Source organism: Pseudoalteromonas sp. S3260 (assembly GCF_005886925.1).
Taxonomy (GTDB): domain Bacteria; phylum Pseudomonadota; class Gammaproteobacteria; order Enterobacterales; family Alteromonadaceae; genus Pseudoalteromonas; species Pseudoalteromonas tetraodonis.
In genome coordinates this window covers 1-57,671 of sequence record NZ_PNCV01000083.1, presented here as the reverse complement: position 1 = coordinate 57,671, position 57,671 = coordinate 1, and the positions used below count along the sequence as shown (strand labels likewise).

General features: G+C 40.1%; 55 protein-coding genes, 2 tRNA genes and 1 pseudogene (1 of these 58 running past the window's edge). 24 read left to right on the top strand and 34 right to left on the bottom strand.

What is annotated here, in order from left to right; translation table 11 throughout:
• From CWC14_RS14230 to CWC14_RS14220, 3 genes are all read right to left on the bottom strand, one after another.
• Positions 1-376: the 5' portion of a hypothetical protein gene (locus CWC14_RS14230; RefSeq protein ID WP_171036857.1), read on the bottom strand. 143 nt of this gene lie to the left of the window's left edge; the window shows 376 of its 519 coding nt (coding positions 1-376); the start codon lies at positions 374-376; the stop codon falls past the left edge of the window.
• Positions 377-483: 107 nt separating this feature from the next.
• Positions 484-1,863 (bottom strand): class II fumarate hydratase, encoded by a 1,380-nt coding sequence (locus CWC14_RS14225; RefSeq protein ID WP_138563502.1) that lies wholly within the window; start codon positions 1,861-1,863, stop codon positions 484-486.
• A 215-nt stretch (positions 1,864-2,078) separates the two neighbouring features.
• Positions 2,079-2,264, bottom strand: a complete 186-nt coding sequence (locus CWC14_RS14220) for a hypothetical protein (protein ID WP_013463685.1) — start codon at positions 2,262-2,264, stop codon at positions 2,079-2,081.
• Positions 2,265-2,457: 193 nt separating this feature from the next.
• Between CWC14_RS14220 and CWC14_RS14215 the strand changes: the two genes are divergently transcribed.
• On the top strand, positions 2,458-3,048 hold the full coding sequence (locus tag CWC14_RS14215) for a DUF938 domain-containing protein (protein ID WP_069438746.1): 591 nt from the start codon (positions 2,458-2,460) through the stop codon (positions 3,046-3,048).
• On the opposite strand, the gene CWC14_RS14210 is transcribed toward CWC14_RS14215, so the two are convergent.
• From CWC14_RS14210 to CWC14_RS14200, 3 genes are all read right to left on the bottom strand, one after another.
• On the bottom strand, positions 3,025-4,164 hold the full coding sequence (locus CWC14_RS14210; RefSeq protein ID WP_138563500.1) for a GNAT family N-acetyltransferase: 1,140 nt from the start codon (positions 4,162-4,164) through the stop codon (positions 3,025-3,027). The genes CWC14_RS14215 and CWC14_RS14210 overlap by 24 nt on opposite strands.
• A gap of 91 nt (positions 4,165-4,255) precedes the next feature.
• The gene (locus CWC14_RS14205; RefSeq protein ID WP_138563498.1) at positions 4,256-6,982 is read right to left on the bottom strand and encodes an ATP-binding protein; all 2,727 of its coding nucleotides are present in this window, start codon (positions 6,980-6,982) and stop codon (positions 4,256-4,258) included.
• A 73-nt stretch (positions 6,983-7,055) separates the two neighbouring features.
• Positions 7,056-7,511, bottom strand: coding sequence for an Lrp/AsnC family transcriptional regulator (locus CWC14_RS14200; protein ID WP_138563496.1), 456 nt, complete (start codon positions 7,509-7,511; stop codon positions 7,056-7,058).
• Between the two features lie 136 nt (positions 7,512-7,647).
• Here CWC14_RS14200 and CWC14_RS14195 point away from each other — a divergent pair, with 136 nt between their 5' ends.
• Together CWC14_RS14195 and CWC14_RS14190 are read left to right on the top strand one after the other, a co-directional pair.
• A complete protein-coding gene (locus tag CWC14_RS14195; RefSeq protein WP_138563494.1) occupies positions 7,648-8,817 on the top strand; it encodes a PrnB family protein in 1,170 nt (389 codons plus the stop codon).
• A gap of 1 nt (position 8,818) precedes the next feature.
• Positions 8,819-9,943, top strand: coding sequence for an aminotransferase class V-fold PLP-dependent enzyme (locus CWC14_RS14190; protein WP_138563492.1), 1,125 nt, complete (start codon positions 8,819-8,821; stop codon positions 9,941-9,943).
• On the opposite strand, the gene CWC14_RS14185 is transcribed toward CWC14_RS14190, so the two are convergent.
• The 5 genes from CWC14_RS14185 to CWC14_RS14170 form a co-directional block, all read right to left on the bottom strand.
• Positions 9,927-10,415 carry a DUF4124 domain-containing protein gene (locus CWC14_RS14185; RefSeq protein WP_013463692.1) on the bottom strand — a complete coding sequence of 163 codons (489 nt, stop codon included), beginning with the start codon at positions 10,413-10,415 and terminating at the stop codon, positions 9,927-9,929. The genes CWC14_RS14190 and CWC14_RS14185 overlap by 17 nt on opposite strands.
• A gap of 360 nt (positions 10,416-10,775) precedes the next feature.
• Positions 10,776-10,868: transfer RNA gene (locus CWC14_RS14180), tRNA-Ser, on the bottom strand.
• A 53-nt stretch (positions 10,869-10,921) separates the two neighbouring features.
• Positions 10,922-11,012, bottom strand: a tRNA-Ser gene (locus CWC14_RS14175).
• Between the two features lie 226 nt (positions 11,013-11,238).
• Positions 11,239-11,379, bottom strand: a complete 141-nt coding sequence (locus tag CWC14_RS19195) for a hypothetical protein (RefSeq protein WP_008113257.1) — start codon at positions 11,377-11,379, stop codon at positions 11,239-11,241.
• Between the two features lie 759 nt (positions 11,380-12,138).
• The gene (locus tag CWC14_RS14170) at positions 12,139-12,933 is read right to left on the bottom strand and encodes a YggN family protein (protein WP_138563490.1); all 795 of its coding nucleotides are present in this window, start codon (positions 12,931-12,933) and stop codon (positions 12,139-12,141) included.
• A gap of 387 nt (positions 12,934-13,320) precedes the next feature.
• Here CWC14_RS14170 and CWC14_RS14165 point away from each other — a divergent pair, with 387 nt between their 5' ends.
• Positions 13,321-13,506, top strand: coding sequence for a PA3496 family putative envelope integrity protein (locus CWC14_RS14165; protein ID WP_008108975.1), 186 nt, complete (start codon positions 13,321-13,323; stop codon positions 13,504-13,506).
• 118 nt (positions 13,507-13,624) lie between these two features.
• Here the strand turns inward: CWC14_RS14165 and CWC14_RS14160 are convergent, their stop codons facing one another.
• The 3 genes from CWC14_RS14160 to CWC14_RS14150 all read right to left on the bottom strand — a co-directional run bounded on the left by CWC14_RS14160 (position 13,625) and on the right by CWC14_RS14150 (position 15,210).
• Positions 13,625-14,116 (bottom strand): glutathione peroxidase, encoded by a 492-nt coding sequence (locus CWC14_RS14160; RefSeq protein WP_013463695.1) that lies wholly within the window; start codon positions 14,114-14,116, stop codon positions 13,625-13,627.
• 93 nt (positions 14,117-14,209) lie between these two features.
• Positions 14,210-14,509, bottom strand: coding sequence for an AzlD domain-containing protein (locus CWC14_RS14155; protein ID WP_016900234.1), 300 nt, complete (start codon positions 14,507-14,509; stop codon positions 14,210-14,212).
• Positions 14,506-15,210 (bottom strand): AzlC family ABC transporter permease, encoded by a 705-nt coding sequence (locus tag CWC14_RS14150; protein ID WP_013463697.1) that lies wholly within the window; start codon positions 15,208-15,210, stop codon positions 14,506-14,508. The genes CWC14_RS14155 and CWC14_RS14150 overlap by 4 nt, the downstream gene beginning before the upstream one ends.
• A gap of 105 nt (positions 15,211-15,315) precedes the next feature.
• Between CWC14_RS14150 and CWC14_RS14145 the strand changes: the two genes are divergently transcribed.
• Positions 15,316-15,972, top strand: a complete 657-nt coding sequence (locus CWC14_RS14145) for a cytochrome b/b6 domain-containing protein (protein WP_138563488.1) — start codon at positions 15,316-15,318, stop codon at positions 15,970-15,972.
• Positions 15,973-16,023: 51 nt separating this feature from the next.
• On the opposite strand, the gene CWC14_RS14140 is transcribed toward CWC14_RS14145, so the two are convergent.
• Positions 16,024-16,476 carry a c-type cytochrome gene (locus tag CWC14_RS14140; RefSeq protein ID WP_138563486.1) on the bottom strand — a complete coding sequence of 151 codons (453 nt, stop codon included), beginning with the start codon at positions 16,474-16,476 and terminating at the stop codon, positions 16,024-16,026.
• 77 nt (positions 16,477-16,553) lie between these two features.
• Positions 16,554-17,024 carry a DUF2721 domain-containing protein gene (locus tag CWC14_RS14135; RefSeq protein WP_008108981.1) on the bottom strand — a complete coding sequence of 157 codons (471 nt, stop codon included), beginning with the start codon at positions 17,022-17,024 and terminating at the stop codon, positions 16,554-16,556.
• 234 nt (positions 17,025-17,258) lie between these two features.
• On the opposite strand from CWC14_RS14135, the gene CWC14_RS14130 reads away from it, so the two are divergent.
• The 4 genes from CWC14_RS14130 to CWC14_RS14115 all read left to right on the top strand — a co-directional run bounded on the left by CWC14_RS14130 (position 17,259) and on the right by CWC14_RS14115 (position 24,079).
• Positions 17,259-20,723: a S8 family serine peptidase gene (locus CWC14_RS14130; RefSeq protein WP_138563484.1), complete on the top strand. Its 3,465-nt coding sequence runs from the start codon at positions 17,259-17,261 to the stop codon at positions 20,721-20,723.
• Positions 20,724-20,851: 128 nt separating this feature from the next.
• Complete coding sequence (locus CWC14_RS14125) at positions 20,852-23,023, top strand: S9 family peptidase (protein ID WP_138563482.1); 2,172 nt, start codon at positions 20,852-20,854, stop codon at positions 23,021-23,023.
• A gap of 159 nt (positions 23,024-23,182) precedes the next feature.
• Positions 23,183-23,548, top strand: coding sequence for a DUF4870 domain-containing protein (locus CWC14_RS14120; protein WP_010392586.1), 366 nt, complete (start codon positions 23,183-23,185; stop codon positions 23,546-23,548).
• A gap of 90 nt (positions 23,549-23,638) precedes the next feature.
• A complete protein-coding gene (locus tag CWC14_RS14115) occupies positions 23,639-24,079 on the top strand; it encodes a YqaA family protein (protein WP_036980806.1) in 441 nt (146 codons plus the stop codon).
• On the opposite strand, the gene folX is transcribed toward CWC14_RS14115, so the two are convergent.
• The 7 genes and pseudogenes from folX to ycaO all read right to left on the bottom strand — a co-directional run bounded on the left by folX (position 24,056) and on the right by ycaO (position 32,496).
• Positions 24,056-24,412, bottom strand: a complete 357-nt coding sequence (folX, locus tag CWC14_RS14110; RefSeq protein WP_013463705.1) for a dihydroneopterin triphosphate 2'-epimerase — start codon at positions 24,410-24,412, stop codon at positions 24,056-24,058. The genes CWC14_RS14115 and folX overlap by 24 nt on opposite strands.
• Positions 24,413-24,415: 3 nt before the next feature.
• Entirely contained in the window at positions 24,416-24,970 is a 555-nt protein-coding gene (folE, locus tag CWC14_RS14105; protein ID WP_008108996.1) for a GTP cyclohydrolase I FolE, read from the bottom strand.
• A gap of 25 nt (positions 24,971-24,995) precedes the next feature.
• Complete coding sequence (gene folM, locus CWC14_RS14100; protein ID WP_013463706.1) at positions 24,996-25,715, bottom strand: dihydromonapterin reductase; 720 nt, start codon at positions 25,713-25,715, stop codon at positions 24,996-24,998.
• A 127-nt stretch (positions 25,716-25,842) separates the two neighbouring features.
• Positions 25,843-26,679, bottom strand: a complete 837-nt coding sequence (nadE, locus tag CWC14_RS14095) for an NAD(+) synthase (RefSeq protein WP_036980816.1) — start codon at positions 26,677-26,679, stop codon at positions 25,843-25,845.
• A 72-nt stretch (positions 26,680-26,751) separates the two neighbouring features.
• A complete protein-coding gene (locus CWC14_RS14090) occupies positions 26,752-27,384 on the bottom strand; it encodes a YceH family protein (protein WP_171036856.1) in 633 nt (210 codons plus the stop codon).
• Positions 27,385-27,431: 47 nt separating this feature from the next.
• A pseudogene (locus CWC14_RS14085) lies at positions 27,432-30,617 on the bottom strand (ATP-binding protein).
• Positions 30,618-30,735: 118 nt separating this feature from the next.
• A complete protein-coding gene (gene ycaO / locus CWC14_RS14080) occupies positions 30,736-32,496 on the bottom strand; it encodes a 30S ribosomal protein S12 methylthiotransferase accessory factor YcaO (protein ID WP_138563478.1) in 1,761 nt (586 codons plus the stop codon).
• Positions 32,497-32,652: 156 nt separating this feature from the next.
• Here ycaO and CWC14_RS14075 point away from each other — a divergent pair, with 156 nt between their 5' ends.
• The 4 genes from CWC14_RS14075 (at position 32,653) to CWC14_RS14060 (ending at position 37,801) form a co-directional block, all read left to right on the top strand.
• Entirely contained in the window at positions 32,653-34,941 is a 2,289-nt protein-coding gene (locus CWC14_RS14075; protein WP_138563476.1) for a penicillin acylase family protein, read from the top strand.
• Between the two features lie 76 nt (positions 34,942-35,017).
• Positions 35,018-35,863, top strand: coding sequence for an MBL fold metallo-hydrolase (locus CWC14_RS14070; RefSeq protein WP_138563474.1), 846 nt, complete (start codon positions 35,018-35,020; stop codon positions 35,861-35,863).
• A gap of 88 nt (positions 35,864-35,951) precedes the next feature.
• Entirely contained in the window at positions 35,952-37,484 is a 1,533-nt protein-coding gene (locus CWC14_RS14065; RefSeq protein ID WP_138563472.1) for a bifunctional GNAT family N-acetyltransferase/carbon-nitrogen hydrolase family protein, read from the top strand.
• Positions 37,484-37,801, top strand: a complete 318-nt coding sequence (locus CWC14_RS14060) for a DMT family transporter (RefSeq protein WP_016900225.1) — start codon at positions 37,484-37,486, stop codon at positions 37,799-37,801. The genes CWC14_RS14065 and CWC14_RS14060 overlap by 1 nt, the downstream gene beginning before the upstream one ends.
• Before the next feature lie 41 nt (positions 37,802-37,842).
• On the opposite strand, the gene CWC14_RS14055 is transcribed toward CWC14_RS14060, so the two are convergent.
• Complete coding sequence (locus CWC14_RS14055; protein ID WP_138563470.1) at positions 37,843-38,724, bottom strand: DMT family transporter; 882 nt, start codon at positions 38,722-38,724, stop codon at positions 37,843-37,845.
• 243 nt (positions 38,725-38,967) lie between these two features.
• Here CWC14_RS14055 and CWC14_RS14050 point away from each other — a divergent pair, with 243 nt between their 5' ends.
• A complete protein-coding gene (locus tag CWC14_RS14050; protein WP_138563468.1) occupies positions 38,968-39,351 on the top strand; it encodes an MAPEG family protein in 384 nt (127 codons plus the stop codon).
• 74 nt (positions 39,352-39,425) lie between these two features.
• Here CWC14_RS14050 and CWC14_RS14045 read toward each other — a convergent pair whose 3' ends face one another.
• From CWC14_RS14045 to CWC14_RS14035, 3 genes are all read right to left on the bottom strand, one after another.
• Positions 39,426-40,634 (bottom strand): M56 family metallopeptidase, encoded by a 1,209-nt coding sequence (locus tag CWC14_RS14045; RefSeq protein ID WP_138563466.1) that lies wholly within the window; start codon positions 40,632-40,634, stop codon positions 39,426-39,428.
• Between the two features lie 9 nt (positions 40,635-40,643).
• Entirely contained in the window at positions 40,644-41,018 is a 375-nt protein-coding gene (locus tag CWC14_RS14040; RefSeq protein WP_138563464.1) for a BlaI/MecI/CopY family transcriptional regulator, read from the bottom strand.
• 109 nt (positions 41,019-41,127) lie between these two features.
• Positions 41,128-41,820 carry a pseudouridine synthase gene (locus CWC14_RS14035; protein ID WP_138563462.1) on the bottom strand — a complete coding sequence of 231 codons (693 nt, stop codon included), beginning with the start codon at positions 41,818-41,820 and terminating at the stop codon, positions 41,128-41,130.
• A gap of 91 nt (positions 41,821-41,911) precedes the next feature.
• Here CWC14_RS14035 and CWC14_RS14030 point away from each other — a divergent pair, with 91 nt between their 5' ends.
• Both CWC14_RS14030 and CWC14_RS14025 read left to right on the top strand, forming a co-directional pair.
• Positions 41,912-42,217 (top strand): DUF6482 family protein, encoded by a 306-nt coding sequence (locus tag CWC14_RS14030; RefSeq protein ID WP_013463720.1) that lies wholly within the window; start codon positions 41,912-41,914, stop codon positions 42,215-42,217.
• A gap of 41 nt (positions 42,218-42,258) precedes the next feature.
• Positions 42,259-42,678 (top strand): GNAT family N-acetyltransferase, encoded by a 420-nt coding sequence (locus CWC14_RS14025; protein ID WP_064663180.1) that lies wholly within the window; start codon positions 42,259-42,261, stop codon positions 42,676-42,678.
• 14 nt (positions 42,679-42,692) lie between these two features.
• Here the strand turns inward: CWC14_RS14025 and CWC14_RS14020 are convergent, their stop codons facing one another.
• The 7 genes from CWC14_RS14020 to lptM form a co-directional block, all read right to left on the bottom strand.
• Entirely contained in the window at positions 42,693-43,052 is a 360-nt protein-coding gene (locus tag CWC14_RS14020) for a HopJ type III effector protein (RefSeq protein WP_013463722.1), read from the bottom strand.
• A 97-nt stretch (positions 43,053-43,149) separates the two neighbouring features.
• The gene (locus tag CWC14_RS14015; RefSeq protein WP_138563460.1) at positions 43,150-43,860 is read right to left on the bottom strand and encodes an HAD-IA family hydrolase; all 711 of its coding nucleotides are present in this window, start codon (positions 43,858-43,860) and stop codon (positions 43,150-43,152) included.
• 10 nt (positions 43,861-43,870) lie between these two features.
• Positions 43,871-44,815, bottom strand: a complete 945-nt coding sequence (locus CWC14_RS14010) for a tyrosine recombinase XerC (RefSeq protein ID WP_013463724.1) — start codon at positions 44,813-44,815, stop codon at positions 43,871-43,873.
• Complete coding sequence (locus CWC14_RS14005; RefSeq protein WP_064663178.1) at positions 44,812-45,423, bottom strand: DUF484 family protein; 612 nt, start codon at positions 45,421-45,423, stop codon at positions 44,812-44,814. Before CWC14_RS14005 ends, CWC14_RS14010 begins: the two co-directional genes overlap by 4 nt.
• On the bottom strand, positions 45,420-46,250 hold the full coding sequence (gene dapF, locus CWC14_RS14000; RefSeq protein WP_138563458.1) for a diaminopimelate epimerase: 831 nt from the start codon (positions 46,248-46,250) through the stop codon (positions 45,420-45,422). The genes CWC14_RS14005 and dapF overlap by 4 nt, the downstream gene beginning before the upstream one ends.
• Positions 46,251-46,314: 64 nt before the next feature.
• Positions 46,315-47,568 (bottom strand): diaminopimelate decarboxylase, encoded by a 1,254-nt coding sequence (gene lysA / locus CWC14_RS13995; RefSeq protein WP_024601982.1) that lies wholly within the window; start codon positions 47,566-47,568, stop codon positions 46,315-46,317.
• Complete coding sequence (lptM, locus tag CWC14_RS13990; protein WP_013463728.1) at positions 47,569-47,748, bottom strand: LPS translocon maturation chaperone LptM; 180 nt, start codon at positions 47,746-47,748, stop codon at positions 47,569-47,571.
• Between the two features lie 148 nt (positions 47,749-47,896).
• Here lptM and cyaY point away from each other — a divergent pair, with 148 nt between their 5' ends.
• From cyaY to add, 8 genes are all read left to right on the top strand, one after another.
• Positions 47,897-48,220, top strand: a complete 324-nt coding sequence (cyaY, locus tag CWC14_RS13985) for an iron donor protein CyaY (protein WP_013463729.1) — start codon at positions 47,897-47,899, stop codon at positions 48,218-48,220.
• Complete coding sequence (locus CWC14_RS13980) at positions 48,217-48,873, top strand: alpha/beta hydrolase (protein WP_138563510.1); 657 nt, start codon at positions 48,217-48,219, stop codon at positions 48,871-48,873. The genes cyaY and CWC14_RS13980 overlap by 4 nt, the downstream gene beginning before the upstream one ends.
• Positions 48,874-48,896: 23 nt before the next feature.
• Entirely contained in the window at positions 48,897-49,802 is a 906-nt protein-coding gene (locus tag CWC14_RS13975) for a DUF2914 domain-containing protein (protein ID WP_138563456.1), read from the top strand.
• Positions 49,803-49,861: 59 nt separating this feature from the next.
• Positions 49,862-50,800, top strand: a complete 939-nt coding sequence (gene hemC, locus CWC14_RS13970; RefSeq protein WP_138563454.1) for a hydroxymethylbilane synthase — start codon at positions 49,862-49,864, stop codon at positions 50,798-50,800.
• Positions 50,800-52,641: a uroporphyrinogen-III synthase gene (locus CWC14_RS13965; RefSeq protein WP_138563452.1), complete on the top strand. Its 1,842-nt coding sequence runs from the start codon at positions 50,800-50,802 to the stop codon at positions 52,639-52,641. Before hemC ends, CWC14_RS13965 begins: the two co-directional genes overlap by 1 nt.
• Entirely contained in the window at positions 52,638-53,747 is a 1,110-nt protein-coding gene (locus tag CWC14_RS13960; RefSeq protein ID WP_138563450.1) for a heme biosynthesis HemY N-terminal domain-containing protein, read from the top strand. Before CWC14_RS13965 ends, CWC14_RS13960 begins: the two co-directional genes overlap by 4 nt.
• A 48-nt stretch (positions 53,748-53,795) precedes the next feature.
• Positions 53,796-56,486, top strand: coding sequence for an ATP-binding protein (locus CWC14_RS13955; RefSeq protein ID WP_138563448.1), 2,691 nt, complete (start codon positions 53,796-53,798; stop codon positions 56,484-56,486).
• A gap of 122 nt (positions 56,487-56,608) precedes the next feature.
• Positions 56,609-57,610: an adenosine deaminase gene (add, locus tag CWC14_RS13950; RefSeq protein WP_138563446.1), complete on the top strand. Its 1,002-nt coding sequence runs from the start codon at positions 56,609-56,611 to the stop codon at positions 57,608-57,610.
• Positions 57,611-57,671: the final 61 nt, after the last annotated feature.

The window sequence follows — 57,671 nt, the reverse complement described above, 5'->3', positions numbered from 1 at the left end:
TTAGGGCTGAAACCTGCTCTTGGGGTGCGCTTTGTGTAGAGTACACAATGTAATCACTTGGTCCACCACAGGCACGGCTACCAACAGCACTGACTTTACACTGTGAACTAGTTGAACATTGTTTATCTGCTATGAGGTTATTTAATTTATTTTTTGCTGTTTTAATATCATCAAGCGACACTTCCTTTGCAGCATCAACCGGTAGTTGCTGTGCTATTTTATTTTCTCTATTCGCTTGTGGTAGTTTTTGTTGTGGTATCGGCGTAGACGTGTTTTCTACCGTATTGGTTTTAGTTTGCTCAGTTTCATTTGAGGTGGTTTCTAAGCAAGCTGTTAAGCAAAGCGGTAGCAGTAGAGCGAGTAATGGAGTACGCATAATCGTTCCTGATAGTGATGAATTATTCATCACTATCATACACGGTGCATTTATTACGGCAATAAAAACTCTACTATCAATATATTAAAGCGCCATTAATGGCGTTTTTACATTAACCCACCTTGGGTTAATTTAGCTGGATTGAGTAATGCCTCTAATTCTGAGCGAGATAGGTCTGTCTCTTGCTCAGCGATATCAATAATTGGCTTTGCTTGCTGGTAAGCTTGTTTGGCAATTTTTGCTGCTTTTTCATAGCCAATAACTGGGTTGAGTGCAGTAACTAAAATAGGATTTTTAGTCAGCGCTTTATCAATCTGTGCTTGATTAACTTTAAAGCTAGTTATGGCTTTATCCGCTAGTGCTTGCGCACTGTTAGCAAGTATCTCTGTACTTTGCAGGATATTATAAGCAATCACGGGTAGCATTACGTTAAGCTCAAAGTTGCCAGCTTGGCCTGCTACGGTAATTGTGGCGTCGTTACCGATTACTTGCGCACTAGCCATTGCAGCGGCTTCTGGGATCACCGGGTTCACTTTGCCAGGCATAATGGATGAACCAGGCTGCAATGCTTCAAGCTCTATTTCACCAAGTCCCGCAAGCGGCCCTGAATTCATCCAACGTAGATCGTTGGCTATTTTCATTTGCGCAACGGCATAGACTTTCAGCTGCCCTGATAAAGCCACAATGGCATCTTGCGATCCAATATTATAAAAAAAGTTATCACTGGGGATAAAGTTAATCCCTACTTTTTCACTTAGCTGTTTGGCAAATAGAGCGGCAAATTGTGGGTCGGCATTAATACCTGTGCCGACCGCTGTTCCCCCCTGAGCCAGTTCACAAACACGTATTAGTGCATGCTCAATACCGCTGGCTGCGTGCTTTACCTGCGATTGCCATGCGCTGAGTGTTTGCTCAAAGGTCACTGGCATTGCATCCATTAAATGAGTGCGCCCAGTTTTAACTATATGACCGATGCCTGCTTTTTTCTGCTCTAAGGCGTCGGCTAAGTTTGCTAGTGCTGGCAGTAATTTTTTATCAACACTGATAGCACTGCTTAAGGCGATTGCAGTGGGAATAACATCATTCGAGCTTTGTCCCATATTCACATCGTCGTTAGGGTGAATAGGTTGATTAGCATGTTTTGAAGCCAAACTTGCAATAACTTCGTTGGCATTCATATTTGAGCTGGTACCTGATCCCGTTTGAAAAATATCAACGGGGAAATGCTCATAATGCTGACCATCAATAATTTCTTGGCAGGCATGCTCGATTGCATTTGCTTTTGTTTTATCTAAATGGCCCAGCTTTAAATTGGTTAATGCTGCGGCTTGTTTTATATACGCTAAAGCAATAATAAATTGCTGTGGCATGGTGAGGTTGCTAATCGTAAAGTTATTAATGGCGCGTTGGGTTTGTGCTTTATAAAGTGCGTTAACGGGTACGTCGAGTGTGCCCATGCTATCTGATTCTGTTCTAAAGTTACTCATTAGTACTCCTAAAAAAGAGAATATATGACATTAAACTACGCTATAAAAAAGATATGGTGCTGTTATTGCTATTTACAACGGTATAGCTAAAAAGTAGGGGGCGTCAAGGCAAGTTAACAAGTGGGATTAAAACTAAAAAGTCGGCTTAAACGGATTTTAAGTCGACTTAAATAATGTATTTATATAAACAGCCAGTCATAAGGCTAAACAGAACTTTAATTGTAGCCAAGAATAAATATTTGGTCTGTTTCATGTTTGTTTTGTGCCTTTTGAGTGTGTTTTACATGAGAAAGTAAGTCGATAACCGTTGCTCTACAATCTGTTTCATGACTCGTTTTATCTAGGCTTTTATCGGTAATTGCCATTACAGCGTCTACGGCGGTATAGGGTGAAATATACATAATGTTATCCTTTTGTCGTTTAGTACTCATTAAGTGAGTAATTTAATAAAAGCATATAGCGTACCAGCTCGGTAAATATAATTTAACGTATTGAAATTAAAGTTATTTTATTATTTTGGTCAATTTACTCACGACAGAATAGTTGAAATTTGTTTTACTATTGTGCATTCATTTGCAATTTAGGTGCATCAGTATGACCAAACCATTTTCACAAGCCTGCGAAAATAATAAAAATCATATACTTAAGGCTTTGCAGCCTGCATTGCAAAATGCAGCATCAGTACTTGAGATAGGCTCGGGGACGGGTCAGCATAGCGTTTTCTTTGCCAAAAAATTGCCACATTTACAATGGTATACCAGTGATCGAGAGGTTAATCATCAAGGAATAAAGTTATGGCATGATGAGGTGCAACTGGCAAACTTGCATCCGCCTTTATTGCTTGATCTAAACGATCCTTGGCCAGTAAATAAAGTGGATGCGATATATACTGCTAACACTTTTCACATAGTGAGCTGGGAGTTAATTACGCGTTTTTTTGCTGGAGTAAATCAGCACTTAAACCAGCAAGGGGTGGTGTGTGTATATGGCCCTTTCAAATATAAAGGGGAGTTTACCAGCCCCAGTAATGATGAATTTAATAGTTTATTGCAAAGTCGCGATCCGCTTAGTGGTATTCGTGATTTCGAAGCGGTTGAGCAACTTGCAGTGCAATCTGGGCTTAAGTTACTTAGCGATACTGCGATGCCTGCAAATAATCAGTTACTCATTTTTAAACGGCAATAAAGTGCTGCATTGTTGTTTATAAATATCGATATGTTGGCGTTCGCGTTTTAAGTAATCTGCAATAGCATGATTAAAATCGGGGTGAATAATATGATGAGCAGAATAAGTAGTAATGGGTTGAAAGCCGCGTGCTATTTTATGCTCACCCTGAGCACCGGCATTAAAACAGTGAATATTATGCTTAATCGCATATTCAATTCCTTGGTAGTAACACAGCTCAAAGTGAAGAGAATCAACCTCTTCGCTTGCTCCCCAATAACGCCCATAAAGGGTATTGTCACCAATTAAACTTAATGTGGCGGCAATCACTTTATGGTCTCTTTTGGCTAGCATAATGAGCAATTTGTCAGCCATTAAAGCGTGTAACAAGCTAAAAAAATCACTGTTTAAGTAGCCTAAATGACCCGATCGTTTTAAATAAGTGCGTTGATAAAACTCACAAAAAAGCTGCATTGTAGCGGTAGTGATTTTCTCGCCTTTGAGCCATTCAATACTGATATTTTGCTCTGTGATTTTAGCGCGCTCTTTTTTAACGGCTTTACGCTTTCGGGCATTAAAGGTTTTTAAAAAATCGTCAAAATCTTTAAAGTTATTATTAAACCATTGAAACTGCACGCCGATTCTTCGCATAGCACCGGTATCATAAAGATGGGTGGCTTGTGCTTTGTCGCAAAAGTTTACATGCCAGCCTGACCATGCCTGTTCTACGCAGTGGCTTTTAAGTTGCTCTGTTATGTACTTATACACTAGCTTTGGATTGCTATGCATAATACGTATTCTTTGTCCCTCAATCGGGCTAAAGGGAATACCACATAGCCATTTAGGGTAATAATCTAAGCCATTTTTTTCATAAGCTTCAGCCCATGCCCAGTCAAATACATATTCACCGTAGGAGTGCGCTTTTAAGTAGCCAGGGGCAAGGGCAACTAGTTTATCGTCTTCATAAACGGCTAAGTGGTGAGGCTGCCAACCTGTTTTTGCGCTTACACATTGGCTTTGCTCAAGTGCATATAAAAAAGCGTGTTGAGTAAAAGGGTCATTACCAAAAAAATAATGCCATTGTGTTGCGTCAATTTGGTTGATGCTATTAAACCATTGATGTGAAAAGTGGCTCATAATGCTTTGCCTACTATTTTTTAAGTGGGTTGCTGATTAATTTTGGTAATAGTGCGACAGCCATATTTGGTTTTCTATTTTCGATAAATCTTTATGGTTTATCTGGCGCAATATATTGAGATAGGCACTGTATGAGCTTATCGAGTTCGAGAGGTTTTGCAAGATGTTCGTTAAAACCAATTGCTAAGGCATTGGCTTTATCTTCAGGCATTACATCAGCAGTTAAGGCAATAATTGGTAATTGCTCAGTACTTTTCATTTGACGTATCAAGGCGGTGGCTTGGTAACCGTCCATAATCGGCATCTGGCAATCCATTAATACTAAATCGAAGTCATTTACTTTAACTTGTTCTACTGCTAATTCGCCATTTTCCACTAGTGTTGGTGTAATCCCTAAAGAGCTAAGCATTGCTTTTATGACTAATTGATTGACGCTGTTATCTTCTGCAACCAGTATTTTTAGTTTACTTAAATTAACATGCTGGTGTGTGTGCTTTGACGTTACTTGTTGTGCTGCACATGTATTTAACTCGACAGACAGAGTAAAAGTAGAGCCCTTACCTGGCTCGCTTTGTACGCTGATATCTCCAGACATTAATAAGCTAAGTTCTTTTGCGATTGCTAAACCAAGCCCTGTCCCACCAAATTTACGTGATGTTGAGCTATCAGCTTGGGTGAACGCATCAAATAACTTACTTTGCTCTGATAGCGCAATACCGATACCCGAGTCCCTAATAGCCAAGGTAATTTGATGACGTTTATCGGCGATCTCCTTGCTGTATGCGCTAATACTTACTTCACCTTCGTAAGTAAACTTAATAGCGTTACTACACAGGTTTAATAAAATTTGCTCAATTCGCATAACATCACCTTCAAACCAAATGTCGGTTGGTAATTGGTTATCAACTTTCCAGTTAATACCTTTTTGTTCAGCGCTTTGCTCGAACATACTACTGATCCGAGCAAGAAGAGCATTCAAATCAAAAGGAGCAACTTCTAAGGTTAGTTTTTGTGATTCAATTTTAGAGATATCGAGTACATCATTGATTAAACTTAATAATGAGTTAGATGCTAAATTAATTTTATTTAAATAATCAGAAAGAGTTTCAGGACTATCTTCATTTTTAGCTAAGGTTGAAAAGCCGATCACAGCGTTAAGCGGGGTGCGAATTTCATGGCTCATATTTGCTAAAAACCGGCTTTTAGCTTGATTTGCCAAATCAGAATGCTGTTTAGCCTTAACGAGAGAGCGAGTACGCTCTGCTACCAAACGTGAAAGTGCAAGGTGTTGATGATTAAACAACAGTAATATAAGTAAAATGAGTGAGCTTACAATGACCTGTAAAATAAGTAAAAAGAGTGTCATATTATTAGTTTGATGCGGTAAGAATTCATCTTTAATCGCTAAATCTACTAGCCATGTTTGTCCTGCAAAATTAATTTCGATAGTTGTAAGTTTATTGCTTTTGGTTGGTTTGTTTTCGACGTTTGAATAAAACGGATTAATAGCATTGGCTTCATAAATAGCGATATTAAACATTTTATTTTGTGCTTTGGTAAGCGATTGAGCAAGTATGTTTTTCACTAAAAATACGCCTGTTGCGTAGCCTTTAATTGATGCAATCTCATTATTTTGTTGATACACAGGAGAAAATAATAAATACGCGGGTTCAGGTCGTTGTGTTTGAACTAATTGAATTATTTTAGTACCGACAGGGCGATTTTTGATACGTGGATCGAGTAAAGTCTCACGACGATCTTTACGAGAGTTGAGATTAAAACCTATGGCGGATTGGTTTTCTGACAAAGGAGCAATATAAGTGATAATCACCAATGGATCGTTGTTTGATAATGGGGCGCCTTTAATGCTCGGAACAAAGTTGTGTGTATTATAAATTTCATCAAGCTGTTTGTTAAAGTCACTGACCTGAGCCTGGTTAATTTTGCGGTTCCATGAAAATGCTTTAATAAATGAATGCTCAGCCAATAGTTGAGCACTGTAACTATCAAACTCTTGCTTGCTTAAAGTCGGTGTTGATTGTATTTGGCTTGCAAGGCTTTGTACGGTTATTTGACTGAGGTTTAAATTGCTCAGTAAACTGTTTTCAATGATAGATGTTTCGCGTTTGGCAATTTGTATCGCATTTGAATAACTCTCTTGATTATATAGCTTTGTGGTAAAAGCTACAGAGATGAATAATACCGAGCAAACTGCGATGGTAGGTAGTGGGGTGAAGTAATGTCGTTTAAATTTAGGTTGTAATAACGCCAATATAAAAGGAGTTGCGATCAGCACACCAAGAGAATCACCAAGCCACCAAAAAGTAACATTTCTCCAATGATTATCAATACTGTAAGCAGGGTTAAACTGACTTAAAGCATAGACGCCAATATTGGCCGATATTAGGCTAACGACAATACCAACGATAAAAATAAAATAAATTATTGATTGGCGCTTCTTTAAAAACAGCGGATGACCTAGCCAGTATTTTAAAAAAGCTGCGCCAATCATCCCTTGTAGTACAGCACCAAAGCCGATTAGTAACACCTGCTCTAATGTATTGCCAATTAAAACTTGATCAGTAATAACGTTATCACCGGTACTTAAATTAAAGGCGACAGAGGCAATAAATAATGCCGGAATAAAACGCCACCACCAGATAAAACAGCCAACTAGGGCAATACCTGCAGGGAGCCAGATAGGGATTACTTGTGATTGGAAGGCAAAATTAGTTAATAACTTACCAGTTGCAAAATAAGCCACCGCAAACAATATGTAAAAAGCAGAAGAACTGGATGTTGAACGAAAAATCTTCACATGCATCCTTGTTTAATATTATTTTTATAGTTGAATCTCAGTATAGCGAATCAGTACTAAATAGTATTATTTTTTAAAGTGGTAACTGTTTTTTGCTAAATGACTGCTTTAATACAACGGTTGATTCTATGTTGGCGATACAGCTTAAGCTTCCCAGTTGGTGCTTTACAAACTGCTCATAGCTTTCTAAATCCTGAGAAATAATTTTCAGTAAATAATCGTGGCTACCTGAGATCACAGAGCACTCAAGTACATGGGCTAGCTTTTCTACATGCTGCTCAAATTGCTGTGCCGCACTCACCGAGTTTTGACTTAGTCGCACGAAAGCATAAACCAGTACATTAAGATTGAGTGACTTAGGGTTAATAGCTGCGTGATAACCAATAATAACCTGTTCTTGCTCAAGTTTTTTAATGCGCCTTAGAGTAGGAGTATCCGAGAGATTAATGGTATTGGCTAATTCTGATACCGACATTCGGGCTTGCGACTGCAAGGCAACGAGTAGCTGCTGATCTTTATTATCTAACATGGCTATAGAATCTTATTAATTATTTGTCTAGTAATAGTGATTATTGCTAACAATAACTGCTTTTACTATTTTTTTTAGCGTTTTAACCTCTGGGATCTTTGCTAGCATTAAAAAATAATAATAACAGGATGTAGTCATGAGTTCTTACACTGCTAAATTTGATAATTGGATTAGGTCTGAGTTTGTTGCCCTAAACTCTCAATTAGAAGAGTTGTATTGGCAACAAGATGATAAAGCAAATGTTGAAGGGGTCGGGGATAACTTAAAGCAGACCTTGAAAGAGCAAGGTAATGCGTTGATCAGCGATTTATTAGCCGAAGGTAATACCGACGAAGGATTTGATAGCGCATTTGATTTACTTGGTAATGTCGGTTTGTTTATGGCGGCTTGTCGTAGACATGAAATTACAGAGCCAAGCAGAGAGAATAGTTCACCGCTGATAGAAGCATCGGCGCTTGCTATGCATATTGGTGCTTCTATTGGAGTAACTCCTCGTTTTGCCACCGCACATTTAACCACTCATAATAAGGCCATTAATGGCACCTATAAACGGTTTACAAATCTTGATGATGAAGCTCTGTTTTTAGATTACAACACCCAAGGTATTTTAGCGTATAAGCGCGCGAGTGATGCTTTACTAAAAATACTGCCATTAGGTATTTCACACCCAGTCACGGCTGAACTACTTGAGGTGGTTAAAACGGCATTAATGGATGTAATAGCGTCGAATAACGCCTTATACACTCAGCTAGACACCGAACGTTTTTTTAATTGTGTACGCCCATACTACAAGCCTTACAGGGTAGGTAAAGAGGTTTACCGTGGTGCAAATGCGGGAGACTTTGCCGGTATTAATGTTATTGATATGCTGCTAGGGCTTTGCAGTGCCAATGAGCCGAGTTACTCGCAAATGCTGGTGGATAAATTTTTATATATGATGCCAGAGGATCAACAAATACTTCGTGAAGCCATGCGTATGCAAAGCCTAATGGATGATTTTTTAGAGGCCGAACAATATAAAAATACAGACTGGTTTCAAAAGCACGGCAAACTATTTATTCAAGTGTGTAAATTACATGGCGACACCGCTATCGGTCATCATAATCAGCTGGTGGAAAAGTTTATTGCTCAGCCATCACAGCACATGCAACAACAGCATATGAGTAAAGTAACCGCCAGTGGACCTCCTCTACCGATACTGCTCGATTCATTAGCTAAGTTAAGAGATAGGCGTGCCGCGGCAAAGCGTGACGATATTAATACGCGCTTTGATGATTTAAACACGCTAAAACAGTGGATTAATTAATATGGCTAAAAATGATTTTTGTATGCCACAGGGTTGTTATTTATTAAGCCACTCTGTTGGCCGCCCATTAAAAACGAGCTTAGAAAATGCTACTGAACATTTTTTTACTCCTTGGCAAGAAAGTGTAAAAGAGCCATGGCAACAGTGGTTACCCGCCATTGAAAGATTTACTGAGGCATTAGGGCAGTTGTTTAATGCGCCTAGTGAGCAATTTTGTCCTCAGGTTAATTTATCCAGTGGTTTAACCAAATTGGTTATGTCACACCCCGTATTTAATAAACCACAGTGTACAGTATTAATGGCGCAGGCCGACTTTCCAAGTATGGGGTTTGTAATGCAAAAAGCACTGCCTGAATGTGCAAAAATACGCTACATCCCTGAGCATGAAGACTTGAGTGATAGACAGGTATGGCAGCGATATTTAACCTCAGAGATTGATGGGGTCTTTGTTAGCCATGTTTATTCTAATACGGGTGTACAAGCTCCCATAAACGATATTGTGGCGCTGAGTAAAGTCACGAATACACTCTCAATAATTGATGTGGCGCAATCGGCAGGGGTTATCCCTGTCGATCTAACGGCGTTAAATGCTGACTTTATGATTGGTTCAAGTGTGAAGTGGCTATGCGGAGGGCCAGGTGCGGCCTATTTATGGGTAAATCCAAAGCAAATAACACAATGTGAACCAAAAGATGTTGGCTGGTTTTCACATCAAAACCCATTCGAGTTTGATATTGCGCATTTTCAATATAACGCTAAAACACTAAGGTTTTGGGGCGGTACGCCCTCGGTACTTCCTTATATTATTGCCGCTGATAGTATTGAATATATTGTTGAATTTGGCGTTGAACAAGTGAGATCGCACAACTTGATGTTACTTGAGTTAATTCAGCAGCAATTGGGCGCTTTTTTAATGTCACCTAGCGCTAAAGAGCAATGTAGTGGCACCGCTATTTTGCAGTTTTCTGAGCATCAGCAAAGTGTATTAACGGCATTCGAGGCTGCAAAAATAAGTGTTGATGTGCGTACACTCGGCATCCGTGTTTCACCTCACATATATAATACAGCGCCAGAGATACAAACATTTATTGATGTTGTGAAACAAATACTTAGGGCTGCTGACTAAGCTGCTGTTTTTTTTGAGTGAGTGCTTCTATTTGTTGTTGTGCTTGCTTGATTTGTGGGTCAAATCGCTGCTTAAGTGCCGCCGTTTCAGTGGTAATGGCATTCGCAATTGAGCTGGCTCCTAAGCGATTTGCTTTATCTTGGGTCATGTAATCGATTTGCTGTTTTTTTTGTGCGTATTCTTGTTGGTATTGTTTAATCTTAAGCTCAAGCTGCACAATATCACGCTCTATTTGTTGCACCGCTAGATAATCGTCAACAGAAGTATCGGCAACTGGTGTGTTCTCAGATTGTGGCGTATTTGTTTGCATGATGTTGACGTTTCTAAGCGTGATCACTTGAGCGTCTTCAGCGCAAGGAGTTTGACTAAAAGTAGGCACTCCTTTAATGGTACATTTATAAACCGTCACTTCATTTGCCATGCTAGCAGCACAGGCACCCAAACAACATAGTAGTAATATTAGCTTTGCCATGGTTAAACCTAAGCTGGTTTAAAGTACCATTTATAATGCACTAAGTTGTGACACCATACAATTTGTTTAATTTATTAGCATGCGCTCGCGACTGCGTTATAAAAAGTGCAAATTAATAGAGGCTATTAAAATTTAGGCACAAAAAAACCACAATTAAGTGGCTTGTAACCAGTAATGGTGGAGAGGGAGGGATAGACTTACTTACATCCCTGTAATTAATCGCTGCGCGACGCTTGCAGCGGCCTAAAATGTTCCAGACATTTTATCGAACCCTGTCGAGGGTGCTCACCCTCCCTATTTCTTAACGGAGTTAAAATTTAGGCATAAAAAAACCACAATTAAGTGGCTTGTAATCAGTAATGGTGGAGAGGGAGGGATTCGAACCCTCGATAGAGCTACAAACTCTATACTCCCTTAGCAGGGGAGCTCCTTCGGCCACTCGGACACCTCTCCGACGCATTATTCAGCGTGTTATCAATCGGAAAAAACCAATTAATACAAATAAGTGGTGGAGAGATAGGGATTTGAACCCTAGAGGGGCTATAAACCCCTGCCGGTTTTCAAGACCGGTGCATTCGACCACTCTGCCATCTCTCCACGTCGTGATGCAGGATAATACTTAGGTGAGTTGCCTGTGTAAATAGCAAAAAGATCGTTTGCTTAAAAAGTGAGCGTAAATGCGGTTTTTTTTGTAAATTATGAAAATTAAAGATGATTTTTAGCTATGAGGAGGGGGCTGGCAGCAAACAGATGGAGCTAAAGAAGAAATTTCATTTAGTGGTTGGGTGTTTGCTGCAGCAATACAAAAATCATGGTTGGGTGATTATTTGTATTGAATTGCACCGCCAAGTGCTAATTTTTTTCCGTAACGGTTAAGTTTAGCTAACATTCTCGCTTTGCGATTAGTTGGTTTAACTGCAACGTGAGTTGTGGCTGTTTGGTTTAATGTATTAATTGGGTTCATTGTATTCGCTCCAAGGTTGTGTCTGTTGAAAACATGTGCATTTTGCCCGTAGGTTGGTTAAAAATAAAGCGATAAAAATTGCTGGTGAAGTATTAGTTTTTTTAATCTGAAAGTGTTTTTTTTGATTTGCTATTTAATGGCATTTTTTTGATTTTGTATATTTATTCATTATAGTCGTGTGCTATATCACTTTTATATGGGGTTTTTTCAGTTTTTTTAATTTTAATATGTTTATAAATAGATTATTTTGAATAGTTATTCAGATTAAATTATTTTGTATTAACGGGTTGGGTTTTACTTCGTTCAAAGATTTAACATGCTATTTATAGGTGGTTAATTATTTATCAGAGAAGAGCAGTAAATAAACGATAAAAAAGAGTGTTGCGAGGCTTTTAAATTATAAAAAAAGTGCCTAGGTTACTAGGCACTTTGGAGTTAGTTACGCTTTAAAACGCTTCTAACTGGGGATCGCACCGCCTCAAGAATTTAAAACTTAAAAAGAGGTGGTTTTAATATGTTGCAATTTGGGCTTACAATCATCAGCTCGGACGGCATTCTAAGTGATCTAGAGCGAAGTGAAGATTATACTTTGGTTTGTATTTTACTATGAAGCCACAAAATGCCTCTGCACAGCAAGAGCAGATCCGCTCAACAGTCTATTATTTGAGTTAAATGGGACTGGTGGGGGTAAAAAACGCAAAATGAGGCATAGCTTAAAAGCAAATGCCGCAAAGGGAGATTAATTAAAATGCTGAGCAGTTAGTGCTGTTTTATAGTAAATAACTCATAGCCTTTTAATGCAGGCACTTGCGCAGCAAGTTGAGTTTCTTGTTGTGCGATTTCAACAAAGTCACCACACAGTGTATTTGCACGCTGTTCAAGTGTTTTTGCATGGAGCTCTACTTTTTCTTCTATTTGTGCGCCCATATTTTCCATGCGCTCTTCAAAGGCTTGCATGTCGCCACCTGAACCCATTAGCTCAGAGCCTAATGCTACTAAAATACTGCCCATTGATTGCATTACGGCCGACTCAACGGCAGTTTCTATTTGTTGTTCAAACTGCTGTTCAAAGTTTTCACCAAACTGAGTGAAGCTTTGCTGGCCCATGACAAATGTACCTTGTTGGTAAAAGGTACCCTTTACTTCTTGTTGAATATCGTCCATTAAGGTAGCAATGTTATCGAGGCCATCAATATTAAATGCATTGGCAACTTCTTCTAATGCAACGCCCGCAATTTTAACGCCATCAAGTGCAATGTTGGCTACTTCAGGTAATTGCGCGCGTAAATTATCTGTGTAGTTGGTCAGTGCTTGGCGCTGAGCGCTATTTAATGCTACTTGCTCGCCATTGATCGACAACTCACCTTGAGTGGTAAAAGTCATACGTTGATTGTTGGCTTTAAAAATTTCTAATTCACTTGGCTTTATACGTACATCGTTTTTAAACTCAACTTTACATTCGTCGTTACTAAATGAAATTGAAGAGCTGTTATCGTTATGAGCCATGGCGACGGGGGCGCACATAATTGCGCTAACTAATAATAATTCTTTCATGTTTATTCTCTGTTTTTTGCTGATGATAATTAACTTATAACAAGTTTGGTGCCAATAGTTTTTAGTGTTTAAAAACAGTGGTTTGTGATTTTTAAGGTGCTTTGAAGTTGAAAGTAAAGTCATTGAAAAAGCTAAAATTTGGTCAAAATAACCAATAATCAAATGCTAATAAATAAAATTTATCGATACGATAAAAAACTCTCACTTTCCACAATTCAAATTTAGCGCTATTTATTCACAATACTGACACAGAGACTATTTAGGATAGCGATGTGGCTTTATTTTGACGTAAATTTGTACAATGAATTTGCGTTGAACATTTTAATTTCACCAATTATCGCGATACAAGAATCCGTAATTGGTCTCAAACACTTTATGGAGTGGGTTGTGGGTAAGACATTTAGTTACGATGCGCTAGATGATGATTTTGTTGAAGACGAATACGAAATGGTCGGGCGTAATCAACACGACAAGAAAAAGCAAAAGGTGAAAAGAAAGTTAGAGGATTACCTTGAGCAAAAACGCTTGCGTAAAAACCTAGGTGAAGATGACTTAAACGATTATATTGATTAGGTTGTCGCTAGTACAAATCAGTGCCGACATATTAGCTTTTAACTGCTACTTAGGTAGTATTTAAAGCTCTGTGGGTTGGTAATAAAGAGGCTTTATGCCTCTTTATAATTTTTAAGCCTCAAACTTTAGCTGCGAGCAATGCTTTTTCAATTACTTTTTCTAGTTTTTCAGGTTTAGTAAAGGGCGCGTAGCGCTTAATGGGTGAGCCATCTGCATTAATCAAAAACTTTGTGAAGTTCCACTTAATTTTTCGTGTCAAAAACCCCGGCAATACAGATTTTAAATAGCGGAAAACCGAATGTGTATGCTGACCATTAACGTTCACTTTTTCTGCGATTAAAAAACTAACTCCGTAATTGATTAAACAACCTTGCGCTATTTGATTCGCGTCTCCGGGTTCTTGCTGGCCAAATTGGTTACACGGGAAACCTATAATGACTAAACCTTGACTGGCATACTTTTCGTGTAATGCTTGCAATGACTCGTATTGATAGGTGAATCCACACTCACTTGCGGTATTTACTATTAACACAACTTTACCTACAAACTCTTTAAAATCGATAGGTTGGCCTTGCAGGCTAGTAGCACTTAGTTGATGAAATGGGTGCATATTAATAAGCTATTATTTGTTTATTTGGCATAGTCTAACCTTTGCTTGGTGATTAACAAAGTCGAAATAGTGAACACTGCTATGGCGTTACTGTTAATTTAAAATCAAAAATAACCCCATACCAGCAAGTGTGGTTAGGTAAATATTATGTGTTTTGTAAGCAACTATAATGGCTACAATCGCTGCGCTTAAATAAGGGTTTTGCCAATTTAGATTAATGCCACCATCATTTATAAATACAATCGGCACCCAAATCGCTGTTAGAACCGCAGGTGCACTGAAGCTCAAAAACTGCTGCATTTTAGGCCCTACTTTAAATGGTAGCGCGCGGTGTAAGAATAAATAACGGGTAAAAAAGGTAATACATGCCATAAGTAAAATAGTCGTCATCATGATTTAGCGTCCTTATTTTTTACTATTCTAGTTACAGTGTAACCTGCACTCATTGCTAATAGTGCTGAGCATACCAACCACAGCTCAAAGCCTGTGCTTTTTAATAAAGTGGCACAGATCCCTGCAACAATGACCGTGACAAGAGTGGCTAAATTTTTAACTCCTGGGATAACCAAAGCAATAAAGGTTGCAGCAATCGCAAAGTCGAGTCCTAAATTGGTTAGATCAGGGAGCATAGTGCCGGCTACAATACCAATAAGTGTCCAAATATTCCAAGCAATGTAAAAGCTAAAGCCTGCGCTGAGCGCGTAAATTAGGCGCGTTTGAGTCTGGTAGGCGCGAGGGTGATGCGAAAAAGCAAATAGTTCATCGGTTAATACAAAGCTGACTGGAAGGCGCCAACGCATGGGTTGCTCAATCACTTTGTGACGAACCGCCAAGCCATATAAAAAATGACGAGAGCTAATAATAAATGTAGTAAATAAAATGGTTAATAGAGGGGTATTACCAGCAATGAGCTCAATTGCAACCAGCTGCGCCGAGCCAGCAAATACCAATAGCGACATAGCTTGAGTCTCAAAAGGGGTAAAGCCATTTTGTATTGCCAACGAGCCACATAAAATCCCCCAAGGAATAACGGCTAAACATAATGGCAGCATATCTAAAAAGCCTTTTAGTATCGGTTTTTTAATGGACTGCATGTGTTTTACTCTGTGTAATAGTAGAAAGACTCATCGGGATACCTTAATATTAAGATGCTAAAATAGTTAGCGTTTAAGATGATACTGTTTTTTAGGGAAGGTGCAATGTTCAAGGTAAAAGTGTGGGATGGCTTTTTAAGAAGCTTTCATTGGTTATTAGTATTTAGTATTGCTGCGCTTTATTTTAGTGCTGAAGAGGGCATGATAGAGCTACATTTTGTGATTGGCTTTTTTACTTTAGCGCTTATCTCAACGCGGATTATATGGGGTCTTATAGGCAGTAAAACGGCAAGAATATCGGCATTACTGCATTCTCCTAAGTCGGTGCTTGCTTCTTTTAGTGGCAAAAAAATAAATGATGTGGGCCATTCTGCACCAGGCAGTTATATGGTGTTATTATTTTTTATACTGATTATTACGCAGCTGGTTAGTGGTTTAATGAGTAGTGATGGTATTTTAACTGATGGTCCGTTAGCGCAGTATGTATCGAGTGATACGATTGATTTTGCCAACTGGCTGCACCATATCAATTTTGATATTTTATTTTATGCGATTATTTTGCATGTTGTGGCTATTATTGTTTACAAAATTAAAGGCAAGCCTTTAGTAAAAGCAATGATCACCGGCAATAAAGCACTGCCAATACAAAGCTCAGAGCCTGAGACAAAGTCACCATGGATTGCATGGTTTTTATTGTTACTATTACTGATTTTATTAATGAGTACTTGGGGAAGTGAGCCTTTAAGTTATCTGCTTCGTTAAAAAAATGGCGCTAATACAGCGCCATTTTTATTGTTTAATATACAGAATTTATTAGTCTTTGAATTGCTTATGGCAATCTTTACAGCCTTTAGCCCATGCACCAAATGCTTTACCAATGACCGCTTTGTCACCTGTTTGAGCTGCTACAGCAAGTTCATCAGCATATTGCTGAAACGCTGTCGCTTTTTTCATAAAAGTATCTTTTTCAGACCATACCGCAGGAAGTGCTGATGTATCACCCTTATCAGTACCTGCGTAAAAAGCTTCCCAAGGCATTTTAGACAATGCCGCTGCGTTATTTGCACGCTGTTTAAATTGCTCTGCATCAAAAGGAATTTTACCCTTGAGCATGGCACCCATATCGCCTATTTGAACTGAAATCATAGAAAATGCAGCTTGGCGATACTCAATCGCATCACTCGGCTCTTTGAATGCAGAATTTGCAGATACGCTAAATGCGCATGTAGATAGTAACGCCCCGATAAATACTTGCTTCAATTTCACTTTACTCTACTCCTTTAAGGGTTCTTTAATTATCTTTGTATCTTAGCTCAGGCTTTAGTTCAAGATAAAGAGCTGGTTTAGTCATTTATATCAATATCAGCAAATATCATTCCTCGTCGCATGCTACGTGTCGCTAAGAATACCTCGCCAAGTAATGACATAAATGCACATATTAGCAATGCCATGGCACCAACAAAACAACTACCGATAGTGACACCTAAATTAATCGATTGTATGTGCGATAAAAATAACAACATAACCACGGCACAGACTAATAATGCGCTTAAGACACTTAAACTAAAGGCAATATGTATGCAGCGGGAGCGCTTAAGAAGCGCCCTTAGTTCTGTAGTTAGAGACAAGTTAAACTCTTCATCGGTACTAACTTTTAATTTTCGCTCTAACTGCCTGGCTCTGTCTGTAATACGTGCCAAACGGTTGGATAGCACCCCAAGTGTTGCCGCAATACCTGTTATTAAAAAGACGGGTGCAACGGCTGTTTGAATGACTTTAGCCATAGTTAAAATATTAATTACATCGTTGTTCATTTATCTCTCAATTAAAACTGAATCATTTACAATTGTTTACAAATGGGGTTTCGTTTTTTATTTTATGTAAATCAATGCTTTGTGTTTTTTTTATTGCTGTGCTTGTTTTTTTTGTAACTTAAATGTAGCAACGTTGTTGCTCCTGTGAAGGTTAACGTTTTATATTCGTGATTATCAATCAATGGAATTGAAACTAGTAAATACAATAATACATAACCTATCCTAGGGGAAACAATGTCTAATAATATAATCAAAAGAACAGCAATCGCGACTGCTGTATCAAGTGCATTCGTGGCAACACTGGCCAGTGCTGCGACTTTGCCAAATGCTACAATAACTAACAAACAAGTAGAGCAATTAAAAGAAATAGCTGCTGATAAAAAAGTGCCTTCAGCTCACATGATTGTTTTAAAAGCAAAAACCTCAGTTGATGCAGTTGCCGCTGGGACTTACCAGGTATCTTCTAATCGAGAAATTACGGCGCAGATTGAGCAGCTTCAAGATATGATGACTGTTGAGCTTAGTAGCCTAGATTTTAATGCTAAGGTAATTGGCAAAACCAAAATTTTAGCTCCAACGTTAATTGTTCAAGCAACGCCTGAAGCGTTAGCTCAAATTGCAAAAGATGATCGCGTTGCTAAAGTTTTACCAATGTTCGATCGCGAGCTACATGTTGCAGCAAGCTCTGAATATATCAACGCTAAACCACTTATTACTGACGGCATAGCAAGTGGTAAAGGTCAACGTGTTGCAGTACTTGATACGGGTATCGATTACACTCATGCTGCTTTCGGTGGCGCAGGCACAGTTGAAGCTTATTTAGCAGCTCAAGCTGATCCAACATCAGTTGCATGGCCACAAGGCATTGTACAAGGTGGTTACGACTTTATACGTGATGATGCTGATCCAATTGAAAATGATGCCGCTAATTCACCTTCTACAGGTGATCCAACCAACCACGGTACATCATCTGCAAACTCTGTAAATGGTATTGCGCCTGACGTTGAGCTTTACGCTTATTCAGTATGTGGCGGCGGTTGTCCTGGCGATGCACAAGCAGCCGCTTTAGAAGCTGCAATGGATCCAAATGGAGATGGTGATATTTCAGATCGTGTTGATGTAATGAATATGTCATTAGGTGGTGAGTTTGGTGATACTTATACTGGTGGCGGTACGCAATTCTTAATTCAGCGAGCCGTTGAGTTAGGTGTAAACATGGTTATTTCTGCTGGCAATGACGGTGATAATCCATTCCGTGTTGGTGGCCCAAGCACTACACCTAATGCACTATCTGTAGGTGCAATGACTCACCCAACAACTGAAATCGGTGTTGCATCAGGTACTGTTGCTGGCGTTGAAGGTAATATTCAGCCATCAAGTTTTGGCCCACAAGAAGCATATACAATTTCAGGTGCAGATATTGAATTAGTTTATCCTGAAACAAACGCAGATGGTTGTGCTGAATTTGCTGCAGATGTTGACTTTACAGGCAAAGCAGTATTAATCGACCGTGGTGCATGTGCATTTACTGAAAAAGTTTTACATGCTCAGGCTAAAGGTGCTGAGTTTGTAATGATTGCGAATAACACCGATGATGGTACCCCAGCACCTATGGGTGGCTTTGATGCGGATGTAACTATTAAAAACGTAGGTATTAACTTTGCCGCAGGTGCAGCTTTAAAAGCTCAACTAGCTGCTGGCGGTCCTGCAACATTTGATATTAGCGTTGAAATTAAAACAACGGCAGGTGCAGTTGCAACATTCTCATCTCGCGGTCCTTCTATGGATGGATTATTAAAACCAGAAATTACAGCGCCAGGTACGAGCATTGACGTAGCAGCAGCAGGCACGCAAACAGGCACAAACCCGGTTTCAGGTACTTCTTTCTCGGGCCCAATTACAGCAGGTGCTGTGGCAATGATCCGTGAAGCGCATCCTGAGCGTAATGCGTTTGAGATTAAAGCAACAATCATGAATGCAGCAAACTTAAACGTAACAAATGAGCCTCTAGCTATTAATCCTGATTCAGAGCTTGCGCCAATTAGTATGATAGGTGCTGGTTTAGTTGATGTGACTAAGGCGGCTAACTTGCCAGTTGCTGCATGGGTCCATAATAGTGAGTTTGACACAAAACAAGCTGCACTATCTTATGGTTTAGTAAGTTTAGCGGAAACAGGTTCAATTACTAAAACAGTGACAGTTAAGAACTTCTCTGCAGATGCAAAAACTTATAATCTTCGCACAGAAGCGCGCTACCAAAATGATATTGATACGGGCGCAGTTAGTTGGGATTTCCCTGAATCTATAACAGTACCGGCAGGTCAAGCGATTAACTTTGATATTACAATGACGGTTGATCCAAGTAAATTACCTGCATGGGAATTAGAAAATCCATTCAGTGAAGAGGATATTGCAGCAAGAAGTGCTGCATTAACATCAGTAGAGTTTGATGGTGCGTTAGTATTTGATGATGCATCTACAGATGGCGATCACGATTTACATGTTGTTTATCATGCAATGCCAAAAGCTGCGACTCAGTTGAGCTACTCACCTGAAATTGTTAACAATGAAATGGCATTGGTTATTGAAAATACAGGTCAAACTGAAATTTCTCCACAAGCTGAAAGTATTGTTGCAATGGGGACAGAAAAATCAGTTGAAGATGCTGAATTTAATATCCTGTCTACTACATTCTCTGCATTCAATGCAGATTTCTGTGATTCAGGAATTTATATTACGTCATCAATACAACTACGAGATCCGTTAACTCATACTTTCCAAGCGGGTTATAGAATTGAAATAGATACCAATAATGACGGTGTATCTGATCAGTTCATGCAAAACTTAAATGACCGTGGTCGCACAACTGCATTCCCAGGTCGTAGCCGCACATTAATTGGTACAACTGATGGCGCTGGTAATGATGCATGGCAATGGGGTACGCCGCTTTTCCATGCTGCAGGAGAAGACACAGTTACTTTCTCAGGTTGTTCAGAGTTAATGAATATTGATGCTTCGCTTCTTGGTGAGCAAATGAACTTCAAAGTATCGGTAGGCTACCCTAGTTACCAAACTGGTGTTTACAGTGAAACAGACAGCGTAACAGGTTCAACAGTATTTGGCGTACAACCAGCAGTTGAAATGACCTCTTATGAGACAGGTGAAGCAATTTCTTCACTTAAACCTGGTGAGAAAGCGGTTGTTTCTGCAAGCGGCCCGTTTGCATTATCGCAAGGTTCAGGTACTAACATTATTAAAGTAATGGCAGCTGAAGACCTAGAGTTACCAGACGTTGAAGCTCCAATGCTGGTTGGTGGTGAGTTTAGTGTTTCTGAAGATGCAGCTGATGGAACTGTAGTAGGTGCGCTTACTATTGAAGAATCAGACTTAGACTTAGCTATTTCAGAGTACTATGTTCAATCTAATACAAACCTTGGCTTTGCAGTTGATGCAGATGGTCAAATTGTAGTTGCAGATACCACTTTATTAGCGGGTGATACATCTGCAGAAATGGAAGTTGTTGCGATTGATGTTCGTGGTAATGTGTCAGAGCCTGCAATGGTAACAATATCCGTTACTAAAGTAGCGCCTCCGGTTGTTACTCCAGAGCCTACTAAGAAAAGTTCTTCAGGTTCATTAGCTTGGTTAACATTACTTGTAGCGCCGTTTGCCTTTATGCGTCGTCGTAAGCAAAAGTAATTAAATAAATTAAACATTAATTAAAGGGAGCTTCGGCTCCCTTTTTACATAGCTTCACAAACTAAATTTCTGTCGTGTTTAATATTAGGTATATTTAATAAAAATAAAAACTACAGAGATTCCAATCAATGAAACATACCCCATTTGTTCTTACTTTTATTTCCTTAGCTATTTTAGGGGGATGCAACAAAGCTCCTGACGTTGAGCAATCAGCAAAAATTGAAAACGCAGCTACTCAAATCGCAGTAATGCCGCCGGTTGCTAAAAAAGTACCATATGAAATGTCTATTCATGGCGACACGCGTATCGATAATTATTATTGGATGCGTGATGATGAGCGAAAAGATCCTGAGGTACTTAGTTACCTTGAGGCTGAAAATGCTTATACAGATGCAATGCTTGCGCACACAAAAACGTTACAAACTAGGTTATTTGAAGAGCTAAAAGGGCGAATTCAAAAAGACGATGATTCAGTGCCAGTTAAAAACGGTGACTATTATTATTCATCACAAACTCGCGGTGATAACGAATACGCAACTTATGTACGTAGTAGTGATTTTGCAGGCACTGACCAGCAGGTTATTTTAGATGTAAACGAGCTAGCTAAGGAACATGATTATTATGCCGTAAGTGGTTTAGATGTAAGTCCAAACGGCAATTTAATGGCATATGGTGAAGATACCGTAAGTCGTCGTATTTATGATATAAAAATAAAAGACTTAAGCACTGGTAAATTACTCGAAGATACGCTTAAAGGTACGAATGGCAGTGTTGTTTGGGCAAACGACAACAAAACGCTTTATTACATAAAAAAAGATTTACAAACTTTACTAGGTTACCAAGTTTATCGTCATACGCTCGGTACCCCACAAAGCGATGATGAGCTGGTTTATGAAGAAACAGATACCAGTTATTACATGGGTATAAGCAAAAGCAAAGACGATTCAGAAATTTATATTTGGCACAGCAGTACAACTGCGTCAGGTGTATCGGTTTTAAGTGCTGATGATGTAAATGCTAAGCCAAAGCGTTTAATTGAGCGTGAAGCGGATCTGGAGTATGGAATTTCTAAGCTGGGTAATACTTACTACATTGTCACTAATTTAAATGCGGTTAACTTTCAGCTTATGAAAGTTGATATTGATAAAGCTGGCGATAAAGCTAATTGGCAAACGGTGATCCCCGCTCGCGATAATATAAAATTAGAAGGCATCGACTTATTTAACGACTACTTAGTGTATCAGCAGCGTGAAATGGGTCAGTCGACTATTATTGCTCGTAACTTAACCACGGGTAAAGAGATACCGCTTAGTTTTAACGACAGTGCTTATACAATTAGCACCTACGGTAACAATGATTTAAATAGCGATACATTACGTGTGTATTATACCAGTATGACAACACCCGCTTCATCGTATAATGTTAATTTAGCTACTGGCAATAAAACATTACTTAAACAACAAAAAGTACTCGGTGATTTTAGTGCAGATAATTACGCATCAGAGCGAATTTTTGTCACTGCACGAGATGGTATTAAAGTACCGGTAAGCCTAGTCTATCGCAAAGACATGTTTAAAAAAGAGGGGACTAATCCGCTGCTACAATATGGTTATGGCTCGTATGGCGCGACCATGGATCCTACCTTTTCTAGCGCTCGCTTAAGTTTGCTCGATCGGGGTTTTGTATTTGCCATTGCGCATATTCGTGGTTCACAAATGCTAGGTCGCCCTTGGTATGAGGACGGTAAACTACTGACTAAAAAGAACACCTTTAACGACTTTGTAGATGTTACCAAGGCATTGGTTGAGCAAAAGTATGGTGCAAAAGATAAAATATTTGCTCAAGGTGGCAGTGCGGGTGGCTTGTTAATGGGGGCAGTGGCAAACCAAGCTCCTGAGTTGTATAAAGGTATGGTGGCTGCAGTTCCATTTGTTGATGTAGTGACCACGATGCTTGATGCAAGTATTCCACTTACAACCAACGAATACGGTGAGTGGGGTAACCCTAACGAGAAAGAATACTATGAGTATATGTTATCGTATTCACCTTATGATCAGGTCAGTAAGCAAGATTACCCAAATATGTTAGTTACTACTGGCTTACATGATTCGCAGGTACAATATTTTGAGCCTGCAAAGTGGGTGGCTAAGCTGCGAGATTACAAAACAGATGATAATAAGCTACTGTTTAAAATCGATATGGAAGCAGGGCACGGAGGTGCATCAGGTCGCTTCAAACGCTTAGAAGATACTGCCTTAAATTATGCTTTTATGCTTGATTTAGCGGGTGTGAATAAGTAACTGGTCTGGCAATATCAATAAGCGCAGCTATTTGCTGCGCTTTTTTATTTTTAAATATACACAAATGCTTTGCATTGGATAAATAAGCATTTACATTAAGGTGGCTAATGAGTGTGAATATCATTTTAGCGCAAAATAAAAACGAGAAGGGAGAGTGTAATGGAACAAAATCAAGAGATTAAAGTCGTCAATAAAGATGACCGCACCTGGGCAATGCTATGTCATTTAAGTGCATTAGCGGGGTTTATTGTGCCATTTGGGTCGGTACTCGGCCCTCTTATTATCTGGTTAATTAAAAAAGATGAAATGCCAATTGTTGATATACATGGAAAAAAAGCCCTTAATTTTCAAATTACTATGGCTATAGCTTATTTTGTTTGTTTTTTACTAATTTTTGCAGCGGTTGGTTTACTACTGTTACCTATGGTGGCTATTTTTTCATTTGTGATGGTGGTTATCGCAAGCGTGAAAGCCAACGATGGCAAAGAGTTTAATTATCCCCTTAGCTTAAATTTGATAAAATAACTGTTTTTATTATTCAGCGCTTTGGTTTTAAGTTAAAAAATCGTTAAACCCAGCTAATTGCTGGGTTTAGTTTTTAGTCATAAGGAAAAAATGCTCTATATAACATTATTTTTTACAGCATTTATATCTGCCACGTTATTACCTAGCTCGTCTGAAGTATTGATGAGTGGCATGATCATGCAAGGCAATACTAACTTATGGCTGATTTGGTTTGCAGCAACCTTGGGTAATGTACTGGGCAGTTGTGTTAACTATTGGTTAGGGACGCAGGCATTGCGTTTTAAAGATAAAAAATGGTTTCCAGTATCTGAAAAAGGGCTTAAAAAAGCACAACAGCAGTTTAATAAATATGGTGTTTATAGCCTGTTGTTTGCTTGGCTGCCCATCGTTGGCGACCCACTAACCGTTATTGGCGGCGTGTTTAAAGTTCGCTTTACTACATTTTTAGTGCTGGTAACGCTCGGCAAGGGGTTACGTTATTTAGCGGTAATAGCCCTTGCCGTTGGATTATTTGTGCCAGTCGAGGGTTAAAGAAACCGAATCGGCAAAGCGCAACGCATGAGGTTTATCTACTCGAGCCTTAGCATAATTAACACTTGGGTGTGAGTGGCAAACAGCAAGAATTTCAGCAACTAGTTTTTCTAACAATAAAAAGTGTCCTTGCTCTACTAAGCTAATCACCTCTTTAGTAATCACTTTGTAGTTAAGTGCTTGGTCTACTTCATCTGTTTCACAAGCTTGATCAGCAGGGTAGTGAATTTCAAGGTTAATGACCACATCTTGTTTTTTTTCACGCTCATCAGGATTAAAACCAATAAATGTGCGTAGTCGTAAATTAGTTACATTAATAATTGCGTTTGCCATACATTATCCTTTGATCAGCTGTAAAAACTCATTACGTGTTTTCGGATCAGCTCTAAAGTTTCCTAGCATTACCGAGGTACGCATGCTTGAGTTTTGCTTTTCTACACCACGCATCATCATACACATGTGTTTTGCTTCAACAATTACACCCACACCTTTTGCACCAGTTACTTCCTCAACCGCTTTTGCAATTTGATGGGTAAGCTGTTCTTGAATTTGAAAACGGCGCGAAAACATATCAACAATACGCGCAAACTTAGATAAGCCTAATACTTTGCCATCAGGGATATAAGCAATATGACAGCGGCCAATAAAAGGGAGTAAATGATGTTCACACATAGAGTAAAGCTCGATATCTTGTATCAATACCATGTCGTCAGCGTCAGAGGTGAATACCGCATTGTTCGTGATTTCGTTAAGCGTTTGACGATATCCTTGAGTAAGGTACTCCATCGCTTTTGCAGCGCGTTTTGGGGTATCAAGTAACCCTTCACGTTCAGCGTCTTCACCTACAGCAGTTATAATTTTTTGATAGCTTTCTTTTAATTCGTTATGCATAAGTTTCTCAGTTTTATTAGATGACTTACTTAAGATGGCGACCACCATCAACAGGTAAAGCACGCCCTGTGATGTAATGGCTGTTCAGTAGTAGGTCTATACTATTGATAATTTCTTGGCATCCAGGTTCGATACCCATTAATGATTTTTTTAAAGTTTTAGCGCGGTACTGCTCATCATCATGTTGGTTAAAAATAATTAATGATGGCGCGACTGAATTCACTTTTATGTTAGGTGCGTATTTAGCGCTAAATGATTTAGTTAAGTTATCCAGTGCGGCTTTACTGGCCGCATAAGCAAGATGCTTTGGACTGCCTGTTTCCACTACATAATCAGTCAAATGAATAATGTCAGCGGGTTTAGCATGCGACGCCTGATAATTTAATAGTAAATCTGCGCAATGTAAGTTTACCAAGTACGGTGTTTTTGCATGAATGCGCATCATATTGTCAAACAGCTGCTCAAAGTGAGGGTTGTTAGCTTCACAGTCCCAGCTTGATGCATTATGAATAACTGCCCTGAGTGAGTCAGTGTGTGATTTAAGCAACGTAATAAAAGTATTAATGCCCTCATCAGTACTAAAGTCAGCATAAAGACAGGTAACCCCTTGTTGTTCCAACGAATCAACAGCCTCATGACGGGTCCGATAAGTAATAATGACCGCTTGCCCTTGGGCTATAAAGTGCTTTGCCAGCGCAAGCCCTATACGTTGTGCTGCACCAGTAATCAAAATAGGGGGGGTCATAAAATATAAAACTCTCTGTTGGCAAGCGTTAAGGTTAACGTTTAAAAATTTAAGCCACTTATTTTCACGTCATGTTTACGTAAAATACAAGCGGCTCGATCAGTTAAATTACGCTTATAATATTGATTTAAAAAGCATCGTATATTGTTGGAATAGGCTGGCGCTTATGTTGCGTGCGCTGGTAAATTGCAATTAGCGTTTCTTCTACATAACTTGAAACTGCTTTACCTTCTAAAAAGTCATCAATTTCTTCATAACTTAAGCCAAGTGCTTCTTCGTCTGTTAGTCCTGGTCTATCACTTTCTAAATCCGCTGTTGGTGCTTTCTCAACTAAAAACGCAGGCGCACCCAATGTGGTTGCTAATGCACGAACTTGGCGTTTTGATAGGCCAAATAAAGGAGCCAAATCGCATGCACCATCACCAAATTTAGTGTAAAAACCAGTAATATTTTCAGCACTATGATCGGTACCGACCACTAAGCCTTGGCAAAAGCCGGCTATTTCATATTGCGCGATCATGCGTTGGCGAGCTTTGACATTACCTTTAATAAAATCGATTTTATCTTGCGAAGGGAGTGTTTGTTCGGTACCCGCGAGAGTTGCCATTGTCTGCTCATGCAGTGCATCGGTTGCGGGTTTAATGTTTACCGTCATGCGGGTGCTCGGCTTAATGAAATCAACCGCCATTTGCGCTTCACTTTCATCAGCTTGAACGCCATAAGGTAGGCGTACAGCAATAAATTGATAATGAGTGTCAGGGTGTTCTTGGTTAAGCTCATCAATAGCAAGTTGACACAAACGGCCACAGGTCGTTGAATCTACACCACCACTGATCCCTAGTACAAGTGAGGTTGAATATGCCGCTTTTAAACGTGCTTTAATAAAATCCACTCGGCGTTTAATTTCAGCGTTTACATCAATCGAAGGCTGAACTTTCATTTCAGCCATAATCTCGGCGCGCATGGCCCGCTCCTTTAGTTAAATAATTTTTACGCTCTACATAGAACAACTATTATGTGATTTCATATTTATGAATTAAAGCCCTAAGTGAGCTTTTATTTGTTTAAGCTGGACTTTTAGCTCATCAATTTCTGCAAGTAAGTCATTTAGCTCAGTGTTTTTTATATCATCAGTGTGTGTTTGTGCCTCAAGTGAAGCCTCGTTCACAGATGATTGATCTGCAAATAAATGAATATATCGACAATCCCGTTTACCTGATTCGCGCGGCATCTTTTTAACATGATTGCTTTGAATTAGTTGTTCAAGTGACTTTTCAACATCATCAATACGAGCAAAGTCGGCAAGGCGGCTACTACGTGTTTTTAATTCGCCAGGTGTTTGTGCGCCTCGCAATAATAATAAACAAATAATCGCCCTTTGCTGTTGATCAAATTGCAGGTGACTAAACTCAGTATTACAAAAACGATGATCGTATTTATTAACTCGCCCAGACAGCCCTTCATTTACAGTGACTAATCGCATACTGATTAATTCATCAACGGTTATTTGAACTTGCTCTTCTGTATAATTAACAACTGGCTCGCGATTCGATTTTTGATTACAGGCATTTGTTAATGCATTTAACGATAAAGGGTAGTGCTCAGGTGTTGTGCTTTGTTTTTCTAATAAACAACCGATAACGCGTTGTTGCTCCATTGATAATTGCAATTGCATACCTTATCTCACCTAATAAATTCTATTTTTAGCTTACACTGTTATTTGCTTGTAAGCCATTGCTGGAGCTTAGAATGAAGAGTTGTGGCATTGAGGGGTTTAGTTAAATAGTCATCCATACCAGTGGCCAAACATTTGTCTTTATCACCCTGCATTGCGTTTGCGGTAAGCGCTATTATTGTTATGTTTTTATTTACCTTGCCTGCTTTGCCTTCTCTGATGGCAATAGTTGCTTGGTAGCCATCCATCGTAGGCATTTGGCAATCCATCAATATTAATTGATAAGTGTTAGCTGGGTTTTGATTCAACGTTTCAACTGCCTCAGCACCATTTTCAGCAATCTCAAATGTCACGTTCAACTGTTTTAAAAAAGCAGCGGTAACAACGTGGTTAATTTTATTATCTTCTACTAATAAAACATGCGCCGCGAGTGTATCTGTCATAACCTCAGTGGCAGCAAGCGACTTTAGTTGTGTATCAACGTGTGTTTGCTCGATAGTGCTTTTTGCAGTCAGCGCATTTTGTAAATCAAAAGGGGTGAGTGGTTTAAATACGAGGGTTTCTTCGGTTAATGGTAAGGTCGCGTTTTTATTTGTATAACTCATGGGAGCCATAATAATTAAATGGCTATTACTTTTTGTTAAAAACTGCTTAAGTGCGAGTGCTTGAGCTTCGTATAATGGTTCAAATAAAGCACTGTCAACGAGCACAATGTTTGGTGGGGTATCTTCATGGCTATTAATGTAGGCACTTATAGACAGGTAATCGCAGATCGTGCTGACCTTAGCCCCCCAGCGAGTTAATTGTTTTTTGGCAATAGTGGTATTGAGTAAGCAATCATCAATAACCCAAATACGCTTATTTTCAATTGCTTGATATGCTTCGTGCTCTTGAACTAATTGAGGGGTTATCTTTATAAAAAAGGAAAATGTACTGCCTTCATTTGGTGTACTACTCATACTCACTTTGCCACCCATGAGCTCACACAGCTGCTTTACAATAGCAAGACCCAGGCCTGTGCCACCATATTGGCGTGTGGTTGATGTGTCTGCTTGAGTAAATGAATCAAATAAATGGGGCTGTTTCTCTGCGCTGATTCCTATACCTGAGTCAGCGATTGCGCATTCTAAAACTGTGGCGCCAAGTGTGTGGGCAATTTTAGCGGTTATCAATATTTCACCGTTTTGGGTGAATTTAACGGCATTACCAATTAAGTTACTTAAAATTTGACGTAATCTATTCGGATCGCTAATAAATTCACTGCTGGTGATATGTGTTGCATCCAAAATTAACGTGGTGTTATTTTGCTCGGCTTTTAATGCAAATGACTCTGCAGATGATTGTGCAAGTTTAATATGATGCTTTTGTTGTTGATCTAATTGGGTTGCTTTAACAATATTAAGCATTCCCAACACCCCATTCATGGGTGTGCGAATTTCATGGCTCATACTGGCTAAAAACTCACTTTTTGCAATCACAGCTTGTTCTGCGGCTTCTTTTGCCTTGACTAGTTGTGCCTCTGTTTCTATACGTTGTTGGCTAGAGTAAAGGCTGCCAATTAAAGCCCCTACAGCAATTAAAAAGCTTTCTTCATTATGGCTCCATGTTCTAACTATATCTTGCTCAGCACAAACTATTCCAATAGAGCTACTGCTTGCAGGAATAAGAACACACAGCATCGCCTTGACTGAAAACGGTTGAAGGTAGCTTTCTTTGATAGGGGCTAAGTAGGGATGTTGTTGAGCATCATCAACACAAAATATCGCTTTTCGTTCTATTGCGGTAAAAAAGTCAGGAATAGTTTCTTGCAGCCACGGAATATTATTTTCGCTACCTGAACGATTAAAACTCGCAAATTGAATTAGCTGGGTTCTTTGTTGGTTAAACAATTTTATACTGGCGCAGTTTACCTCAAGGGCTTGGCAAATAGACTGCGTGATTAATTCTTTAGATTGGCTTAATTTGCCATTTAATATTTCATCACTCACCGTTAAGGAGGCCAAGGTTTCGTTAAAACGAGCAATTTTGCGATTTTCTAATTCCACTTTTTTACGGGCATCAATATTTTGTAATGAACCAAATATTCTTACACAACGGCCATTTTTATGTTCAGCTTCACCGTGAACAAGTGCCCATACAGGCTGACCATTTGCATTGATCACTTCAAGCTCAGTTTCGTAACTTTCACCTTCTTTAAAATAGTTTAAATTTTCTGACCATTTTGGTTGCTCATCTAATGGGTATTCAAATATTTTTTTAGTCATATCTGACCAAAACACGTGTTTTTTTCTAAGTTAAACGACCATGCACCGACTTGTGCTAAATTACTCATCACCTCAAGCATTCTTTCGCTTTCTTGTTCACGGTTGAGTATTTTTAGATAAAACAAAAAGGCAGAAATGAGCAAGCCTAACACGGTTAAAATAATGAATCGTAAAGGCCAAATCGAAGAACTCACTGGTTGCCAGCCTTGCTTGGGTATAACATAAAGCTGCCAAACACCTCCTTGAAAGTTTAAAGTAAATTCTAGAGGGTCTTGAACAGTAATAGAGGGGTCACCGAAAAAAACTCACCTTGCTTACCTAATCCATTACGTCCTTGTATTGCTATATTATAATTTTGCTGTAGTTCAATAATCTCCGAGTTTTCATAAACTTTTTCTATATCGAGTACCACTGAGAGCAATCCCCAAAAGGCGTTATTTTCTGGCAAGTATACTGGTACGCGCGCAATTAAGGCTTCGCTGCCTTGGACAAGCTGAAGTGGACCTGCCATCACGATCGTATTCGTGTCTCTTGTTTTAATGGCATCTTCGCGCTGTGCTTTATTTTCCAAAAAATTAAGACCTGTCGCTTTTTCGTTACCTTTAGCGGATGGGTCATTTTTATTACCATGTCTGGCGCCGCGCCAATGTTACGTAGCTCATTTGAGGTTTCAAAAAGTGGGGCTGCAATTTGTTCAAAGCGAGTTTGATCTAAGTTTGGCTCAGCGGCAACAGCAATAGCTAAGCCACGAATGAGTTGAATATTAGACACTAATACAGCTTCAAGTTGTGCTCTATAGGTACTTACCTGCGACAGAGTGCGTAATAGATAAGCATCTTTCTCACGGTGATAATTGACGTGATCAAGCACCAAGCTGATAGTGATTATCAACACCAGCGATAATAAAAAAGTCAGCTTAGCGTTATTAATTCGGGTGGGTTTGTTTTTGCGCTGCGGGGATATAGAATGTAACTAAGTTGTTAATCAAGACAGGCTAACTATAGTCAATTTATCGAAGAAATAAAAATGGCGCAGTTAAAAATGCGCCATTTTATTTTTATAATTAGTAGTTTAGGTGTGGTTATGAGTCGCTAACTTCGCGCGCCCAATGCTGTTGCTTTGCAACGTGTAATTTGCGGTAACCATCAAGAAGTGCTGCATGCTTTTTAAAGCCCTCAAGCGATAAGCCTGGGAACGTTAAGCCGTTAAATAATTTACGACCTTCAGCAATTTCAATAGCAAGCGTGACATTGTCGCTACCAAACATTAAACCTAATGCATCTTGATAACTTGCATATTCGCGCTCGTCATCATATTTAATTTCAAGGATTGCTTTTAAGCAACGAAAGTGACGCATCGCTTCGTCGTTTACTTGGCCGGTATGCAAAATCCAATCAACCCAGTCAATAGCTTCTTCATTACCCGCCGCTAAGCATAAATGTGCTTTAAGCTCACCAATGCGTAGTGTGTGCCAAGGTGTATCGGCGTCGGTTGCTAAGCCAATGAATTCAGCTGCGCGAATAATATCGCTGTGGCCTGCTTCTTCGAGGTTGTCGTAAATTTCCATCCATTGTTCGCTATCGTACTGATCAAGCGATAAGAAGTCTTCACGGAATTTAGCGCCTTCATTATTGTTGCGCCAAATTAACTCATCTACTGGATAAATGTCTGACATACCAGGAACTAAAATACGACATGCATACACGTTTAAGTGGGTGTAATCCATAATATAGATATCGTGACCCATGCTATGAATTAAATCAGTACAGAAGTTGTATTCTTGCTCAGTTGAACCACTAAAGTCCCAATGTACAAATTCAAAATCTGCTTCAGAGCGGAAAAAGTCATGTGAAATTAAACCGCTTGAATCAATAAAGTGCAGTTCAATGTTCTCAGGAGTAGCGACTTCGTCGTTATCAAATGTAGCAGGTTGGAATACGTCTAGTTGATCTAGGCGACGACCTTGCAGTAATTCAGTAACGGTACGCTCTAGCGCTACTTCAAATGAAGGGTGGGCACCAAAAGAAGCAAATACTGACCCATCAACAGGGTTTATAAGCGTGACACTCATTACTGGGTATTTACCGCCTAGTGATGCATCCGCAATGCGTAAATGGAAGCCATGGCTACGCAGCTCTTCACAAGCTTCATGAATTTTAGGGTATTGCTTTACCACCTCTTCAGGCACGATTGGCAAGCTGATACCTTCGGCAATAATGCGGTTTTTAATTGCGCGCTCAAATACTTCAGATAATCCCTGAACACGGGCTTCAAATTTAGTATTACCGGCACTCATACCATTAGAAACAAAAATATTACCAATCACATTCACCGGGATGTATACGTCTTGGTTGTCGCGCTGACGAGTGTACGGTACAGAACAAATACCACGTTCGAAATTACCAGAGTTAAAGTCATAAAGGTGTGATGCGGTTAATTCACGCTCTGGGTCAAAATAATCCCATAAGCTTTCATCCATAATACCCTGTGGTATTTCATCGTTTTCAACTTTAAACCATTTCTCGTTTGGATAATGAGTAAAGTCATCATTGGCGAACTCTTCGCCTAAGTAAAAATCAGCAAAAAAATAGTTACAGCTTAAACGCTCAAAATATTCACCTAGCGCAGAGGCGATAGAGGCTTTATCAGTGGCACCTTTACCATTAGTAAACATCACACCGCAGTCGCTATCTTTTATATGAACTGAATAACAGTTTGCTACAGGGTTAAGCCACAGCGCTTCTTCAATATTAATATTTAGCGCTTTTAGCTTGTTTTGCATGGTAGAGATAGACGATTCTAAATCGCGGTCTTTACCTTTAATAAATGTTTTTTCAGTCATTTTTATCTCAACTAGGTCTGCACAATACATGAACTGTGTATTATCGTGGATTTTGATGTTTATTTCACCCTTTACCCGCTTTTCGTAGCGTTTTTAATAGAACGAATATGAATATATGCTAATAATAGTTTATTGAAATAGTTAGAGGGTATGTTTATGTTTAAAGTAATCAAACGGTTGCTATTGGTTGTTGTGATTTTAGCGCTCGCCAGTACTGCAATTGTTTACGGCGTTTTGACCTTAAGTTTGCCAGCCCTTGATGGTAAAGGTCGAAGCGATGCGGTGACACAGCCTGTTAAAGTTGCTCGAGATACCCTTGGCCAAGCCGTTATTACTGCAACTACTCGTCATGACGCTGCCTATGGCTTAGGGTATGCTCATGGGCAAGACCGCTTTTTTCAAATGGATTTATTACGTCGTAATGCGGCCGGTGAGCTAAGCGAACTATTTGGTGAAGCCGCGCTTGGGCTTGATAAAAAAATGCGTTTTCACCAATTACGTAAACGCAGCCAAGCTATTTTAAAAACCCTCCCGAAGGCCGACAAACAGCTGCTACGCAGTTATGCTCAAGGTGTAAATGAAGGCCTTGCACAAGTAGGGTACCCAAGTTTTGAATATTTACTCACGGGGGCTGAGCAAAAGCCTTGGCAAAGTGAAGACAGTTTATTAGTTATTTTTAGCATGTACCTTGATTTACAGTCATCTACATTTGAGCGCGACCAAGCTTTAATTCAAATAGAGCAGCAGTACGGGGCTGAAATGGTAAGTTTTTTAACTCAGCCTAGCCAATATCAAGCCGCATTGGATGGCAGTCAGCTCGCTCTTTTGAATAACCCAATCCCCGAACTTTTATCGCAACCAATCACCGCGATTAAACCCATTACCGCTAACTTAGAAGTGGGTAGTAATAATTGGGCGGTCACCTCAAATTTAACCAACACTCAGGCTGCGATGCTCTCTGATGATATGCATTTATCAATGGCTGTGCCGGTTATTTGGTATCGAGCCCAATTAAACTATTCATTAAATAATAAACCCATGCAGGTAACGGGTATCTCGCTTCCGGGAGCGCCGGCGATTGTAGTAGGCACAAATAACAACGTTGCATGGGGGTTTACCAACGGGTATTTAGATACCGCCGATTGGATTGCGCTTAATAGCGATAGCAAAATGTGGCAAGTAGATGAGCCTATTGCATTACCCAGTGGCAAAGTAGAAAGTTACTCTCTTACGCTCAGTGAATACGGTCCGGTAAAATACATTAATGAAAAGCCTTACGCACTGAGCTGGGCTGCACATCAACCATACGCCGTTAATATGCAGCTATTACAGCTTGAGCAAGCACAGACTGTTGATGATGCGCTTGATATTGCAAGTGGCGTAGGCATTCCTGTGCAAAACCTGCTGGTGGTCGATGACCAAGGAAATGCAGCATGGAAAAATATGGGCGGCATACCTGCGCGAACAACACCTAGTGAATTAGCCGTAAAAGAAGAAGATTACTCCGCGCTTTGGCAGCAAAACGAAATCGATCGACCTTTTATTAAAAATCCTGAAAACGGGCGGTTATGGACAGGTAATTCTCGAGTGGTATCTGCTGATGATAACGTCCGTTTTGGTAATGGCGGTTATGCGCTTGGGGCACGTGCAACGCAAATTCGCGATAGGTTATTTGAAAAACAACGCTTTAATGAAAGTGATTTTTATCAGTTGCAGTTAGACAACCAAGCACGATTTTTAATGCCTTGGCATGCCTTATTGCTTGAGCAGTTAAAAAAACAGCCCGCGCGCTATAAAGATCATATAAATGCCCTCGAAAACTGGCAGCAATGCGCTTGCCCGCAATCAATAGGGTATACCTTAGTAAAGACGTATCGTGATGAACTGATTAATATTTTATTTAGCAGTATTGAGACAACACTCAACCAGCGAGATGGCACATTAAAATATGTGAAACGTGATTTAGAGCCTGCTGTTTGGCAGTTAATAAAGGCTCAGCCAACAAGTTGGGTTAATCCGCAGTTTACTAATTGGGAGCAGCAATTACAGGGTGCCTTTGAGCAAACACTCACGCAATTAACATCAAGGTTTGGTAATAACATACAAAACTGGCAATGGGGTAAAGTGAACCAATTAGTGATAGAACACCCGTTTGCTAAACAAATGCCCATACTGAGTAAGTTACTTAACATGCCAACAGCCCCCGGGTTTGGTGACAGTTATATGCCAGCGGTGCAAAAACGTAGTTTTGGCGCATCACAGCGTTTTATTGTTCAGCCTGGGCACTTAAAGAATGCTATTTTAACGATTCCGGGTGGGCAATCAGGGCACCCACTTTCTGAGTTTTACCGAGCTGGTTTTGATGAATATGTAAAAGGCAAGCACACGCCATTATTACCGCAAGCATTAATGCATCAAATTGAAATTGCACCAATGAACGACTAGCCTTGGATGCAAAGTGAGCTAAATAAGTAGTAATAACGTTTTATAACCCAGATAAAGCAATTATAGGAAAACAAAAATGAAAAAATTACTACCGGCATTAATCACCAGTTTACTGTTAAGCAATTATGCATTTGCGGATGAAAACCCTGTTACGGCTACACAATTAAGTGAACATGTTTACGTGTTATTTGGTCAAGGCGGTAACATTGCCGCAAGCGTGGGGGATGATGGCATTTATATTATTGACGATCAGTTTGCCAAGCTTTCCGACGATAAAAAAACCATTAGCGACTTAAAGCCAGGCAGTGCCGAGTTTGTAATTAATACCCATCATCATGGCGACCATACTGGGGGTAACGAGAACTTTGCCAAAGCGGGCGCACATGTGATTGCTCACGACAATGTACACAAACGCTTAAAAGAAAAACATGGTGAGGGTTCTGATTACTTACCGCGTATTAGTTTTGGCCATGATTTAAAACTGCACTTTAACAATGAGCATGCGCATGTTGTGCACTACTCAAATACACACACAGATGGCGACTCGGTTATCTTTTTTAGTAACGACAACATAGTGCACATGGGCGATATATATTTTAACTTTGGAAGCTTACCTTTTGTTGATGTAGATAGTGGCGGTAGTGTTGATGGTGTTTTAGCAGCGGTTGATGATGTGATCAAACAAATTGATGAAAAAACAACCGTTATTCCAGGGCATGGCCCGATAAGCGACCGTTCAGGGCTAATGACGTATCGTAAGCTGGTACAAAAAGCGAAAGATGTTATGCTTAATGCTATGCAAAACGATGCCAGTTTAGAGCAAGTCCTCAAAGCCGATCCATTATCAGAACTTGGCCTTGAATATGCAAACTGGTTACCAAAAGAGCGTGTAACCACCCTTTTTTATCGCAGTTTAAAGTAGCGCCTAGCGCGAACCATAACGCATAAACCTAATTAAGCTGAGCATTTGTTCAGCTTTTTTGATTTTTACGTGCCTAAAGGAGTTGTATATGTCGGCAGAAAAAACCCATCTTGAAATTTGTAATTTAAGCAGAGAACAATACCCACAAATTAAAACCTTGATGGACGAAGCATACCCTGATTTAGGCGGCGCATGGCCAAGCCATACAATTTTTAGACTTATAGATCAGTTCCCTGAAGGGCAAATTGGTATTGTTGATGATGGCGTGCTGGTGGGTTTAGCGCTGAGTGTCCAAGTAGATTATGCACGTTTTTCAAACCCGCACACCTATGAAGATATTGCTGATGGCCATGATCGTGTATTTAGTGATACCACAGGTGACGCGCTATATGGTTTAGATGTTGCTATTAGTGAGCAGTACCGAGGCATGCGATTAGGGCGTCGTCTTTATGATGCCCGTAAAGAATTATGTCGCCAATATAACTTACGCGCTATTTTAGCGGGTGGCCGCATTCCGCGTTATTACAATCACAGCGACGATATGACGCCAATGGAATACATTGCCAAGGTGGATCAAAAAGAGATATACGATCCAATATTGAGCTTTCAATTAGCTAACGATTTTCAGGTAAAGCGTTTACTTAAAAAGTACCTTCCAGAGGATCAAGAGTCAGTAGGTTATGCCACGTTACTTGAGTGGAATAACATTATGTTTGAGCCAACCGATACCGTTATTGAGTCGACTAAATCAATCGTACGTGTTGGGGCTGTGCAGTGGCAAATGCGCTGTGTTGAATCGGTTGAAGAAATGCTTAAGCAAGTTGAATACTTTGTTGATACGGTATCTGATTACAAAAGCGATTTTATTTTATTTCCGGAGTTTTTTAATGCGCCATTGATGGGATTAACTGAACAAAGTAACCAAACCGAAGCCATTCGGTATTTAGCCGAATACACTGAGACCTTTAAAAACGCCATGTCGCGTATGGCGATAGAATACAACGCCAACATTATTACCGGCTCAATGCCGCTTGCCGAAGACGATAAAATTTATAACGTTAGTTATTTATGCCATCGCAGCGGTAAAATAGACGAGCAACGTAAAATTCATATTACCCCGCATGAACAAAACGATTGGGTGATCCAAGGCGGTGATAAAATTGCTGTATTCGATACAGATGCAGGCCGTGTAGGTATTCAAATTTGTTACGATGTTGAATTTCCTGAGTTGTCGCGTATTTTAGCAACCCAAGGGCTTGATATTTTATTTGTGCCATTTTGGACTGACACTAAAAATAGTTACTTGCGTGTACGCCATTGTGCCCAAGCACGTGCCATTGAAAACGAATGTTATGTGGTTATTGCAGGCTCTGTGGGTAACTTACCTGAAGTAGAAAGCTTAGATGTGCAGTTTTCACAGTCGGCGGTACTAACCCCATCGGACTTTTCATTTCCGCACGATGCCACACTAAATGAAGCCACCACCAATACCGAAATGCTATTATTTAGCGACTTAGATATGGATAAGTTAAAAATTCTTCACAGTGAAGGGACAGTGCGTAACTTAAAAGACCGCCGCAGTGATTTATATGAAGTGATATTGAAAAAGAGAGATGTTTAATGGCGTGGATGTACTTAATAATTGCAGGGTTACTTGAAATTGGTTGGCCAATAGGCCTAAAAATTTCACAAAACCCAGATACCCGTTGGCAAGGCATTGCAATTGCAATCGCGTTTATGGTCGCAAGTGGCTTTATGCTTTGGTTAGCGCAAAAGCAAATATCTATGGGCACGTCGTACGCAGTATGGACGGGTATTGGTGCTGCTGGTACGTTTTTAGTGGGTATATTATTTTATGGTGATGCAGCCACTTTTGGCCGTATTGCTGGTGTGTTAATGATTATTTGTGGTGTCATCACCTTAAAAATTAGTCATTAATTGTTAGATTAAACAAGCGCAGGTTGATACCTGCGCTTGTTTTAACTACTTGGCAGCATTACCAATATAGCAGCCACTGCAATCAATAATAGCCCCGCACTGTCTTGGCGCTTTAGCGGCTGCTTTAGCCATAAAATAGAGATTAACATGGTAAAAAATACTTCTATCTGGCCGAGCGTTTTTACATAGGCAACATGTTGCAAGCTCATGGCACTAAACCAGCCTACGGAACCTAAGCAGCTAAATACACTCACTGCACTTGTCATTTTCTTATATTGATACATCATTTTAAAGGTATGGCGCTCTTTTAAAGCAATGTATATACATAACATCAGTGTTTGCAAGCTAATAATCAGTAACAAAACCCACGCGGGTGCATAAGGAAAAGCTATACCCGAGCTTAAACTCGCTTCGCGGATCCATGACGATGACAACGCAAACGAAGTACCGCAAGCAAGCCCTGTTAAGGCGGTTTTTAAGCTAAAATGTTTCACATTCGCAATGCCGCTTAATAGCAATACAGCGAGTGCGCCAATAAATACACCAATCCAACCTAAAAATGAAAGCGCCGAACCAAAAAATAGTAACCCTAATATCGCCGCCATTAGCGCTTCGCTTTTAGCAAGGCCGGCGCCTACTGCAAAATTGTTCATTTTAAACAACTTCACCATGAGCCCTGTGGCAATAATTTGCACTATGCTGGCTCCAATAATATAGCTAATAAATAAAGGATTAAATGAAGGGAGAGGCGCATCTTGGTAATAATAAAGCGCATATAAATACAGCCCTGCAATAGGGCTTGCGACAATAAAGCGGGCTAGAGTAACGCCAGCAACGCTGACATGAGCGCTTAATTTGCTTTGCAGCGCATTACGCCATGACTGCATAAATGCGGCAAAAATAGTGAGTAAAATCCAAATCATCTTAAATAACATACAAAAAAGTGGAGAGCTAATTTAGCAGTACTCTGGCATTAAAGCGACCATCAAAAAGGCATAATGAATATTCATCACCTGCGACAATTTGCCACAGTGACGCACTGCTTAAATCGGCTATAGTGTGAGGGATGTTACTGCTAGCCGCCAGAGCTCAGGTTATTTATATTTGGCGGCTTTTTTCTATTTGCTGTGTTATTTTGGGTCATAAATAATAACTCGAGAATTATAATGATGATTTTATTGGTTTGCGCCTTAATTGCAGTGATCATGCCTTATGTTGCGAGAATCCCAGCTATTATAGAAATGAATAAGCTCGGTGGTTACGATAATAAACATCCGCGGCAACAACAAACACAACTTACAGGACTCGGAGCACGGGCGCTGGCTGCTCATCAAAACTGTTTTGAATCGTTAGCGGTTTTTGCCGTTGCTTTGGCTGCTGTATTAGGCACAAACAATGTTAATGCCGTAACCGAAACTTTAGCGATGACGCATATTGTAGCACGTATTTTATTTTGTACTTTTTATTATTTAAACCTCGATATTATTCGCTCGATCACTTGGCTGGTAGGCATGGGAACCGCTATTGGCATGATCGCCGTCAGTTTATAACGAGAATAAGCAAAAACCACAAAGCAAGCAGCCTAAAAGGGTGCTTGCTTTATAGTCTTAAACACTTATTCCCATTAATGCGATATGTTAACTCGCTCTATTAAATCACTTTTTGTAACTGTACTGTTGAGTTCAAAATCAAGTTGTATTAGTACGTTTTGTTGTCCCATTGATGAAGGTGTATATTGCCATTGCATCAGTGCTCTTTTTGCTTCTTTGTTAAAGACTGCTTCTGGTTCAGCTTTTACAACAGTAATGTTAGCTGTTTTGCCTGCTGGGGTTATGTCGTATTTTAATACCACCGAACCGCTAATGCCTTGTTCCGCCGCTTGTTTTGGGTAAAGCGGTTCGATTCGCATTACGGGAGCGATAGATGTTTCTTTTTTAGCTGATGCTTCAGGTTGCTTTGCTACTGCTAAGCCACTGAGCAAGCTCGCAGCGATAAGTAACACGCTTCCTTTTGCTAGGCGCGAATGTGCGCCGTTATGTTTGATATTAGTAAGTCGTTGTAACATGGTTTTTTTATCTCCGTAGTGTGAATAAGCCATCAGACCCGCTGGCGCATTGGCAGCGCAGTTTATTAAGGCTTTGCTGTATAAAATTTGTTGCTGTGTGGTTTTATTGCTTAGTACCCGTTCATCACAAGTTAGCTCCTGCAAACGTCTACAGCTTGCGTAAGCCATCCAAGCCAGAGGGTTAAACCACAATAAAATTGTAGCCAGTAATAGCACCACATTTATAAGGTTGTCTTTGCGCTTTATATGCACGTTTTCGTGCTCTAGAATAAGCGCTAGAGTAGCATTATCAAACTGAGTATTATAATTGTGCGGCAATACCAGTTTGCTATTAAAAACACCAATGACCATGGGCGTAGCCACCTGAGCACTGGTATAAGTTTTTACTCCGATTATTACCTGCTTAAAGTTCGCTAATTCAGTGAACTTTAGGCCTTTAACAAATCGGGTATGGGTAACAACAGCGGCAATTAATAAGACCGTGGTAATAATGACATACAGTAGCGCCAAACTAACACTCAAGCTGTTTGTAAGTACCTGATTAGGTGTAATTAAATAGTAACTAATGCCGCTATTTTGCAGTGGCTTAATTGCACTAGGTAAATTAGCCAACAGAACTGATACAGGTATTAACCAAGCTAATTTATACACAAAGCGTGAACCAAGGGTTTTTAAGCCAAAGCGCTCAAGTAAAACAAACCCTGCAAACAACAGACTTAATAATAGCTGCTGTTCAATGAGCCAATTAAATCCTATTTGAATCGCCATGCTAACTCCTTACTTTTGATTCTTTTCCCAGTCATCAATGACTTTTTTAAGCTCGTTTATATCTTGCTGAGAGAGTTGCTCCGATTTAGCGAAGCCACTTACCAAAGGAGCAATACGACCACTAAAAAAGCGCTCTATGAAGTCCTTACTCTCTTTTAAAGTATAATCAGCACGGGCAATACATGGCGTATAAATATATTGGCGGCCGTCTTTTTCAAAGCTAAGCGCGCCTTTTTTTACTAGACGACCCAATAAGGTTTTAATGGTTTTTTCGTGCCATTGTTTATCGTCACTTAAACGCTCAATAATTTGGCTGGCTGTGGCGGGGTAGTTAATCCAGAGTGCATCCAGCACTTCAAATTCTGCTTTTGATAATTCGATCATTTTATTGCCTACAAGTGTAATCCTTCACTTGAGACTACACTTGTAATCTATTTTTGCAAGTTTATTTTTTGTTTTTTAATCACGCTAAAGGGAGGGGATTAGTGTGAGCTTATTGGCTTAAAATATCGTTTTTGTTAATTTTTATAAAGTGGTTTTCTGGGAGGTTTAAATTATCTAATAGTAATTCACTGATCTGTACGCGGTATAAATCAATGACTGTGTAGCCACAGTAATGCGCCATTTTACGAATTTGCCTGTTGAGCCCTTGTTTTAAAACAATACTAAATTGATTACTCGCTATTTTAACTACTTCACAAGGTCGTGTTATTTGCTTATCAACGGGGACGCCTGCCGCCATTTTTTTACAAAAATGCGCGTCTAATGGTTTATTCACAGTGACTAAGTAGCGTTTAGGTTGATGAAAGTCTGGATGAATCAGTTGATTACAAAAGTCTCCGTCGTTGGTCAAGATAATTAAACCACGAGAATCTTTATCAAGGCGGCCAATAGGGTAAACACGGGTAAGTTGAGGCAGGTGATGAATAAGGCTGTTGGGGTCGTGATGATTGAGTTTACAGTCAATCCCTACCGGTTTGTGATAGGCAAAGTACACCAAATCGGCTGGGCCTTTAATGGCGTGACCATTAACGATAACACGGTCGTTTTCGTCCACATGATCAATATGATTAGCGGGGCGATTATTAACGATGACAACGCCTTCATCAATCAAGCGCGACGCTTGTTTTCGTGAGCAAATACCGGCATGAGCAATGTATTTAGCGAGTCGAATTTTTGTATCCATAACGCCGTGTAATTAAAAAATATTGATCGCGATTATAGCAAAGCTGCGTATTGATTACTTGGACAGTTAATTTAACAGTAGGTAGGTTACTATGGGTATTCAATTTTCAGAACTAAAAAAGCATCAGCCATTACAAAAAGTGGTTGTTCATTCACTGGAAATGGCCTTGTACCAAGTGTCTGTTGTCATTAATAATGTTGAATACTATGTACAAGAAAGTAATGGTGAATTTGTGAAGGCACTAAGCCCATTACATATTCAAAAACGCTTTGAAGATATCGCCTATGCACAAATGATGCTAAGGCACACCAGTGCTTATGATGAAATGTGTGGTCAACCAGAAAAAATTTCCAGTAATATGCTCGAAGTGCCCTTTGGGCAAAACAACCTGTTTTAATATCAGGTATTTGCTAATATAGGTTTATTTGGAATCATCCAATGTACCTATTACATCCCGATAATTCTGAGCAATTAAATCAAGCACTGCGCGCGCACATGCTTGAGTTTAATGCTCAGCACTTCGACGCACAGCGTCAACCTCTTGGCTTTAAATATCTCGATAAACAAGGTGAGTTAGTTGCAGGCATAAGCGGTCATGTGTTTGGTAACTGGTTGCTAATAAGCTGGTTATGGTGCGATGAATCGGTACGAGGCAATGGCTTGGCTGATTCGTTATTAATGTCATTAGAACACGCGGCAATTGAACAAGGCGCTGCTCAGGCTCAGCTTGACACCTTAGATTTTCAAGCCAAGCCTTTTTATGAAAAACGGGGTTACCAAGTTAAATATCAACTTGATAATTACCCACTTAATGGCACTCGTTACTTTATGGAAAAACCGCTAATAGTGGCTAAATAACGCTGATTGGAGCGTTATTTTTTTGCTGTTAATGGCGTACCATCAAAGGTAATACCTAAAAATGGGGTGGCTTCAGGCGCTAACATAAAGGTGCGAATATTCATGTGATCGTCTGCATCTGGGTTGTTTAGTACGTCTTCGCGATAAAATGCCCCAAAACAATCTAATGTATTTTGCTTACTAAGACCATTGAGCTTAGCAAACGCAAAAATTTTGCATGAACCGTTATTTTCACTCGCAGAGCTCAATAACCCATGGTTACTAAAACTGCACGCTGTAAAAGTATAATGCTCATCAATAACGGCCATAGTATCAGCAAAAGCAATGCTTTTAGGCTCATTCGCGAGCGTTGTTAAGTAGTTTGTGAGCGTCATACGCTGTCCTTGTTATTATAAGATATTGTTAAGTAATTACCCCTAACCTATCTTATGATTGATTTATATTCAATTGAGCCAATAAAACAAGCATAGTTTATTTACCAATTAAGTGGGTTAACGCATGAATGTTGGTTATTTCAATATCAGCAAGTCCTTTGTAGGCATAGGCTTGTGCTTGATTATTTAACCACACAGACTGGCAGCCAGCGTTATTAGCACCTTGCACATCGCTATCAAGGCTGTCACCTATGTGTAAAATTTCACTGTTGTTAATACGCAAATGTGTTGCAGCTTGATCAAATAAGGTCGTATGTGGTTTAGCTTTACCGTGCAAGCCAGCTTGCAGCACCAGTTCAAACTTATCTTTTAAATTAAAACGCTCAACCTCTACATTACCGTTAGTAATGGCAATTAATTTGTAGTGCTGGCTTAGTTTATCGAGCAATGTTAGTACGTCTTCGCTCACTTCAATATTACTGCGCGCATCAGCAAATGCTTGATAAGCACTGTGTGCATGATGCTCTACTTCATCGTCTTTAAAACCAAGCTCAGACAAAACTAAGCGTAGGGTATGTTTACGCCACTGAGTGACGTTATCAATGAGTTCAGGTTGGTGTTGAACAACTCGCTCACGGCATTGTTGCCAAAACTGTGGTCCCTGTTTTTTATAGCCTGGCAGCGCATTTAAATAATCAATTTGCGCCTGAACGGCTGCGGTTATGATTGGGCTGTTGTCGTATAAGGTGTCGTCTAAGTCAAAGCTTAGTACAGAAAAAGGAGAAATTGCGCGATTAAATCGGATCATGGTTATTACCCTAATCGGTTCGTTTTTTAGCACGTGGATGGGTGTTGTCGTACACCTTAGCCAAGTGCTGAAAATCTAAATGAGTATAAACTTGGGTTGCAGATAAACTACTGTGGCCTAATAGCTCCTGTACTGCTCGTAAATCGCCAGACGATTCTAAAATATGCGACGCAAATGAGTGGCGTAATTTATGCGGATGCACTTGTGAGCTTATACCTTGTTTAATGCCCCATTCTTGCATTCGCAAACGGACTTGGCGCACAGAGATACGGTTTTTTTTACTACTTAAAAATACCGCGTGTTCGTCTGCGCCCATAAATAGCGGCCGAACCGCGAGCCATTTCTTTAATGCCTCAAGGGCCTTAGAGCCAACCGGTATTAGCCGTTCTTTTGCACCTTTACCACGTACCAGTATTTCACCATTACGGGCGTTTATATCCTGCATGTTAGCACCAACTAACTCGCTAATGCGCAGACCTGATGAATACATGAGTTCCATCATGGCTTTATCTCGAATGGCAAGTGGATCGTCATCGGGGATTTCGAGTAAACGTGCCATTTGGTCAACATCAAGATTTTTAGGTAAAGGCTTGGCAAATTTAGGGCCTTTTATCCCTTGCGCGGGGTTATGGTAATGCGGTTGCTCAGTAATATTTTTTGCTTTTAAAAACTTATATAAACTTCGAATGCAGCTTAGCTTTAAGCTGATTGTTCTGCCGCTCAGTTGCTTAGCGCGCAGCGCCATGCTGTAACGGCGAATGTGCTCACTTTGTACGGCAAACCAATTGTCGCATAGCTTATTAAAATACAAGGCGGCAAAACCTAATTGGCTAACATATTGATTGACGGTGTGCGCTGAATACTGGCGTTCAAATTTTAAGTAATCACTAAATAATGTAATGGGTGTACGCCAGCTATCGCTTAAGTCGCTAATATTTGGCGTGTCGTCGCTCATGCCAGTTCCAGTAACCGTATTTGTAATGAGCGTACAAAATCTAACACAAATAAGTTATCTTGTGAGGGCTCAAAGTGGTTCTCATCGTGGCTGCCAAAAGCCAAAATTGCGTAGGGGTTAGTGGGTTCGCCAATTAAATACAGGGCGGTCGATTGGGTATCCTCGTTAAAGAGTAAGTCGCGCTCTTGCTGATTTACCCGCCCTAAATAATGATTACTATCTGACAATCTATGCTTTACTAAGCCCTCAAACGCGCTGTCGTATCTTACGAGTTTGCACTCATTAATAGTCGGGCTCATGCAAATAATGTTGCGTAAGTTACTTGCCAAAGTATTAAAGTCGTAATTGCTCCAAAGCTGACGATGGCATTGACTGAACAAGCGGTACACGAGTTCATTTTGCGTGGCATACTTGGTCATCGTCTCGATTTGATGTTTTAACTGAGTATTATGTTCACGTAGTTGACGTTGCTGAATATGTACTAACGAAGTCGCCCCCTGAACTTGCTGTTGTAACTCAAGTTGCGCTAATAGCGCAGGTTGATTTATTAAAAAATCAGGGTGCTGTTGTAAGTAATCTATTACTTGCTGTTTAGTTAATTCACTCATAGTGCAACTTGCCCATCAAATACATGTTCAGCGGGGCCTGTCATACGCACTGGGTGGCCTTCGCCACTCCAGCGAACTTGTAAGCTACCGCCTGGTAAATCAACTTGCACTGTGCTGGTGAGCTTGTTTTGAATAAAGCCAATCACCATAGCGGCACACGCACCGGTACCACAAGCAAGTGTTTCGCTTACACCACGTTCCCACACTCTGAGTTTAATGTGTTCTTGAGAAACAACCTGCATAAAGCCAATATTTGCGCGCTGTGGAAAGCGTTCATGATTTTCAAGCAACGGGCCAAGGGTACTCACTTGTGCCGTTTCAATGTCGTCTACTTCCATGACGCAATGCGGGTTACCCATAGAAACAGCACCACTAAAAACGGTATGTTCTTCTGCGCGAATAATGTAAGTCAGCTCACGTTTGGTTGCTTTGAGCGGGATTTTACTCGGCTCAAAATTAGGGTGTCCCATGTTAACCGTTACTTGGCCGTCTTTTTCAATATACAGGGTGAGGTTACCAGATTTAGTTGAAACGCTAATTTTATGTTTATTGGTTAAGCCTTTCATGCGCACAAAGCGGGCAAAGCAACGGGCGCCGTTACCACATTGTTCTACTTCGTGGCCGTCGGCATTAAAAATCCGATAGTGAAAATCGAGATCGGGTGAGTAAGGGGCTTCAACCATCAGTAATTGGTCAAACCCAATGCCGAAATGGCGATCGGCCAGCTTTTTGATTTGATCACGGGATAAAAAAACGTTTTGTGTAATATTATCAATCACAACAAAGTCGTTACCTAAGCCGTGCATTTTGGAAAAATTAACTAACATAGCGCTCTAATTCGGTTTTGCTCTGCGCTAATCATGCCACAGAGCAGCTAGGTAACAAAAACGTTTATGGTAAAATTTTCTCACCTTGGTACAGGCTCTCGATGGTTTCGCGTTCGCGAATAAGATGATGTTGCTCACCATCTACCATTATTTCGGCAACCCGTGGGCGTGAGTTATAATTTGAACTCATTGTAAAGCCGTATGCTCCAGCGCTTCGCTGCACTAATAAGTCACCTTGTTTGAGTGCTAGAGGGCGGTCTTTACCTAAAAAGTCACCGGTTTCACACACCGGCCCAACCACATCATAGTTGTGGGTAGGTGTTTCGTCATCACGCACCGAGACAGGAATAATTTTTTGCCACGCTTGATAAAGTGATGGGCGCAACATGTCATTCATACCCGCATCAACAATCGCAAAGTACTTGTCTTGATTTTGCTTAATAAACTCAACCTGAGTCACTAAAATCCCAGCGTTGGCGGCAATAGCTCGCCCTGGTTCAAAAATCAGTTCAAGGTGGCGATAATTAGTAAGGCGCTGTGTTACTTGTGCTGCATACTCACTCGGGTGGGGAGGCTGTTCGTCGTCGTAGGTTACTCCAAGGCCTCCACCAATATCTAAATGGCTTAACTCAATACCTGCATTTTTTAACTCATCAATTAATGCCAGTAGTTTATCAAGCGCCTCTAAAAACGGTTTGGTTTGTGTCAGCTGTGAGCCAATGTGACAATCAACCCCAACTATATTTAAGCCAGGTAACGACGCAGCATGTTGGTACACACTTAACGCGGTTTCGATACCAATGCCAAATTTGTTTTCTTTTAGGCCAGTAGAAATATACGGGTGTGTTTTAGCATCAATATCAGGATTAACACGAATAGAAATTGGCGCGTCTAGATTAAGCTCACACGCTACTTCTGAAATGCGCTCAAGCTCTGAGATTGATTCAACGTTAAAACATTTAATACCTAATTCTAACGCATAAGCAATTTCGTCAGCGGTTTTAGCAACCCCAGAAAACACCACTTTATTAGCTGCGCCTCCCGCTTTGATGACCCGCGCGAGCTCGCCTTTTGAAACAATGTCAAAACCCGCACCAAGTCGCGCCAGTATATTTAATACTGCAATATTTGAATTTGCTTTAACGGCGTAGCACACTAGGCTTTTATGATCTTGAGCTGCATTGGCAAACGCTAAATAATGGCGTTCAAACGTCGCTCTTGAATACACATAACACGGTGTACCATAGTGCTGTGCAATCGTTGCTACGCTGACATCTTCAGCAAATAGTTGGTTGTTTTTATAATTAAAAAAATCCATTTACTGCTCCTGTTTTTGCTCAATAGGTGTTTGCTTGTTGGGGGTGTCTGTTGGCTGATTTTGTTCAGTAGGCTGCTCTGGTAAGTAAAGCGGGCCGCTTTGACCACAGCCAGCTAACGCACACAACAAAACGGTGCTGATTAATAGTTGTTTTAATTGTAAGGTATATGTCGCTTTCATTAGATTAATATGGTTGCTGGCTTTATAATCGCAGAGTAACAGAATATCTAAAAAATGCAGCTATTCGCGGATGATTTTATTCCTGTTACACTAGCTGTACAAACATGCACCCATTATTTAGGCGTCTTGCCTGCAAAGGAAATTAACGATGACTGATCATGAATATCACCAGTTAGCAGAAGCTCTTATGTTCACAATTGAAGAACAAGTTGATGATTGTGAAGCAGATTTAGATTATGAATCGGCTCAAGGTATTTTAGAAATTATTTTTCCAGATCGCAGTAAAATTGTGATTAATAAGCAAGCACCGTTGCATCAAGTGTGGGTGGCAACAAAATTTAATGGTCACCATTTTGAAATGCGTGATGGTCAATGGATTGATAACCGCTCAGGCGCAGAGTTTTGGAGTTTCATCAATGAAGCGTCAACACGTCAAGCGGGTCAAGAAATTAAGTGGCAATCATCGCTATGAGTTTAGAGTTTGTTCAATACCCAGCTCAGGGGATGCATAAAGCCACGGTTATTTGGCTACATGGTTTGGGTGATTCAGGTGATGGTTTTGCCCCAGTAGCGCCACAGCTCGATTTACCCAGTGAACTAGGTGTGCGTTTTGTATTTCCGCATGCGCCTATGCAGGCTGTTACTATTAACGGCGGTATGCAGATGCGCTCATGGTATGACATTAAATCGATGGATTTAGACAAACGTGCAGATGAACAAGGGGTTAGGGAGTCTGCAGCAAAAGTTGAGCAATTAATAACGCAAGAAATGGCTAACGGCATACCGGCGAACAAAATTATTTTAGCGGGATTTTCACAAGGTGGCGTCATATCGCTACATTTAGCCCCGCGTTTAGAGCAAAAGCTTGCTGGCGTTATGGCACTATCAACCTATATGTGTGTGCCACATAAATTGGCTGATGAAGCAAAGCAAACACAGCTAAATATATTTATGGCTCATGGGAGCCAAGATGACGTTGTACCGCATAGCGCGGGTAGAAGTGCGTTTGAAGTATTATCAACGCATAACATGGATGTGAGTTGGCAAGAATACCCTATGGGGCATCAGGTTTGTACACAAGAGTTACAAGCTGTGCGCCAATGGTTAATTTCTCGCTTAAGTTAGTTTAGGAGCCGCTGAGGGTTAAAATGAGTCAAAAAATAGTAATAACAGCAAATGTAAAACGTGAACCACAGGTTAGCGAACCCAGCGTGAGCTATGAGTGGCATTGGCGTCGGATTGTGAGTATTTCTATGTTGGTGATTATGACCTCTGCAGCGGTTATTTACGGCCTGTCTAGCGCTGTGAATGCTGATCAAGGGGCGCCGCATCCTAATGAGCAGCTTGATTTTACTGAGCAACAAACAGCAATTGTGTCGTTAAGTGATGATACTGCAGCATCAGCAGAGAGTGAAAACGCAACAGATGCTGATGAGGAGCTGCTGAGCAGTGTCGCAATTGCAGCACCTAAAATCCTTTCCCCAGATGAGCAAAAACCAGCTCCTATTACCGAACAAGTAACATCAAAGCCTGAAGTTCAACAAAGTATTATTGAGCAAGAAGTAGAGCCAACGCTCACTGCTGAGCCTGAAGAGGCAGCCATGGCTGCAACAGATAACCAAACGCCTGAAACCGAAACGGCCAGTGAAAAACTGGCTGAGCAAAAAGTATTTGCTGAATCAGCACAAGTTGCGAGTGTGGCCATTGGTGCCAAAATAGATACAGCTACTATTAGCCGAGCCGTATTGACGCGCAGTGTGAGTAATCGTGAACCAACCAATGTATTTGCCGCCGATGTGCGTTTAAGCCAATTTGAAGAATCATTGTCATTTTTTAGTGAGCTTAAAAACTTACAAGGTCAGCAGGTAAAGCATATTTGGTTATTTGAAGGCGAAGTGATGGCGGAAGTGTCGCTCAAAGTTACTTCTCCGCGCTACCGAACTTACTCAACTAAAAATATTATGGATTCCCAGTTAGGGAATTGGCGCGTTGATGTAGTTGATGAAAGCGGGCTGCTCATCGCTCAAAAAGAATTTAGAGTTTTAGCAAATTAAATAGCCTTAGATTGAATAAGTTTTAATCCCAAAAGCTAGTAATTATTAATGGATATTTTATGACTGAAAAAACAAAGTTAGTTCGCATTGCTACTCGTAAAAGTGCATTGGCACTGTGGCAGGCTGAATTTGTAAAAGCGCAGCTAGAGCATTTTCACGATGACGTGCGTGTAGAGCTGGTGCCTATGTCGACTCAAGGTGACATTATTTTAGATACACCACTGGCTAAAATTGGTGGTAAAGGCTTATTTGTAAAAGAACTAGAACAAGCCATGCTTGATGGGCGAGCAGACATTGCAGTGCATTCAATGAAAGATGTGCCAGTCGAATTTCCAGATGATTTAGAGTTACACGTTATTTGTGAGCGTGAAGACCCGCGTGACGCATTTGTCTCAAATAATTTTGCCAATATTGATGCGTTACCGCAAGGCGCCATTGTTGGCACCTCAAGTTTACGTCGCCAATGCCAAATCAGAGCGTTGCGTCCAGATTTAGAAATTCGTGACTTACGTGGCAATGTAAATACACGTTTAGCAAAGCTTGATAGTGGTCAATACGATGCGATTATACTCGCAGCGGCTGGGCTAATTCGTTTAGAAATGGGTGAACGTATTCGTGACTTTATTGAGCCAGAAGTGTCGTTGCCTGCTAATGGTCAAGGTGCTGTCGGTATTGAATGCCGTATAAATGATGAAGTTACTAAAGCCTTATTAGCACCGCTGGAGCACAGTGAAACTCGTATTCGTGTTAATGCCGAGCGCGCAATGAACCGCCACTTAGAAGGGGGCTGCCAAGTTCCGATTGGTGCTTATGCACTGGTTGATGGCGATCAAGTACATTTACGTGGTTTAGTTGGGGCAATTGATGGCAGCGAAATTTTACGCGATGAAATTAGTGGGCATGTTGATGATGCGGAAAAATTAGGGATTGAGCTGGCTAAAAAACTCTTAGCACAAGGCGCAGATAAAATCCTTGCTGACGTATATCGAGACGCATAATGAAACACATCTTGATAACTCGGCCCGAAGGAAAAGGCGCAGCCCTTGCACAGCAACTTGAGCAAGCGGGTTATCAAGCGTCTTTATGTCCTGTTCTAAAAATAACGTATTTAACCCCAACCAGCGTTGAGCTAAGCCCGTTGGTTAATGCCGACAAAATTATTTTTGTTTCGCAAGATGCAGTACATGCACTGAGTGCGCTTAAGCCTGCAATTAACACCAAAGCGCAGTTTTATGGTGTTGGCCAACAAACAGCCGACACCATTTATGAAGTATTTGGTGTACGTGCTGCTTTGCCAAAACAACATGATTCTGAGGGGTTGCTGGCGCTTAAGTCATTGGCTGAGGTTGATGGCAGTAATATCGTGTTGGTTAAAGGTATTGGTGGGCGGCCTGAGATAGCAAAAACTTTAAAACAACGCGGTGCTTTTTTAAATAATTGTGTGGTGTATCAGCGTGAGCCGGTAGCGCAACAACCCGCTGACTGGATAGACCACTGGCAAAGCCAGAATGTACACGGTATAGTCATTACTAGTAATGCCGCCGTTGATGCCATTTTTAATACCCTTACCGCGGCGCAACTAACATGGTTACAACAGTGCGAATTTTATGTTGCCAGTGAGCGTATTGGCGATTATTTACAACAGCAAAAAATAAATTCGACACATATACATACTGCGGCAGGGGCTAGCGACCACGCTATGTTTGCCTGCATTAATCAGCAAGGTAGCAAAATGAGTGAACAGTCAGCGACGTCAAAAGTAGAAAAAGCAGCAGCGCAACCAATAGCCAATAACACGTTTAATACCGCTAAAAACGACACTGCAAAAGCCAATAATCAAACGCAAAATAATACCCATAAAGTGAGTAAGGTGGGCAGTTTAGCGTTGGTGATTTCGTTACTTGTTGCCAGTGGCGTGGGTTATGAGTTTTATCAAAAGCTCAATGCCGGTAAAGTGCAAAATTTAGCGATTAATGCATTAACAGAGCAAAATAAGATATTGCAGCAAGAGCTGCAAGCGCTTAAGTCTGAGCAACTCAGTCTACAGCAAGCGTTACAAAAGAGCGAAGAGCAAATTGCTATGGCGCTCAATGAAAACTCTATAAAAAATCAACAAGCATTAAAAGCAGCACTGCAAAAAGTGCAACAAAGTGGTAATACATTAAATCCACAAGAGGTCACCAGCTTGCAACGCATGGCTGAATTTAAATTGTGGGCTGAACAAGATTACCAAGGCACCAGTGCCGTGCTTAAACGTTTAGATTCATTGTTAAGCGATCATTCCGGTACGCTTGAGTTGCGTCAAGCAATTACACAAGACATACAAACACTCGACAATATTAAACCCGTTGCGACAGAAGCGATTTATTTACAATTAAACAGCGTAATCAAGCGTATTGATGACTTGGTATTTAATGCGGTTAATTTGCCTGAAGAGGCGAGTATAAGTGATGAGAATGTACTCTCTGAAGATGTTAGTGATTGGCAGCAAAACATTCTTAATAGTTGGAATAAAATAGTCGATAGCTTTATTACTATTCGCCATCATGAAGGCGTATTAATTGAGCCACTATTAACTGACCGAGAGCGTCATTTAATTACCCAGCGCATCAAGCTTAATATTACTCAGGCGCAAGACGCATTAATGGGTAAACAAGCTAGTATTTATTTTAACGCTTTGAATGATACAAAACGTTTGGTTAATGAATACTTTAAACAAGATGACGATGCAACAAAAGTGGTAATACAGACCTTAGCCAATCTTGAAAAAGAATCGCTTAACTTTAATCCTGAAGTGACACTGCAAAGCACTCAAAAAGTGAAGGAGTGGGCACAATGATAGGGCTGATTATTTTTATTGTCGCTATTGTGTTGGTGCTAGCGATTACCCCCTTTGTGTTAGATGAAAAAGGCTATGTGCTGATTTCATTTAACAATACCACCATAGAGGGCACAATTGTTTCGTTTTGTATTATGGCAGCACTGATCGCAGCGGCTTTATATTTAACTTATAAGCTAGTGCGTTATTGTTTATCTATATACAGAAACACTAAGCATGGCTTTTTTGCGCGAAGCCAAGAGCGTAAACATGCGGCAATAGAGCAAGCATTGTGGAGCCTCATTAATGATGATTACGCGCAAGTGGAAAGCGCGTTATCAAGTAACAGTGTGCCTGCTAAATTTGACGATATACGTTTAGCATTATTAGCAAAAGCCGCACTTGCAAATAATCAGCCAGATAAAGCGCTTGAGCGTTTATTTGAAATCAGCCCAGAGCAACAACTTAAAGTGGCTAAACTATGGTTAGCCAGTGGCGACAGCAGTGTTATTGAACCGCAAATACGGATGGCGGCTGAATCTAAAAAAGCCACGGTACTTGAGCTTAAACTGTACACTGAAGTGTTGGTGCAACAGCAGCACTTTAAAATATTAGAAGACTTTTTACCGCGCTTATTACGTAAAGATGTATTGAGCGATAAGCAGTGGCAGCAGGTGTTTTTAGCTTATTTTGCTGCTCAAGCGAGTGATGAGTTAACCAGTAAGTACCAGCAATTAGGTAAGAAATTGCAAGCACATGCGTACACTGCGTACTTAACTCAAATGGCAAAAACAGGGCAGTTGGCGAGTATTGAAAACGAGTTAATTAAAATGCTCAAACACGCTAAGCACCACACTGAGCTTGCCAACATTTTACGTGAAGCTGCGCCAAGTAATGCTTACAAGCTGCAATCAAGTATTCAAGAACGGTTGAAAAAAGATGAGCACAATAACGCGTTATTATTAGCATTGGCGTGTTTAGCGAATGCCCAAGGTGATTATGATTTAGCTGCACGAGTATTCGACAAAGCGCTCAATAGTGATAACAAATCACAGTATCGACAACAAGCTATACTAAGCTATAAACACAGCGCACAATTAGATAAGGCGCTTGTGCTCTATCAATAATGGATTATATTTTATAAATCAATAATTAAAAGCGCAGGAGCGAAGGCTATGAAAAATGTGTTTACACTCTCTTTTAGTCTTGCATGCGCTTATTTTTTTATTGGTTATCTTAGTAATTTATTACTCGCAGTTGACGGTTATGCCGTGGCTTCTTGGCCACCTGCAGGCATTGCACTAGCCAGTTTTTTATTATGGCGCCATCGCGCTTACTTAGGCATTATTGCTGGTTCTTTACTGATTAATTTAATTCATTTAGACCATGTTACAGATATTTTAAACTGGCAAATTTTGTTACATGCAGTGAGCCTCAGCTTCGCTGCTTTTTTGCAAGCATGGCTTGGCGCGCAAATAATTACAAAAGTAATAAAAGCCCCTCTAGACCTTTCATCGTTAAAATTAAGTATTCAAAGCTTAGTAATTGCAGGTCCTGTCTGCTGTGTTATAGGCGCTATTGCTGGCACGAGTTTATTAGTATTTAACCAGATCATCCCTGCTGCGAATGCGCTGGATAATTTTATTACTTGGTGGATAGGTGACAGCATTGGCGTATTAATTTTTACCCCATTACTATTAGCTGTATTTCACTATTCTGAGATGCGCCATCGACTACAAGTTATTGTTCCTGCATTACTTATTTATGCGATTATTAGTATTAGCTTTTATGGTGCAGCGAGCGTAAAAAAACAAAAAGACACTCAAAAGCAAGAAACGAAAGTGCTTGCAACTCAAAGCGCGATAAATCAAAAGTTAGATGAGATCATTGCACATCTATCTTTATTAAGTGGTTTTTTAGCAAATAGTGAAGACGTTAGTTTTAGTGAGTTTACGCAGTTTACGGCTAAACAATTAAGCTACAGTGAAGAAATACTCGCTTTTAAATGGATTCCTGCGATTACTGATGATTCTCGTGCCGAGTATCAATCATGGATTGAGCAAGTTGATAGCGAAAACCCGTTTATCAAACAAAAATCAGCGAATGGGCAATGGCAAAAAGTCCCCTATCGAGAGCTCTATTACCCCGTAAAATATATAAACCCACTTAGGGGAATGAAAGATATTGTTGGGTTTGATTTAGGTTCAAACGAGCAAGTACGCACAGCACTCACTAAATCTAAAGTACTTAATGAATTGGTGATCAGTGAACCGACAGCACTGATACCGAATAACGATGGATTAAGTGTACTCTTTATGTATCCCGTTTTTGGAAATGTGGTAACAGAAGGCGATTTTAAAGGATTTGTTGTTGCCGTGGTTAGCTTAGCTAAACTTTCTAAGTCGCTGTCGTTTGACTCTAATGAGCGTATTGCGATTAGTTTTTTTGATATTAATAATGCTGAAAAACAGCAGGCACTTTATATTGCAGAGCATCATTCTATGGTGTTACTAAAAAAATATCAGTTGTTAATTGGTCAGCGAATGTGGCGCGTTGAGCTGCATCAACCCGTTTTAAAATCATCGTGGTTCATATACTGGCTAGCGCAAATAGTGGGTATGTTATTTGTGTGGTTGTTGATTATATTTTTGATCTCTGTGACGGCTACCAATATTCGGATTCGCGAACAAGTGGCAAAGCAAACACTCACGCTACGCCAAGAAAAACAAAAGGCCGATGAAGCCAGTGCTATAAAAAGTCAGTTTTTAGCCAACATGAGTCATGAAATACGCACGCCAATAAATGGCATAAAGGGTATGCACTATCTAGCGCTACAACAACAGGATTGGCAGCAAGCAAAAGGCTATATAGAGCAAGCTGATGGTGCTCTAAGTGTATTATTAAGAGTGTTAAACGATGTACTCGACTTTTCTAAAATGGAAGCCGGTAAACTTGAGTTAATGCAAGAGCCTGTGAACCTCAAGCAATTAGCCGAGGACATCGTCGGTTTAATGCAATTTGAGGTGGAGAGTAAATCGCTTTCTTTAAAATTAGAGTATGACAGCGATGCGCATTTAATTCTCAATACCGATCCTATTCGTTTAAAGCAAATTCTGCTTAATTTATTAAATAATGCAGTAAAATTTACCGCAAAGGGCTGTATTACGTTAAAGATTTGGCAATCATCAAAAATGACATATTTTAGTGTTAACGATACCGGGATTGGCATTAGCTCTGCAGCTCAAAAACAGCTTTTTAAACCCTTTTCTCAAGCAGATAGCTCAACGTCACGTCAGTACGGTGGTACTGGTTTAGGTTTGAGTATTTGTAAAAAATTGGTCGAATTGATGGGAGGGGCTATTGATTTAAAAAGCAGTGAGGGGCATGGATCTACGTTTACTTTTAGCTTACCAGTTCATTCATCGCTGCCAAAAGCCAAATACAGTGCTGATGCTTTATCAAAAATTGATGTGAGTAATATTTCTTTAGAAAAATATCAATTACTTATAGTGGAAGACAACCCATTAAACCAACATGTTGTAAGTGCTATTTTAGAAACTAAACACGGTATTGCTGATATCGCAAATGATGGCTTAGAAGCGATTGCGATGCTTAGCGAAAAAAACTACGACCTAGTATTAATGGATATTCAAATGCCTAATATGGATGGTTTACAAGCAACAAAAGTGATTCGTAATGAGTTAGGTTTTTTTGATTTACCTATTATTGGTTTATCCGCCAACGCTCACGAACAAGACGCTCAAAAAGCGATTGCCTCTGGAATGGATAGCTACATGACCAAGCCTATTGAAGCTGATGAGCTATTTAAAACGCTTTGGTATTATTTATCTCGCTTAGATAAGTAACACGTATTTTTGTACAAAAGGCAGACATAAGACCTCCAAGCGCCATTTTAAATATTCTACACTTGAAATATTACTGTACCTGCGTATCATTCGCGCAATTTTAACTCAACCGAGTAGCTACTATGATTAATAGAAAAATACCTTTGCTAGATATTCACCGTCACTTAGATGGGAATGTACGTGCGCAAACCATACTAGAACTTGGTCGTCAGTTTAATATAGCTTTACCAGCAGATAATGTTGAGGCACTTATTCCTCATGTTCAAGTTATTGATCCTGAGCCAAACCTAATGGCTTTTTTACAAAAGCTTGATTGGGGGGTCACGGTACTGGGTAATTACGATGCCTGTAGACGAATTGCAATAGAAAACATTGAAGATGCACAAGCGCAAGGCCTTGATTACGTAGAGCTACGTTTTAGCCCTTACTACATGGCACAAAGCCAAGGTTTACATCCTCAGGGCGTTGTTGAAGCCGTGGTCGATGGTATTAAAAGTGCAACAAAAGATGCTGATATTAAAGCAAACTTAATTGGTATTTTATCTCGTACTTACGGTGTTAAAACCTGTCAACACGAGCTGAATGCTTTACTTGCTTTTAAAAATGATTTGGTCGCGGTTGATTTAGCCGGTGACGAAATTGGTTACCCTGGTGAACTGTTTGTTGATCACTTTAAACAAGTACGCGATGCATATTTAGCGGTTACCGTGCATGCTGGCGAAGCATTGGGTGCTGCCAGTATTTGGCAAGCATTAAACGAGCTTGGCGCAAGAAGAATAGGGCATGGCGTTAAAGCGATTGAAGACTCAACGCTAATGGATTATTTACGTGATAACCGTATTGGTATTGAATCGTGCTTAACCAGCAATATTCAAACCAGCACAGTGAATGACTTAACGAAGCATCCGCTTAAACAGTTTTTAGATCATGGCATTTTGGCCAGCATTAATACCGATGATCCGGCTGTTGAAGGGATTGAAATTGAGTACGAGTACGCAGTGGCAGCGCCACAAGCTGGTTTATCGCAAGCTGATATGGAAAAAGCGCAAGCCAATGCACTTGAAATTGCGTATTTAAGTGATGCAGATAAACAGGCACTCAAAACCAAAGTCGCACAGCGTTAATCACCTGTACTATTAAAAAATGCCACTGTTTACAGTGGCATTTTTGTTTTCAGCCCCTAAA

Bases quoted from the DNA above. Each gene is read 5' to 3' on its own strand.
- CWC14_RS13965 (WP_138563452.1), top strand. From the start codon at position 50,800: ATGAAACACATCTTGATAACTCGGCCCGAAGGAAAAGGCGCAGCCCTT.
- CWC14_RS14135 (WP_008108981.1), bottom strand. From the start codon at position 17,024: ATGAACAACGATGTAATTAATATTTTAACTATGGCTAAAGTCATTCAA.
- CWC14_RS14195 (WP_138563494.1), top strand. From the start codon at position 7,648: ATGAGTTCTTACACTGCTAAATTTGATAATTGGATTAGGTCTGAGTTT.
- CWC14_RS14155 (WP_016900234.1), bottom strand. From the start codon at position 14,509: ATGATGACGACTATTTTACTTATGGCATGTATTACCTTTTTTACCCGT.
- CWC14_RS14065 (WP_138563472.1), top strand. From the start codon at position 35,952: ATGTCGGCAGAAAAAACCCATCTTGAAATTTGTAATTTAAGCAGAGAA.
- CWC14_RS14045 (WP_138563466.1), bottom strand. From the start codon at position 40,634: ATGGCGATTCAAATAGGATTTAATTGGCTCATTGAACAGCAGCTATTA.
- CWC14_RS14035 (WP_138563462.1), bottom strand. From the start codon at position 41,820: ATGGATACAAAAATTCGACTCGCTAAATACATTGCTCATGCCGGTATT.
- CWC14_RS14005 (WP_064663178.1), bottom strand. From the start codon at position 45,423: ATGAGTGAATTAACTAAACAGCAAGTAATAGATTACTTACAACAGCAC.
- lptM (WP_013463728.1), bottom strand. From the start codon at position 47,748: ATGAAAGCGACATATACCTTACAATTAAAACAACTATTAATCAGCACC.
- CWC14_RS14150 (WP_013463697.1), bottom strand. From the start codon at position 15,210: ATGCAGTCCATTAAAAAACCGATACTAAAAGGCTTTTTAGATATGCTG.
- CWC14_RS14025 (WP_064663180.1), top strand. From the start codon at position 42,259: ATGTACCTATTACATCCCGATAATTCTGAGCAATTAAATCAAGCACTG.
- CWC14_RS14055 (WP_138563470.1), bottom strand. From the start codon at position 38,724: ATGATTTGGATTTTACTCACTATTTTTGCCGCATTTATGCAGTCATGG.
- CWC14_RS14130 (WP_138563484.1), top strand. From the start codon at position 17,259: ATGTCTAATAATATAATCAAAAGAACAGCAATCGCGACTGCTGTATCA.
- add (WP_138563446.1), top strand. From the start codon at position 56,609: ATGATTAATAGAAAAATACCTTTGCTAGATATTCACCGTCACTTAGAT.
- CWC14_RS14125 (WP_138563482.1), top strand. From the start codon at position 20,852: ATGAAACATACCCCATTTGTTCTTACTTTTATTTCCTTAGCTATTTTA.
- CWC14_RS13955 (WP_138563448.1), top strand. From the start codon at position 53,796: ATGAAAAATGTGTTTACACTCTCTTTTAGTCTTGCATGCGCTTATTTT.
- CWC14_RS14220 (WP_013463685.1), bottom strand. From the start codon at position 2,264: ATGTATATTTCACCCTATACCGCCGTAGACGCTGTAATGGCAATTACC.
- CWC14_RS14210 (WP_138563500.1), bottom strand. From the start codon at position 4,164: ATGAGCCACTTTTCACATCAATGGTTTAATAGCATCAACCAAATTGAC.
- nadE (WP_036980816.1), bottom strand. From the start codon at position 26,679: ATGCGCGCCGAGATTATGGCTGAAATGAAAGTTCAGCCTTCGATTGAT.
- dapF (WP_138563458.1), bottom strand. From the start codon at position 46,250: ATGTTAGTTAATTTTTCCAAAATGCACGGCTTAGGTAACGACTTTGTT.
- CWC14_RS14225 (WP_138563502.1), bottom strand. From the start codon at position 1,863: ATGAGTAACTTTAGAACAGAATCAGATAGCATGGGCACACTCGACGTA.
- CWC14_RS14190 (WP_138563492.1), top strand. From the start codon at position 8,819: ATGGCTAAAAATGATTTTTGTATGCCACAGGGTTGTTATTTATTAAGC.
- CWC14_RS14010 (WP_013463724.1), bottom strand. From the start codon at position 44,815: ATGAGCGACGACACGCCAAATATTAGCGACTTAAGCGATAGCTGGCGT.
- CWC14_RS14060 (WP_016900225.1), top strand. From the start codon at position 37,484: ATGGCGTGGATGTACTTAATAATTGCAGGGTTACTTGAAATTGGTTGG.
- CWC14_RS14075 (WP_138563476.1), top strand. From the start codon at position 32,653: ATGTTTAAAGTAATCAAACGGTTGCTATTGGTTGTTGTGATTTTAGCG.
- CWC14_RS14170 (WP_138563490.1), bottom strand. From the start codon at position 12,933: ATGAAAGAATTATTATTAGTTAGCGCAATTATGTGCGCCCCCGTCGCC.
- CWC14_RS14070 (WP_138563474.1), top strand. From the start codon at position 35,018: ATGAAAAAATTACTACCGGCATTAATCACCAGTTTACTGTTAAGCAAT.
- CWC14_RS14040 (WP_138563464.1), bottom strand. From the start codon at position 41,018: ATGATCGAATTATCAAAAGCAGAATTTGAAGTGCTGGATGCACTCTGG.
- CWC14_RS14050 (WP_138563468.1), top strand. From the start codon at position 38,968: ATGATGATTTTATTGGTTTGCGCCTTAATTGCAGTGATCATGCCTTAT.
- CWC14_RS14115 (WP_036980806.1), top strand. From the start codon at position 23,639: ATGCTCTATATAACATTATTTTTTACAGCATTTATATCTGCCACGTTA.
- CWC14_RS19195 (WP_008113257.1), bottom strand. From the start codon at position 11,379: ATGAACCCAATTAATACATTAAACCAAACAGCCACAACTCACGTTGCA.
- folM (WP_013463706.1), bottom strand. From the start codon at position 25,715: ATGACCCCCCCTATTTTGATTACTGGTGCAGCACAACGTATAGGGCTT.
- CWC14_RS14015 (WP_138563460.1), bottom strand. From the start codon at position 43,860: ATGATCCGATTTAATCGCGCAATTTCTCCTTTTTCTGTACTAAGCTTT.
- folX (WP_013463705.1), bottom strand. From the start codon at position 24,412: ATGGCAAACGCAATTATTAATGTAACTAATTTACGACTACGCACATTT.
- lysA (WP_024601982.1), bottom strand. From the start codon at position 47,568: ATGGATTTTTTTAATTATAAAAACAACCAACTATTTGCTGAAGATGTC.
- cyaY (WP_013463729.1), top strand. From the start codon at position 47,897: ATGACTGATCATGAATATCACCAGTTAGCAGAAGCTCTTATGTTCACA.
- CWC14_RS13960 (WP_138563450.1), top strand. From the start codon at position 52,638: ATGATAGGGCTGATTATTTTTATTGTCGCTATTGTGTTGGTGCTAGCG.
- CWC14_RS14120 (WP_010392586.1), top strand. From the start codon at position 23,183: ATGGAACAAAATCAAGAGATTAAAGTCGTCAATAAAGATGACCGCACC.
- hemC (WP_138563454.1), top strand. From the start codon at position 49,862: ATGACTGAAAAAACAAAGTTAGTTCGCATTGCTACTCGTAAAAGTGCA.
- CWC14_RS13980 (WP_138563510.1), top strand. From the start codon at position 48,217: ATGAGTTTAGAGTTTGTTCAATACCCAGCTCAGGGGATGCATAAAGCC.
- CWC14_RS14215 (WP_069438746.1), top strand. From the start codon at position 2,458: ATGACCAAACCATTTTCACAAGCCTGCGAAAATAATAAAAATCATATA.
- CWC14_RS14200 (WP_138563496.1), bottom strand. From the start codon at position 7,511: ATGTTAGATAATAAAGATCAGCAGCTACTCGTTGCCTTGCAGTCGCAA.
- CWC14_RS14145 (WP_138563488.1), top strand. From the start codon at position 15,316: ATGTTCAAGGTAAAAGTGTGGGATGGCTTTTTAAGAAGCTTTCATTGG.
- CWC14_RS14030 (WP_013463720.1), top strand. From the start codon at position 41,912: ATGGGTATTCAATTTTCAGAACTAAAAAAGCATCAGCCATTACAAAAA.
- CWC14_RS13975 (WP_138563456.1), top strand. From the start codon at position 48,897: ATGAGTCAAAAAATAGTAATAACAGCAAATGTAAAACGTGAACCACAG.
- CWC14_RS14185 (WP_013463692.1), bottom strand. From the start codon at position 10,415: ATGGCAAAGCTAATATTACTACTATGTTGTTTGGGTGCCTGTGCTGCT.
- CWC14_RS14020 (WP_013463722.1), bottom strand. From the start codon at position 43,052: ATGACGCTCACAAACTACTTAACAACGCTCGCGAATGAGCCTAAAAGC.
- CWC14_RS14160 (WP_013463695.1), bottom strand. From the start codon at position 14,116: ATGCACCCATTTCATCAACTAAGTGCTACTAGCCTGCAAGGCCAACCT.
- folE (WP_008108996.1), bottom strand. From the start codon at position 24,970: ATGCATAACGAATTAAAAGAAAGCTATCAAAAAATTATAACTGCTGTA.
- ycaO (WP_138563478.1), bottom strand. From the start codon at position 32,496: ATGACTGAAAAAACATTTATTAAAGGTAAAGACCGCGATTTAGAATCG.